The sequence below is a fragment of the Neobacillus sp. 204 genome, assembly GCF_046562815.1.
In the GTDB taxonomy this organism is placed as follows: Bacteria; Bacillota; Bacilli; order Bacillales; family Cytobacillaceae; genus Neobacillus.
In genome coordinates this window covers 807,401-865,071 of the sequence record NZ_JBJORY010000001.1, presented here as the reverse complement: position 1 = coordinate 865,071, position 57,671 = coordinate 807,401, and the positions used below count along the sequence as shown (strand labels likewise).

Sequence of the window (57,671 nt, the reverse complement as noted above, 5' to 3'; positions counted from 1 at the left end):
CAATCATAGGTTTTACACAAATTCGAAAATTTATCAAGAATATTCAACTACACTGTGGCTATCCCCCCCCCCTCAAAAAAACCACCCTCATATCAGGTGGTTCTCAGGAGCCTTTAATTAATCCTTATAAATTTCAAAATAACTAATTGCATCATCTGGTAAGACAAACATTTTGTATTTCATCCTATACCATTTTCGATATGAACAGGAATAATTTGGGTAATGCTCTTTGAGTTTACTAAAACAATCCTAAATAATAGGCTATAGCGAAAGGAGTTTGAATGATTTTTAATTTCCTCAGGTACATTAAATAAAAATTGAATGGTTTGTGTTTTATTAGGTAAACAATCATGGGAACACAATACGGTATAACTATTTAGAGTTTCCTCTTTATTAGAATTAATTTCTGTACTAATTAAATCAATATCATATCTTTTTATTTTATTTTTCAATAAGCTGCCCTTGACCTCTAATGTACCGTTAATATTGCTGCCAGCCTCATACACTTTTTTATCTAAATGTATACTTGTTTTGGGCATAACAATATTCATTTTCATCATATAATCATTCAACATCATTTTATTCCCCTATTTTAGTTATTTTTATGAGGTAACTCCATCTATTTTGAAATGAATGGACTGTAAAACTAAAAATAGACCAATGTTTACCTTTTCCAAGATTGAAAACAAAGTCCTATTAATGGCTATATCAAAATTAATAGACAGCCAAACAACCTTTGCTAATCAATGTAATTGGAGAAAAAGTAAACATGGTCTACCTAACACCCAGCAAGCATGATTGCCCTCTTTGTGTTCTGTCTTCCAAGCAGCTTCTTCAAAAAATAGGCACAAATAAAAGACCTACTTTATTATTCAGGCTGCTCTCTTGCTACATAAAGTGCTTATGGAACAAAAAAACCTCCTAAAACAGGTGGTCTTTAGACCTCCTTCGCTTTAGCCGACGAAGTTAGCTGACGGGTAGGATGGCGAAAGAGTTTCTCATCCCTTCTGTGTTTACAGAATTAACCCCACATAAAATGGTTCCTCCGTTCCTGAGCTGTCTCAGGATTAGGCCGATATATATTAAGTTATTATTTCATCATGAGACTATGTTATTCCTGAACATTTTATTTGTAAACAGTTAATTTTACTCAAAAACGGTTAAATTCTATTATAATTTAATAAAAATATCCTGTTTCCTCTTGTTTTCTTTTACTTTTACGTTTTTATATGTATTAAACCAAAATGAATATAAAAAAATCCCCTGTCATTGAGTAATGGTAAACTTGTAAGTTTCTATTGACATTTTAATAAATACAAAAGTAAGATAATGTCCATAAAGTTAAAAAGTTACAATTCATTTATACGGGGGTAAAGAATGCCTTGTTCTAAAAAGAAACTGGAAGCGGAGATCAGCTCAGCCTTTATAAAATTTCAAAGAGAATTACTTGGTCGTGGTCCTCAAGAGGCAAAGACATATATTGTTCAAGATATGGTAATAACTAGATTCAAAGGAGTATTAACTACAGAGGAAAAACATCTAGTTACCCATGACACAGGAAGAAGATTGGTTAAAAAAATGAGACAAGTGCTTCGTGAAATGTACAGCAATGAATTTGAAAAGATTGTGGAAAACCTGACTGAATGTAAAGTCCTCTCCAGTCATAGTGATATAAGCACAAAAATGGGAGAGAGAATTGAAGTATTCATTGTTGATAAAGATTTAGAAAAGATTTTAGTAGAGTAGTTCATTACTAATTTATTAATATATGTTAATTGAAAGAAGGCACCTTTTTTATGAATTTAGAGTGCCTTCTGTTTTGTTATGTTCATTCATCGCAGCTGCTGACTTTTGATATGGCTAATCCCTTAAAGGTGTACTTACCCTAACTGGCGTTTAAATTGTTTACTGGCGAAGAAGTAAGCGATGACCATGATGCCGACGCACCAGGCAAGCGCGATCCAGATATCGTTGCCAACAGACCCTTCATACAAGAGGGCACGAATCGCATTCACGATTGATGTCACGGGCTGGTTCTCAGCGAACGCACGGACAATTTTAGGCATGGTTTCGGTCGGAACAAAGGCCGAACTGATAAATGGCAGGAAAATCAGCGGGTACGAGAAGGCTGTCGCCCCTTCCATAGACTTCGCTGTCAAGCCGGGAATGACCGCCAGCCATGTCAGCGCCAGTGTAAACAGCCCGAGTATCCCAGCTACCGCGAGCCACTCCAGGATACCAGCGCTGGAACGGAAGCCCATCAAGAGCGCGACGAGGATCACCACCACGACAGTAAGCGCATTGGAAACAAGCGATGTCAATACATGAGCCCATAATATCGACGAGCGCTTGATCGGCATGGTAATGAAACGCGCCATCAGCCCGCTCTTTACATCCCCAAACAGCCGGAAGGCAGTGTAAGAGATGCCGGATGCGATAGCCATCAGTAAGATTCCCGGCAATAAATAATTGACGTAGTTTTCCGTTCCTGTCTTTATGGCGCCGCCAAATACGTAGACAAACAGCAGCATCATCGCAATCGGCGTAATCGCCACCGTGATAATCGTATCCGGGCTGCGCATGATGTTGCGCATTAACCGTCCTAGTAAAACCCCAGTTTTGCTTTTCATTTACATTTCCTCCTTTTTGCCAATGATCGCAAGGAAAATTTCCTCCAATGTCGGCTGCTTCTCAATATACTCCACTTTCGCTGGCGGGAACTTCTCTTTGAGTTCCGCAAGGGTACCTGTCGTGATGATTTTTCCGCCATGCAGGATGGCGATGCGGTCCGCTAGTTGTTCGGCTTCCTCCAGATACTGGGTCGTCAGCAAGATGGTCGTGCCACTGCCGGCAAGCTCCTTAACGGTATCCCAGACTTCAAGCCGCGCTTCAGGGTCAAGCCCTGTCGTCGGTTCGTCAAGAAAAATGACTGCTGGCGTACCGATCAGGCTCATGGCGATGTCAAGCCGGCGCTTCATCCCGCCGGAATACTGGTCCGCCCGACGGTTAGCCGCATCGGTCAGGCTGAATTTGGCCAGCTGATGGTCGGCGACTTGTGCGGGATTGGAAACTCCCCGCAACTTGGCAATCATCATCAGGTTTTCCCTTCCTGTTTGCATACCGTCTAAAGCTGCGAACTGCCCGGTCAGGCTGATGCTCTGGCGAACATGATCCGATTGCCGCTGGACGTCATAGCCGTAAATACTTGCTTCGCCGCCATCGGACTTCATCAGCGTCGAGAGGATGTTGACTATCGTCGTCTTGCCCGCTCCATTTGAGCCCAGCAGTGCGAAAATTTCGCCGCGCCGTACCTCAAAATCCACCCCCTTTAAGACTTCCTTGTCTTTAAAGGATTTTTTTAACCCTTTTACAGAAATCGCTGCATTGTTCATACTTTTTTCCTCCTTATAAAAAGCGCCTTGCGGTGCTAGATTGCCTAAACTCATCTATTTAGTCTCACTGATAATCTGTATAACTTATTACTGAGTTAAAAATATAACTGAATAGCGAAGGCGGCAATTCATATTTGTAACCTGCTAATCAGTCGGTATTATCTATTGAATTTATTTTTTTCCCAAACGCTCCATGATACTCTGATTCAAATCTTCACGATACTTGGCGAAATAGGTTTTAGCGTTTGCCACTAGTTCGTCGGCAAAGGACGCCACGTCGTCCCCAGTGATTTCCAGCACTTGTCTGCCTTCCGCCGCACCGGCTTCGAATAACTCGATTAATTCATACTGCATGTGCAACATATCCATCCCGTTGCCCGCTGCGAATTTCCACATGTAGTTTTGAATTTTCTTAAATACAAACTGGTAGTCCTCTGGCAGTGCTTCAACCCGTGCCATCATCATCTTGTATTCTTTTTTATCACCAATCAATTTTTTGAACATTTCCATCATGTTAATTTTCCTCCTTTTTTATAAAGCTGAACATGACACTCCAAAAATATCAGACGGAATATCTTATGAAGCTAGATTGACTTTAAGACGTTGATTTTTGATGATACAAAATCCCATTTTTTCCAAAACAATTCAAGTTCCTGGCGGCCAGCCTCATTAAGTGAGTAAAACTTGCGGGGCGGCCCCATATCTGAAGGTTTTTTTTCAATGGTCACCAGCTTTTTCTTTTCTAATCGCACGAGGATCGTGTAGACCGTTCCTTCCACGACTTCGGTAAACCCAAGCTCATTTAGACGTCGGGTAATCTCGTAGCCATAGGTTTCATGGCGGCTGATGATTTCCAGCACGCAGCCTTCCAGCGAACCCTTTAGCATTTCAGTTAAATTTTCCATGTTCAGAGCGTCCTTTCAGTTAAATTTTCCATGTTAGTAGCCTCCCCTATTTTGTCTGACTTATATTCAGTACAACTTAGTACTAAGGGAAATTTTTACTGAATATCTTTTGGGAAATCCCGCTATTCAGTATTACTTATTACATGTATATCGTAACACCGAGTAGCAGGGGTGTCAACAATTTTTCTTAAAAATATTTTTGCAACCTCACTATTAAGTGGTGTCAGTATCCAGTGTGACTTACTACAGGTATATCGTAACACGTAGTAGAAAGACTGTCAACTGGATTTTCTAAATATCAACAATGATTCTTTATGAAGATAAGTGTCTTCTTTCCATCTTCACTTCCTGCAAAATGTGCAGGCACAACTAAAAAAAGCTTTAGAGGAATAACCCTCTAAAGCTTTCTCCAGACTATTTTAAGTGCCTACACTATCTGGTACATTTATAGAAATCCAATCATTGTGTCATCTTACCGAAGCTACCTCAGCTCCCTGGTAAATCCGAAATGCTGGAACGATCGTATCCGAAACAATTTCTTTTCCTTTTTCACGAATGAAATCCAATTTATAATAGGCATCAAATCGTTGGCTTATTTCCGTTTTCACAAGTTCGGGCGGAGTGACGACGATGAATTGGAACTTCAGTTTTTCAGCAACTGAGAATATCGGATCTAGGACATGTGCTGACGCAGCTTGTCCGAACGGATTATCACAGACTAATGGAACCCAGCTTTGATCTGATTCGTTCTTAACTGATAATAGCATCATCATCATGACCATTCGAGCAGAAAGCTTTTGTCCTCCACTGCCATCGGATTTCGTCTTTGAACCTTGATTAATGGTCTGCCAGGTTGAATAATGCTCTCTTTGTGGTTTCCCATACATAAAGGCATTATCCGTTCTCATATTATAGACAAGCAGCTCAGGATATCGATTTCGTAGTGAGACAAACAAAATTTGTTCATCGCTAATGAGCTGTTTTATTTCTTGGTCTACGGCTTGATTATGATTATCAATCGTATCAAATTGTTTGGTAATTTTGTTAATGGCAGCTACAAAATGCTGCTTCAGCAGCGACTCGATATCTTCAGCCTTTTTAGGTAAGATGTCTTCTTTTAGCTGGACGAGCGGAAACGATCCTCGTTCATTTTTCAGCTTCATTTTTGCAATCATGGAACGAATGGCCTCTGAAATGCTCATGACCTTCATACTGGCACGGCTGGCCCAGAAGTTTTGAGCCTTTTCTGCCCTTTCTTTGTCGCGTTCTAATTGTTCCAATCCACTTTGCGAAAAACGCTTCATATTTTTAACGACGCTTTGTATATGTGAATAATGCCGTGTATCCATATGGTCTAATGTGGTTAATACTTCATTCTTAAAACGAATCTCCCAATCTTTGCCTTCAATCGTTAACTTTAAATTACGCAATGATTGTTCGATTTTCGCATGCTTCTCTTGGCCTTCTTCCTGAATCGCTTGATGTTTTTCACACCAAGTTAAGATACATGCTTTACCTTGACTCTTAATCTTTTCTAAATCTGCATCAGTAAATGCTGCCGCTTCCTCCTTTAGGATAACGGATAATGTTAGCATGTCCCCTTCATAACCAGCAATGTTGGTGTTTGTTTCTTTTAGGCGCTTTTCAGCCTGCTTTACTTCCTCGATCGTTTGTTTCGTTTGGTCTTTTATTGCTACTGCCTTTATTTCTAAGTCAAGGTCTTCCCAATCTTCAGGCTGTTTTTCATGCTTTGCCACTTTCTTTCCTGACTTGTCACGCTGAACAACGGCAAGCTTTAAGGAAGTTTCAGCGACTGTTACCGCCGTTCCTTGTTCCCGTTCTTCTTTATCCGCTGACTTTGCTTCCTTTTGTGCAGTTTGGAGCATATTTTCTAATATACTTATAGGTTCTTCTGGTTCTGGAGCGTCCTTCCACTCCTTGTTGTGAGTATCAAGTTTTTTCTCTAATTTCTTTTGTTGCTTTTGTTCTGTCTCTTTTTTTGCTTGAATAATTAGTAATTCTCTAGCTTGTTCTTCTTTTGATTTTTGAAGCTGTTTTAACTCTTGCGTGCTTCCATTAATCTCCTCTAATAAATGAGCCGATAAACGAGGAACATCTTCACATTGCTCCGCTTTTTCATCAGCAGGAAAAACCGCTGCTTCAATAAAGAAGGCTATCTCCTTGATATTTTGTTCGGTTGTAACTTTCCATTCTAAATAAGTTTGATTCCACTTGTTTTGTAGTTCTACTATATTTTGATGCTCTTTTCCTATTTCTTGCTGCGCTACATTTAAAGCTTCCTTTTGTTTCTCTTTTTCTAATTTCACACGTTTATTTTCTTGATAAAGAGCCTTTGCACGATCAAAATCCTCGATTGTTTCTACATTTCTTGTAAGCTTTTCTATCTTTCCCTTTGTAGTCTCCAACTGTTCTTTTAGCTGAAGCTGCAATTCTTTTTCTTTTTGCTCTTGTGTTGTGATTTCCTGTAATTTCGTCTTCTTAGAAAGAAGGGTGTTCTGTTCGAGATTTAAAGCTTTCTCAAGATCAACAGCCAGCTCACTTGATAAAAATCGATCGATTTCTTTTATAATACGACGTAATGATGTTTCTGTTTTATTAATTTCAATCAGTGTATCTTTCTTTTCTTCTATTTGTTTAGCAATCCTAATTTTCCAGTTGGTAAATTGATTTTTATCCGTTAATAGCTCTCTTTCAGTTCCGTTAATGACCACAAAGGATGGATGGTGATTTTCACTGTTCATTTCCTCACGTAAGAAAATCGGAACAGGACTTTTAAACATTCTTCCTGAAAGAACCTGCTGATTAATTTTTTGCCATTGCTGCCCGTTTACAACTAAACCATATGGAAGGAGTGGATACGTCATAAGATAGCTCGTGATATCTTCTCTGCTTAAAGATTGGAGAAATTGGCTTCCATAAAATACATCAATGCCAGTCTTTTCGTCGATCCATTCCTTTAATTCTTTTACATCTTTATTGGGAATCCAAAAGTGCTCATCATTTAAGGAATGGTCCAGTTGTATTTCCCAAAGGTCTTTTTTAATTTGTTCACCTTGTTCTCGATTATTGCTTAGAATATCTTCAATCTGTATGGCATATTTCGAAAGAAGCGCATGGGTTAACGGTACTGTGACATCATCTAATAACCCATGAAGCCGATCTATTAGTTTTGCTTCTTTATGCCTTTGCTCTTCATTTGCTGCCTTTAACTCATCACATTTTTCTTCTGAAAACTGAATTGATTGGACGAGCGTACCATGTGAAGTGGCAAGTTGATTTTGCCGTTCACTAGATTCTTTATCTTTTGCTTGCAGCTCTTCTAAATTAGCTTTTTTCTGCTCAATTTGATTAGAGAGACTCTCCAAAAAACCCTTTAAGTCATAGGTTAAGCGGTCGCCAAATTCTTTAATAAGCGCCTCTTCCTTTGACTCAAATGTATGAATTTGCGTATAAAGAAAATCAATTTCAGTACTAAGCTGAGCAATCTCTTTGTTTTTTTGTTTATCCTGATGCGACAAATCATTTCCTTTTTTCTTTAAGAACTTTTGATACCCCAAATACTGCTTAACAGCTTCTTGTAGTGATAGATAAGCATGCTCCCATTGCTTTAGAGCTTCTTTTTTGATTTCATCCATTCGTTGATTCACTTGCTCTAAGCCACTATTTTGTTCTAAAGTCGCTATCTGCTGAGAAAGAGAGCGAATCGTTTGTTCGTTTTCACTCCACTCTTTCAATAATAGTAAAAAGGCTAACTGTTCTTTTCGTTCCTGTTTATCCTTAACAATTGCTTGTAAGGAAATATGCTTATTTCTTTCTTCTACTAATTTCTTCTCCCAATCTAGTACCTCTCTGTGAGCTTTTGCATATTCTAAATTGTCTTTTTGATAGCGTAAATCAGCTTGCCTTATCGTTAATTTTTCAATGTCTTTTTCTAAAGTAAGCAGCATTTCCTCTTCCGTTTGCTTCAAATGCTCTAAAGCACCTAGCAATTGTCTTCCAACCTTTACACTTTCAAGAACAATTTCTTTATGCTCTACCCCTTTAGCTAGGTTCTCTTCAAAAGGTACAATGTCTTCTAAAAATTCCTTATGTGCCTGTTCTCTTTTTAAGAGCACAGGCAGGTCCTTTGCAATACTTGCCTGACTCTTGAAAATCTCGACAAGATCGTTCTTTTGATGCTCCGTCCGATGCAAGACTTGACTAACAGTAGGAATGATTCGTTTTTGGAACAGGGAATGATCATCCTCAGCTCCCTCAAAGTACTTCCCAACACCGCCTTCATCCTTGTTAATGTCCTTCATAATATCCCAGTCTTTACGGTTAATTCCATATGTATCAAGAATGCGATAGTGCTTCTTCGTATCTCGGTAAACGTCATATCCATTCCATTTTAAATAGTCCTTCAAACTTTCGGTCTCAGCGACCTCATCATTTTCAAAGAGTGGAATATGCTCAAGCGAAATCTCTTCTTTCCGTTCAAATTCTCTTGTATAAAAGGTGATATTAGGGAGGATCTTCGCTTCTTGTTCCAAAGTTTTGCTTTCATTCCCACTTTCTTCACTCATCGAAATTCGCTGTTCCGCTGAGAACATTCCCCCGGTTACCAGATGGCGGCGGTCAGAACCGTCTAATTCCCACTGAATGAGAACATGGAAGGTATAAGGAATAAATTGCTCCTTATTATTAAAAAAGAACTGCTGATAATATCGATTGTTTTGTTTTCCCCAAGAGGTTCCAGGTTTAAGGATTTGGAAGATGGTTTGCAGGAATACACCTTTTCCACCTCCATTCATCATCGCAATGAGACCATTTGTTGATGTCTCTTCATTATGGAAGTTAAAAGTGGTATCTTTATATTGCTTTTGCATGCCATCATACTTCAGGCCAACAATTCTAATTCGATTGATTTTCGGCATGCTCATCCTCCTCTGTAGTCAACAAGTTTTTAAATAATTCATAACGATCATAATCGTGATACAGGTATTCAATTCGTTCAAAAAGCTCCGTTTTTGGAATCGCCTTTGGAATATCCTCCCGATCAAGAATGACGATTAACCCCTCAGTCTCTAATAAGCGCATAGCACTGGCAATTAAACCGATTCTGGTACGTCTATTGGCTTTTTTAATTCCATAATCCTCCGTGTCGACCTCCATGTATTTCCATGTTGTGACAACTTCCTTCATATCGATTCGTTCTTCTTCTCCGAAGGCAGGATTAGCTTTAAGAATACTTTCCCAATTCATGATCAAATCATTGACTTGCCTTTCTAATGCGTAGTAGCTAATCCCTTCCCGCTTCGTTCGGATTTTTGCCGCCTGATTGCGGTCTATGGCTGCTAAAAAGGACATAATGACAATGCTAATAAGATGGAAGTGTTTTTTCGTTTCAACTTGCTTATGCTTCTCTTTCATATGTGTAAAATTAGTAGCAAAGACGGAACCGGTTGGCTGGACAACTAAGTGGATCCTTTTAGGCGATTCAATGATATATGTACCTGATTCGTCTGCTAATAAAAGAACTGTCTGTCGCACTTCCGGATCAAAATACGTCTGGAAATGTTCGCTATTTTCGTCGATTACTCTATCTTTTAGTAACGAGAAATAGACCGCTGATGCTTTTTTGATTGATTCTGCATTCATCATTTCTCCTCCTGTACACATATCTTAAACGGGGTAATTTTCATTTGATACCATAGGAAAGGCTCCGCTCGATGATCAAACATAGTAAAGAGTTTCAAGCCTTCAAACACTTGAAATTGCGGATATTCCTTCATTAGTTTATAAAGAAGAATCTCCCTCTCATCACTTAATGTTTCTTCCTTCCGATGCAGTACTTGAACCTTTAGCGGCTTTTTATCAAACATCATCCATAAATCAATCGTTTCTGATTCTTCAAACCATAAATCCTGCACCTCTAATGGACAGTCCTGCAAATCAGCTAATGAGAACTCTCCGTATGTTTGTAAATGTTGAAAAACATAACTCCATGCCTGAATGACAGAGTCCCAGTTCGTCACGCGCAGACGTGTAATGCTTTCTTCTGCCTCTTCTTCGATTACAACATCCGTTAATTGTTTTTCATCAAATTCTTGTTCGCCCCAAATCCAATCAAGCGGCAAAATAAATTCATTCTTCGGTGAAAATAATGGAGAAAGTACTTTTTCTATCGTCTCGAAACTTTGAACTCCTTCCTTCATGAACCAATTTTCATAAAGATGTTCTCGGAAGGAAACCAGGTTGGTTTCCCAAAACAATGAAGGGTTTTCCGCCTTTAATTTCATCTCATAGGAGATATTTTGAATGACGAGTTTGGCAAAACGATCATGCAATTGCCTTGTATGGCCAATTTTTTCTTGAAGTAGAATCAATTCTCTCTGAATGTAATCATCTTCTTCATTTCTTCGTTTCGTTTTATCGATCATGCTAGTAATGGTGCGGAAGTGATTCTTTTCTTCTTCAAATTGCTTCTCAATTTCAACACGATTGTCAGCCCTTTGCCATTCTTCTTCCATCAATAAGATTTTGGGATTGTTAATCATTTCTTTTTGAAAAGTGAATTCTTTTGCCATTAAGCGGTTTACTCGTGAAATGAGGTGATCGAGGTTTCGAGTAGCTTTTCGAAAATTACCATTTTTAATCAACTGCATACTGTAGAGTTGTTCAATCGTTATGGAGAATTCCTCAGCCATTTCTCTGCTCATAAATATCATTTCCTGAGCGACATCGGTGAGTTTATAAACAATCGATCCGCCAATCTCTAAATTCGTATATAATTCATCCATAGTGACATATCGGAATGTTTGCGTTTCCCATGATTGTCTTATTTCATCGTAATACAAGGTTTCAAACGGTTTACTATATTCTTCTTTTCCCTGATATAAAAGCCCACTTGTAATCCGTTCTATTTGCTTATCGTCTGCTAAAAGCTTCATTTGCTTAACCGAATCTTCTACCATATACCTAATATCTGATTTGCGTCGATGATCATCATCATTTAATTCTCGATAAAAGATGGTGAGGAGTACCTGCATAAGAATCGTTTGGATATGAGGCTTCAGCTCTCCTACTTCCATTCCCCTGCCAAGCTCAAACAGTGGATTTAATCGTTGTATTCGCTTGCCGAAACCTTCCCATGATTCGTTCACAGCCATCTCCTCCATGTTTCGATTGTTAAAACTTCTTGTGGGATTCGCTTATTTTCCTGCCATAATTGCAGTAATAAAGCTTGCTCATTTTCTGTAAACCATTGAAAAAATAAATCACGGTATTTGATATTTTGAGTTTGACCGATTTTCTGGTCATTCCTTTGTTCTAGACATTCGAGCATTTTCCGATAAATTTTTAAGGCCGGCTGAATACAGCAATCTGGATATTTTTCTATAAGCCGCATGAGGATCCCATATCCTGCGGCATCAAGATCACCTGCGTAGTAGAAAAGATAGGATTTTGGCGGAAACATTCGAAAGAAAAAGGAAAAGCTCCGTTCAATTTTAGTCCCTTCCCCATAAATAATCAGTTCGGGTTCATAATCGAGTTGGTTCGCTTCCAATAATTTAATGGCAGTATGAAAGAACGATAGATTTTCGACGATTAGAACTCTTTGAATATCTTTCATTTCTTTCCCTTGTTTGATCCAAAATACAAACGGCTCCCCATAGTTCACCATTTTAAGTTGGTCTTCTGCTATTCCAATTCTAGCTAAAAAGCCTTTTCCATCAGGGAAGCTATCACTATCAAATAAGAACTTTTCATGGCCAAAGAGCTCCAGACTTCTTTCTTCTAACGAAACGATTTCCCGTTCCTGACTGGACTTTAGAAAAGTATATAAATTCTGGATTCGATTCCATTCGTCTTCCGTTTGCCATTCGGGATGCCGTTCATAATAGGAAAAATCAAATTGATCACTTAATTTCATCATCTCGAGACGATCCCATTTGTCTGTCTGAACTTTTATATTTACCCAGTAATATAAGGCAAGCTCCGGTGTTCTACCATTGGATTGATTATTTTGAATAGGTATAAGTTGCCCTTCAGCTTGCATTATTTCTATTGCACGATAAAACAACGAATAACCGTCCATTTCAAAATAATCATCCAAAAGCTTGCGCAACTGAAATTCTAAATCATTAATATTTATTTTCTTTTTCTGTTTAGGGTGTTGAATATCTCCAATAAAACCTCTCACCCGTGTTTCAATGACATCGATTGTACTCACCTACTTACATTTTCATAGTGTCATAAAAATAGACTACTATACTCATTTTGGACATCCTTTAATTATAAACTAGTTGCGTTATTGTTGGTAAATGAAATTTTCTTAAAATAATTTGTTGAACAGCCACCCTATTAATGGGATAAGGACATAAATAATTCACTCCAAATAATAAAGCACCATTTAGGTGCTACAGGTTGTAGACAAAAGGCAGTCTAGCGAGCCTATTCGAAGTAAAATGTTAAAAGCACCCTCCTGTACGAAAGGTGCCACTTTTTTTCATAATTGAGGACGTAGGTTCGTGCTCTTGGTAACCATTTTAATCATTTCCTCAACCAGAGTCGGAACTTCTTCGAAGGCACTTTTAATGTGCAGTCGTTCTGTTCGTTTATGGGCATCCTTTCCAAACGGACCGACATTTAAGACAGGAGCATTAAGATGGGTCATTGCATCAAAAGGTATACTGTAACTGCTTCCCCATACCGGCGTGTTTGCTTTAAAGGCAGTCCACCCTTCCCCTTCATCCTGGTAGTTAACATAGCTTAAGTCACTGATTCCATTGAAATAATGAACCTGCTTTACAGGTAAATTAAATTTTTCTTGTCCTTTTTCCTTAACATATTGGACACATCTCTTAACGAGGTCATCATCAGAAGAATTAACCGCCGGGTAATAGGGAGGTGCATATATTAAGACAATCGCCGGTGCAAGCTCCTGACATTCTATCATCAGACTGTCTGCTATTCGCAATGATTTTTCACGATCATCCCAGTTAGGTTTTGCTTGGACTTCAGCCTTTATTTCCTCCACAAAAGGGACTCCGAATTTACGGATTGCATGAGTTTGTAAATCTTCATAACGCAAAACACGGACCTCGCCAACCGGCTCCACGGACTGGTTCAAACAAACCTCTTTATACGCTTTATTGCACGACCCTGCCGCATCAATCGCAACCTTTTCAAATATCTCCATGATTTCTTCTGCATTCCGTTTCATTAAAAACACATTATACAAGGCTGCAGAACGGTATGGCGTCTGAACAGAGTATTCCAATCGTAAATCTTTTTGTTGAAGGGTAACAGGGAGCGGTGTCGTTTCTCCGTTCACTTTTTCCTGGAGGCTCAAATTCCATTCCATCCGCTGTGTCAGAAATGAGGCAATATAAGGTGCAGTAATGCCACTGAGTGGTTCGCCTACATGTGTTTCTTTACCATAAAAGAGCGCTGATGGCATAATTTTACCAATTGACCCAGAATAAACATAAAAACTTCGATCACCCGGTTCCTGAGTAAATACCGGCTCTCCGTTTAGGAAAAGTTTATACGTAAGATTATGCTTGTCTTTTAATTCCAGCAATTTCGTAACGGCCGCACGCATACCAGATGAATTCACCTCTTCATCAGGGACTGTCAGCAGGAGGAGATTAATCGGCCATTTATCAACCGTGGCTTTTTCTAATAATCCCATATGCATCGCAAGTCCCATCTTCATGTCCATTGTGCCCCGTCCAAACAAATATTCACCAGATGCGAGATCCCTCTGTGCATCTCCATGCAACTCGTCAATTCTATTTAAAAGTAATTTCGTCAATTCTTCCGGCTGATAGGCATATTCCTCAAGGTCCCCATACTCTTCTGTATTTACCGTATCAAAATGACTCAGTAAAACAATCGTTTCCTCTGCATCACACTTATATAACCCTGTTAAGAACCGCCGCCCCAAATCAGCCTCATGAAGACCCAAATGGCCGGGATTCTCCTGAAAATACTGCAATTCCTGTAGTTTCGCTTGAACCTTGCCGGGAAACTCCCGCTCCCCCTCAGTTAATGTCATACTTCTCCAACTAACCAGTTCACACAATAATCTCCGCAACTTATCCGGTGTTCCCCACCTAAGTTTTTCCATTATCCAAAACCTCCTAACCATTCCAATTATTCTTTAACAGAGTGTCAGCCTGAGGTGGACACTGTCCACGCGCGGTGCCTGACACCCTTGTTGTTTTATCCTTTTATATCCGTTTCTGACTTTGCTTTGGTTTGTTTGTTTTTAATGTAGTAGAATAGGTAGCATGCTGCCAGGAATCCTAGTCCGACGAGGAGTCCTATCAATTGGGTTGAATCAAATGCCAGGAATATCAGGATCGATACGCAGAATACGATACATATGATCGGGATTAAGGGATAAAATGGTACTTTATATTGCAGATCCTCTAACTTTCCGCCGTCCTGAAGGTATTTACGTCGGAACATTAACTGGGAAAGGGCAATACCGATCCAGGAGATGGTCACGGATATTCCGGCAACAGACATCAAAAGAACGAATACTGTATCTGCTGCAATTACACTTGTCAGCAGTGATAATAGCGAGAATATCATTGTAATCACAAGGGCTGTAAATGGAACCTTCCGTTTTGAAAGTTTCCCAAAACTTTTTGGTGCCATCCCTTCATGAGACATGGCCCATAAAAGCCTTGTTGATGCATAAATGCAAGAGTTTCCTACCGATAAAACCGCTGTCAGGATAACAAAGTTCATTATATCCGGTGCGAATGGAATTCCAGCCAGATCCATCAAAGTCACGAATGGACTTTCCAATAATCCCAGTTCTTTGGTTGGAAAAATTGCTGATAAGATAATAATAGAGGCAAGATAAAAGACAATAATTCTAAACAGCACATTCCGAATCGCACGAGGAATGTTCTTCTGAGGCTCTTCGCTCTCACCAGCAGCAATCCCGATTAATTCAGATCCTTGATAGGAAAAAATAACATTCATCATCGTTACAAAGAGTATAGCAATTCCGGCCGGGAAAAGACCAGATGGAGCCAGGTTTTCTAATAATGGAGCTGGTCTGTCCTCGAGAGGAATAATTCCAAAAATAGCTCCGACACCTATAATGAGAAAGAAGATAACGGCTAGTACCTTTATACCGGCAAACCAATATTCTGCTTCTGCGAAACCTCTTGTCGTTAAGGCATTAAGTCCGAATAACAGCAGGATAAAGGCCGCACACCATACCCAGACAGAGATATCCGGGAACCACCTCTGCATCAGGATACCAGCGGCGGTAAACTCCACTCCCGCTGTAGTGGCCGACCCGATAAAATACATCCATCCTAAAGAAAATCCGGCAGAAGGACTAATGAATTTACTTGCATATGTCTGAAAGGAACCTGTTACAGGCATATAGACGGCAAGCTCCCCCAGACAGACCATGACAAGGTACAAAATGATCCCGCCAAATATATATCCAATTAATGCACCGCCTGCTCCCGACTGATTAATTGTATAACCTGCGTTTAAAAACAAGCCCGTACCAATGACTCCCCCTAATGAAAGCATAAATAAATGACGCCGTTTCATTGAACGATTTAGCTGGTTTTGCTGACCCTCTTGATTAACAGGTTCCATTACCTCTCCCACCCCTCTTAAATTAGCTTTACCACTTTTATCAAGGCTATTTTCGCATAGATTGTTGTTCTTCGTATAAGTTCATCAACCCGTATAACTATATGCTCTCTGCATCTTTTCGTAAGAACATTTGCGAAAATTGCCTAGAAACTTAGTAAATCGACCCTTATAAAGCTCCAAAAGGAACAAAGTTTACGAAAAGAGCCTTTATCAATTAAAAGCGCAATGACAAGCAGCTTAATCCGCCGTCTTGCTTACGGAATTCTGACATCTCCAATTCAATTGTCTGATAGCCTGCACCGTTCAATTTTTGTCTTGTTACTGGATAACCAGCCGGGATGATGACATAGTCATTCACACGAATACAATTTGCTGCGTACTCCTCCTCCGGTGGAACAACGATTTTTTGATAGCTGTTAAACTCCGGATGATCAATGAATTCTCCTGCGACCACAATCGTTTGGTTTCCTAAATAAGTAATGCCTGTTTTTAAATGAAAGAATTTTTCGAGAGGTATGATTGTCCCTTTATAACCTTCCGATTCTAAAATTTGCTTTAACTGCTCTGCACCGTCATGGTTGGTTCTCGCAGAAATACCGATATAAAAATGATCCTCAATCTGCAGGATATCTCCCCCGTCAAGTGTCCCTGGAGATTTAATATAATAAATAGTTTCATAGAAAGACTTAATGACAGGTTCCATCTCATGGATTTCCCCATTTCGCGAAAGTGCTCCTGGATTAGAGATGACGGCAAACTTCGGAGTCAGTACCGCTGTATCCTCAACGAAAGTTGAATCAGGAAATTCTATTTTACTAGGAAGAATTGTTACGTCAGTTCCACATTTTTTCAGTGCCTCGATATACGCCTGATGCTGCTCCAATGCTTTTTCTAGAATAGGTCTTCCTAGATCCGAAGTGGTTAAGCCACAGATATAGCTTTCACTAGGTATTTTAACAATCGTATTTTTGTACATAATCGTATCCTCCTTTTTTATCCTCTCACTACTGGACATGTAAGACATGTCGGTCCCCCCGTTCCTAAATAAGAGATTTCATTTCCTTCATACTCATAGACGGTTGCGCCTGATTTAATTAATTGCTCCTTTGTTGACGGATTCCCCGAAACCATTACGCAGACTCTAGGTGCTAAGGCAAGTACATTGCAGCCAAGTCGGTGGTACTCTTCATCCGGTACCTCTATTAAATGAAAACCGCGTTTGATTAATAACTGCCGAAGGAATACCGGCATAAGTCTCGAATAAACCACTGCCAGATTCTCATCTACTATGCTAATGAATGACATAAGATGAAGACATTCCTCTTCCCCCTGGTCATGCGGTAATTGAACAACAAAACACTCATCTACCATATCTTTTGTCATTTCCTCGATTTGCCGGATGGCCTCATCATTCGTACGATAACCTCTTCCAATCAATAACGTTCGATCATCGAGCCAGACGAGGTCTCCTCCATCAGCCACCGCATCCCCTGTTAGTTGGCCTACTATAGGAATGTTCTTTTCTAGTAAAAATTGTTTATAAGCCTCAGCCTCCAACTGACGTAGTTTTTTCCCCGATTTTAAAATAATCGCCCCATTTTTCGTAAATTTAATAGGGTCATGGGCATAAAGAGAGTCTAATCCAACTGTCTCTGAAGCTGGTAAAAATTCAATTTCAGCGACATGTTCTTTAATAATCGCATAAAACTGTTCAAATTCATTTTGTGCTTTTATGTAGTTCGGTTCATTGATGTAGTTGAATTTTTTCCATTCATTCCTTAGATGCTCCTGACTGATAAAGGCATCCTTTGGGTGTTTTAAAATAACCCTTTTAAGATTGTTATACATAGACGATAACAAGTTTTTCAACCTCCTTTTTTCCGCATAGTGGAAATCTTTTTCTTTTAATGGAAACTTATAATATGATAATATAAAAAGAGAAAATACATGTCAATATATTTTGAATTAACAGAATATTTAATTGTTCCTTTTTTAGAGATAGTTGATAATATAAATGATAGGGGTTGAATAAAATGCAAACAATTGACCGGGCAATGCAAGTAATTAAAGTTTTAGCTGAAAGCGATACTAAAAAATGGTTCTCGATTACGGATTTATCAAAGGAATGTAACCTACCTGTCAGTACCATGCATCGTCTTTTACAATCCATGATCAAGCACGGATTAATTCAGCAGGATTCGAATCTGAAACTCTATTCAATGGGGTATACCTGGCTGGAATATGGCTTACAGATGTATGATACCTTTGATTTTGTCGGGCTAATCCGCCCCGAAATGGAGAAATTAATGCATGAGGTGGAAGAGAGTGTTTATTTCAGTAAACCTATAGGCGAAGAAGCTATAATAGTTGAAAGAATCGATTGCCCTCATAACCCAATCCGAATTTATGATCAGTTGGGTATCAGAATCCCAATGAATATCGGGGCTGCAAATAAAGTCATGCTGGCACATATGAATAAGGAAGAAGCATTAAAAATCATTAATGAACTAGTTCCAAAAGAGGAAAGAGAGTCCTTCCTACAACTGCTAAATACTATTCGTCATAAAGGCTATGGGGAAAGTCACGGAGAAAAAACCGAAGGCACTGCCTCCGTCGCAGCTCCTATATTCAATCACACGAACGAATTAATAGGAGCATTAAGCATCGGATACGTAATCTTCAACAATACAGATGAAAAACAGCATTTATTAATCGAAAAAGTAATCCAATCTAGCTTGCGCATATCCGCAAAACTAGGAAGTAAACTTAAAGTTTGAATAGGTTGATTTAAAGCTGCTGAATTCTTCTTGGAGAATAGCAGCTTTGGCACCTTTGTTATTTCCTGATCCAAGCAGTGCATAGGCCTTCCCATTTTGGGCGACCATTCTTCACTCGTATTTTCTAAATTTATAGCAATATTGATTTTTTAGTGAATTGCATAAATAAAACGAACAGTACCTGTCACTGTTCGCTCAATCAGCCTATCAAACTTCGACAATATCCGAGAGTGATAACTAGTTAATTTGCTTTATCGAACCAGGAGCTGGCGGTCTCATTCAACACAACATTCAGTTCTTCAATATTCCTTATACCGGTATCTTTTAACCAGTCTCGGCCTGCCTGTTCACCATTCTCAGCAAAAGGTGCGACGCCGTCTTTCCAGGTTGCCCTGCCACATAACACGCCATTAAAGGTAGAGCCAGATTCTTTGGCAAATTTCAAAGTTTCTTGGAATAGTTTCGCGCTTACTCCTGCACTCAAGAAGATAAAAGGCAGATCAGTGGCTTCACTTTGCTCTTTGAAAAAAGAGGCTGCTTCTTCTTTACTGTAAACGGTTTCGCCTTCTGTATAACCTTCCACAAAGTTCATATCTACCGGAACTTCTACTTTCAACACATCGACATGGTATTGAGACTTGGAGAACTCCTTCATCGCCCCAATTACTTTATGAGGTTTTACTTTAGCAAACTCTTTACTTTTCACATCATCATTTTCAGCATCATACGAGACAATTTCTAAGAAAAAAGGAAGGTCTTCCGCCGTACACTCAGATCCTACCCGTTCCATATAGACGTGTTTATAGTTATTAATTATTTCATCCTCATCTACATCGTAATAGAGTAGGAATTTGATAGCATCAGCACCTGCTTTCTTTAATCGTTTCACGGACCATTCCGGTAATAAGTCAGGCAGCCGTCCCACTTCTGACGCATCGTAGCCTGTTTTTTCATATGCCACTAATAAGCCGGAATCTTTGTCGCGGACCTTTGCCGCCGGCAAACCATATTCCGGGTCCAAAAGGATCGCTGTTGCAAAAGGAGTCAATTCTTCGGAAACCAATTCTTTGAAACGGATAATGCCTTCATCTCCAACATGACTTGCACAGCCAGACGCAATCATTTTTTTCAATGAACCACGTTGATCAATGGCTAATGCTCCAAACACGCCCTTTTCATCCGATAAACGTTTTAGAGCTTCCAATTTATTTTTGGTTAGTTCTAACATCGTTATTCTCCTCTCTCAATCTAATTTTTCAACTTTAACCGAATCAAAGTATTGTTTAAACTTGTTCATATTAATATAACCGGTTCTAGCTTCCATGGTATTTAACATTCCTGTAGTCATCGCCATTTTCAGCACAGTCTGGGTTGTTTGATTACGATAAAGAGCCACAGCTAGTCCAGCAACTGTCGCATCACCGGACCCAACAGGATTAACCACATCAATTTTTGGAATCGTAACCCTATAAAAATCCACTGCATGCCTGACAAAGGCTCCTTCACCGCCCATGGACACGATAATCCACTCAATCCCAGTAAATAGTTTATTGTTTAATGCGTGTTTCAAATCCATGATTCCTACTTCCACTTCAGTTCCTAACAGCTGAGACAATTCTGCTATATTCGGTTTGATGGCAAATGGTTTTTCCGCGTTCAGCAAGACTTGTTTTAACGATTCTCCTGATGAATCCACTACCACGGGAACTCCCTTTTTGTGACTGATTTCTAGGATTTGATGGTAATAGTTAGCGGCTAACCCTTGCGGCAAACTGCCAGAAATCGTTACTAGTGAGGTGTTTGCAAGCATTCCTTTATATTTTTCTAAAAAGGCTGTTCCTTCCTCCTTAGATAACATGGGTCCTGATTCTAAAATCTCTGTTTGCATTCCTTCATGAAGAATGGCAATACAATTCCTTGATTCTTTTTCAATTTTTAAAAAGTCATTGGGAATATGGCTTTTATTTAATTCCTGAACGATGTAATCGCCAATCGTTCCGCCCAGCACACCTGTTGCCAGGACTTCCTCTTCCATTTGTGCGATTACACGGGCAACATTCAATCCTTTGCCGCCAGCCGTTTTCCGGACCGTTCCTACTCTGTTGACATCATCTACCTTGAAGCGATCAATCGGATAAGAAATATCAACAGATGGATTCATCGTCACAGCTAAAATCATTGAACTCACTCTTTCTGGTAGTTGTTTAGGCTTGATAACGACAGGCACCATCCACATAAGTAGCAATTAAATCCAGGGCAGGATTTAACACGATAAAGTCAGCTGCGTACCCCGGAGCAATTTTCCCGCATTCGTGATTGATTTGAACACTTTTAGCAGGTGCCGAACTGGCCATGTAAATCGCCTCTTCCGGTGTGGCAATCCCCCACTCGACGGCATTTTTGACCGCATCTTTTAATTGCAAAATACTGCCTGCTAGGCTTCCATTTTCCAAGCGGGCCATCCCATCTTTCACTCTCACAGGGAATTCTCCCAACTGATAGTGTCCGTTCGGCATGCCACCGGCCATCATACAATCGGTCACCATAACGGTTGTATCTCTGCCGCGGACGTTCATTAAAATGTTGGCGGCAACAGGATGGACATGGTGTCCGTCACAAATGATTTCCGCAAACACATCTTTTAAATTCATGGCCGCACCAACCATCCCCGGCTCACGATGGTGCAGCGGGCTCATTCCATTAAAAGTATGTATAAAAATGGAGGCCCCTTTTTCAACCGCTTGTTTTGCTTCTTCATACGTTGCGTCACTATGAGCTAACGCGACCGAAATCCCTTCTTTGACAGCATACTCAATAAATTCCACTGCACCTTTTCGTTCAGGAGCAATCGCAATTTTTTTAATCGTATCATTGGAAAGCTTTTGCCAAACCTTTAACATCTCAACGGATGGGTCACGAAAGTATTTCGTGTTTTGTGCCCCTTTATGTTTCTCTGTAAAAAATGGCCCTTCTAAAAATATGCCTCTTATTTTCGCCCCTTGCACCTTTGTATAATTTGCACCAATCATTTCAACCAAGTAATTTAATGATTCGGTGGAGGAAGTTAAAGTTGTGGGGAGAAAGGAAGTGACTCCGCAAGAAAGCAGCTCTACAGATATCATATTCAAGCCCTCAAAGTCATTTTCCATCACATCGTGGTTTTGAAATCCGTGAATATGTGTGTCCACTAAACCAGGAGCAATCCATTGCCCGCCATAATCCATGACTTTGGTTGATTCATGGGGCAATTCTTCAATAAAAGCACCGAATTTCCCTTCTTTGATTTCCAAAAAACCGGGACCTGCAACCTTTTCCTCAAGAAAAAATTTTTCTGCAAAAACAAACGTTTCCATTTTGCTACACCTCTAAACGTATAGGAAGGGCAAGAATCCCTTTTCATTTTTTAAAACTACTAAACCATTTATTTGTATTCGTAAATGGATACTCCTTTTACGACACGGTTAACCGTTCCTGTCGGTGAAGGAGTATCCGGTGTATTGCCGACTTTAATAGAAGCTAGCAGGGAGACCGTCTGCGCAATCATGACAAACGGCAGCGCCAGGTAAGCGTCCGGAACGGTTCGTGCTTCGATTCCAAATGCGAAGGTTTCACCATCATAATTAGTTTCTCCGTCCACTTCGATCGCGCAAATGTAGTTGGCAATGTTATCATGATTCAATTCATGTAACATATCCAAATCGTATCGACGTGTATAAGGATGGTTTGAAACAAAAACAAAAATCAGTGCTTTTTCATTCACAAAGGATTTAGGACCGTGTCTAAATCCTAACGATGAATCATAGGCGGTGACAATTTTACCAGCCGTTAGCTCTAATACTTTTAAATGAGCTTCTCTCGTTACACCTTCTAAACTTCCAGATCCGAGGTAAATGATGCGGTCAAAATCACGATCGATCATTTTTTGGATTTTGTCTTCCCTTTGAATGACACTTTCACCCATGTGACGGATCGTTTTGACAATTGCCCCTTTTTCTTCCGCACGCACCGTATCAAAAATAAGCAATGCTGTAAGCGTCATGCACGAGTAGCTTCCGGTCATAGCAAATCCTTGGTCATTGGCTCTTTCGGGCATCAACAACAAGAGATGATTTTCATCCCCGCTTGCCCTTTTCGCTAACTCCCCATCTTTGGCACACGTAATGGTTAACTGGTAGAGGTTCGTTACCATTTGTTCAGCTAATTGTACGGCAGCAATACTTTCCGGGCTGTTGCCGCTTCGAGCAAACGAAACCAGTACGGTGGGAAAATCCGCTTTTAAAAATTGATAAGGATTTGACACCAAAGTGGTTGTCGGAATACTTATCAATTCCCACTGTTTTTCATCCATTTTTTCTTTCAGATAAGGTATAACTGTATCACCGACATAGGCAGACGTTCCGGCGCCTGTAAAAATAACTCGGATCCGCCCGTGTTTTTCCGATAATTTTTGCAAAAACTCTTTAATCTCCCGGCTTTTCTTTATAAACAATGTATATGTTTCATCCCATAAATCAGGCTGCTGTTTTATTTCTGCTGTTGTATTGGATGCACCTAATGGCACTAATGCTTCTTCACTTAACGTAAACATAATCGGTCACTCCTCTAAGTCTATTTATATCCTTTCGAACACCCGTAACCCTGCACCGATGACACCATTAGCCTGCTTCATGGTGCTGATACTCATTTGGCCTAATAAATGTTGTTGTTCTGGCAGTTGATAAATTTTTAGCTTTTCTTTTATTAATTCAAGCAAAAAAGGATTGTTTCCAATCACACTTCCGCCAAAAACTATTTTGTGCGGATCCAATAAACAGGAAATCGTATAAATGCCTTGAGCTAAATAACCAGTCACCTCTTCGATGATGGGCTGATATTCCTGAGAACCGTTTAAATATTCCGCAAAGACATCCTTGGTTGAAATGGTCTCTGCCTGCAATTCCTTTTCCGCCATTTTCTGGATCCCTGGGCCGGCAGCAATTATTTCCAATCGTTCATTGGCTCCCTTCGAGAGGACCGGGATGAGACCAAGCTCTCCAGCGAATCCTGCTCCCCTGAAAAAGGAACCTTTATGAATGATAGAACAAGAGATTCCTGTACTAATCGTCACGTAAACAAAAGTTCCATTCCTGTTTACCTGTGCCGCTATCCATTCGGCAAAAGCCGCCATATAGACATCATTGTCAATCGTTATCCTCTGAGGGCAAAATTGCTCTTGTAAACGGGCGGTGATCGGAAAATGCTGCCAAGGTAAATTATTTTGAAATACAGCGATGCCATTTTCTCGGTCTACTTTGCCTGGTACCCCCACACCGATCCCTTCTATCTTTGACCATGAAAATGATGACCCTTCAAGAACTTGTTCAACCGCTTTTACTACTTGATTAAACATGCTATCGCGGTCAGAGGGGTCACTTTTTACTACCGTACAGTTAAGCAATTCTCCTGATTCCGCAATGATTCCCGCTGCAATCTTTGTCCCTCCAATATCAATGCCGATTGCCTTTTTCATATTTGTACACCTCTAAATATCTATAGATGGGTTGTTGGTACAAGTCTTGTTTTTTAAAAACCCATAAGCAAAATCATATGAGTTTTTAAAAATGTCGTTAATTCAGGATAGAAACGGCAGTAATCATCCTGCCTACCAAAATTAAACTACCTATATTATTTAATATCACCACTACTTATTGGGTCAACCCAACATGAAAAGATGTTCTTAATTTCTTGATTTTTTATCTTTATTTTCCTCCAGTTACGGCAATTCCCTCAATAAATTGCTTTTGCAGGATGATAAATAAAATCAACATTGGCAGTATGGCTAAAAACGAGCCTGCCATAAGAATCGGATAGTTGGTTAAATATTGACCCTGTAACGATGACAATCCGACAGAAAGTGTCATCGATTCAGTTGAACTATTCACAATCATCGGCCACATTAATTCATTCCAGCTCCATAGGGTAGTGAATATACCCAATGCAACCAAACCAGGTTTGGCTAGAGGAAGCATAATCTTCCAATAAATTTGGAAATGGTTGCATCCATCAAGCCTTGCTGCCTCTTCCAGTTCTTTTGGAAGCCCCATAAAGAATTGACGCAGCAGAAATGTACCAAAAGCGCTAAACAAACCAGGGACAATTACTGCTTGCAATGTATTCAACCAGCCTAATTTCACTATAATCATGTATTGCGGTAGCAAAAACACTTGCCCAGGAACCATGAGAACCGATAATGCTAATATAAATAGAAAATTCCTGCCTGGAAATTCAATACGGGCAAAGGCATAGGCGGCCAACGAACACAAAAACAACTGCCCCGCTGTTCGGACGACCGTAACAATAAAGGTGTTAAACATAAATTTGAAAAAAGGCAGCAGTCCAAACACCTCTTTGTAGTTTTCCCATTTGAAATCCTCAGGAATAATAACAGGAGGTACATGAATCGACTCAGCATAGGTTTTTAATGAGGTTAGGATCATCCACAAAAAGGGCACGACCATGGCCACCGAGCCCACAATAAGGATAAAATGGATGAGGAATGTCTTACTTGTTATAAGCTGTCTCGTTCTTTCCAATTGTTCTCCCTCCTTTAGTCATAGTGAACCCATTTTTTCTGTAACACCATTTGAATAGCTGTAATAATTAGAATAACGATTAATAAGAGAACAGCGATGGCTGCTGCATATCCTTTATCGTTTAAGACGAATGCATGCTGATAAAATAAATATACAATCGACTGCGTATTTTCCAAGGCTGTACTGCTTTTTCCAATCATCATGAAGATTAAATCAAACACTTGAAAAGCCCCAATTAAAGACATGATGCTCACAAAGAAAATAACCGGGGAGAGCAGCGGCAGCGTAATTTTAAAGAACACCCTTAATGGACCTGCCCCATCCATTTCCGCTGCTTCATAATAGGTCTTCGGAATTCCTTGCAGGCCGGAGAGGAAAATGACCATGTTGTAACCAATTCCACTCCAGATGGCTACCACAATAATCGAATATAAGGCAATTTTCGGATCACTTACCCACTGCGGCCCCTTGATTCCGATTAAAGAAAAAAGATAGTTTAGTAGACCGTAATCGGAGTTATAAAGCCATTTCCAAACCATTGCGATGGCTGCCGGCATTGTGATGACGGGTAAAAAATATAATGTCCGATAAACGGATTTCCCCTTAATTTTCTGGTTCAAGAGAACCGCTACTAGAATCGATAAGAAGATCCCAATTGGGACCGTAAAAATAATATAAATACCAGTATTCTTAAACGATTTTAATAGGTTTGTATCCTCAAGCATCCTCTTATAATTATCTAACCCAGTCCACTCATAGTGTCCAAATGCTCCCCATTCAGTGAAACTAAAGTAAAAGGTCTGAATGATTGGCCACAGGTAAAAAATAAACAATCCCAACATAGTAGGAGCAATCATAAGATAGGCCCAAAAGTAATCTGATCGTTTCCTTGTCTTCGCTAAATTAGAAACCTTAAATTTTTTTTTCGCTTTCACTTCAACCTGTAGAGGAAGTTCCTTCACTGTATTCCCTCCTTATTAGAAAAAAGAAGAGAAGAAACCATTTCTTCTCTTCAATTTTTCTATTTCTTTGATAAAGCCTCATTTGCCTTTTTCGTTAGCTCTTTTACGGCATCGTCTACACTTTCTTCCTCACTCCATGCCTTTTTAAGGACATCTATTTCATACTGCCAAATTTCCCCTGTACTTTTCACACTCGGCAGTGGAACAGAATATTCAACACCATCAATAAAAGCTTTAAGGTTCAAATTTGGAACAGACTGTAACCAAGCATCTTGGGTCCCATTATAAGCAGGAATCACTGTTCCTGTTTGCGCATATACTTCCGCAGCTTCTTTAGAGCCTAGGAACTGAACAAACTTCCATGCCGCATCCTTATGCTTTGTATTCGCCGCAATGACATTAGATAACCCATGAATCGCAACCGCGCGCTGTTTCCCTTTTGGCACAACGGCAACGTTTAAATCAGGATTATTCTTATATTCCGTAACCATCCAAGGTCCATCAAACATCATCGCTACTTTTCCTGAAGAGAATAATTCAGAAGCAGCTGTTTCCGTCATTTGCGCTTGCGTTGGAGATAGCCCTTCTTTAATAAAACTAATATTGTATTTAAGTGCCTCTATCGCCTCAGGTTGATCAAAACCAACAGACTTACCATCGTCGGAAATAATATAACCGCCATTTTGCCATATGAAATCATAATAGCCGCCTTGGTTGCCCATTAACGCAGCATAGCCCCAAATACCTTTATCTTTGTTGGTCAGTTTGGTCGCCACTTCCTTTAACTTGTTCCAGTCCCAAGTGTCATCTGGATACGGCATTCCTGCTGCATCGAAGATTTTTTTGTTATACCATAATCCTGTTGTATCAAAGTCTTTCGGAATTCCATAAACTTTTCCATCAACAGTATAAAGATCAATTAAAGATTTCGGATAATTATCTAAACTAAAGTTATCTTTCTTTGCAAGGTCACTAAGCGGGAGTATAACCTTCCCTTCCGCATATTGTTCAACATGAGCACCATTCATCCACATAACATCCGGCAAGGCCCCCCCAGTGGCAGCCGTTTCGAGTTTCTGGAAATACTGACCATATGGAGTTAGCTCTGTTTTCACTTTAATGTTCGGATATTTTTCGTTAAATAACTTAACAATTTCTTCTACAGCAGGCACTTGTTTCTTATCCCAAAATCCATAAGTTATTTCCACTTTCCCATCTTTGGCATTACCTGATGTGCTACTGCTGCCACTACATCCGGCTAACCCCAGTAATCCTAAAATTACAGTTAAAAGCATGATAAGCCACTTTTTCATCTTGTTTCCCTTCCCTCTCTTAAATGTTTAGTAGATTTCTAATAAAAACGCTTAGAACATGAATGGTAGAATGACATGCTCCCCTTTGATAGCCCTTACAAATTTTTTAACTTAATTACTTTGCTAATCCAAAATTGAGAAAAACGTGCGAATACTAATTTGTATACAGATTACCACCTCCCTTAAATACTTTAACTTTTAACATTTTCTACTAAGCTATTATAATAATCGTCAATATGAATCGATTGGCCCTGATTTAGCCTAGATTCTTCTGCTGCCAATGCCATTAGGTGACTTCTTACGGATGCAGATGCGGAAGAGACACTATCTTGTTTATTTCCATATTGAATTTCTCTCAGGAAGGTTCTCATGATGCCATGATCTCCTCCACCATGCCCGCCAATGGGATTGTCAAACTTAATGACCGTTTCCTGTTTTGTAAGAAAATCAAAGATGGATAGACGGTTTTCCTCCATATTTCCACGTATTTCTCCTTTTGTTCCCATGATTTGAACAATTCGTGTTTGTTCCCTTGTAAAGCCGCACATGCTGAACGTTGCTGTTGCTCCACCCTCGAATTCCATATTGACCACTTGATGATCGACCACATCATTATCTGAGCGATAAACACATTTCCCATAAGGTGTTTCATTTAATGCCTTTATAATGCCTTCATTTGTGTAGTCTTCGGTAAATTTCTTTGCCCATCCTTTGCCTTCTCCAAGATAATACCTGCCAGCGTGATAGGGACATTCAAGTTCGGCAGGACAGCCTTCTAAGCATCTTTTCGGCGCTCCAATTGGTGCATTTTCTTCCTTAAAATGCATGAGCGACCCATATGAACTAACACGCTTACAATCCTTGCCGATTACAAAAGAAATAATATCCATATCATGACAAGATTTTTGAAGAATCATCGGACTTGTTCTCCCTTTATTATTCCAATTGCCGCGAACAAAGCTGTGGGACATATGCATGACTTCTACATTTTCATTTAATTGCAGTGATACGACCTCGCCAATTTCCCCTTTGGAGATAATCTTTTTAATCGTTGCCCAAAATTCCGTGTACCTAAGCACATGGCATATGGTAAGCTGCCGATTATACTTTCGGGCGGCTTGTTCCATCGCAATGCATTCCATTGGATCTGGAGACATTGGTTTTTCCAACATCACATGATAACCCAGTTCCAATGCTTTCATGGTCGGTTTAAAGTGATTAGCATCAAGTGTACATATAATGGCAATATCCGCAATTTTCGTTTCTAAATTAAGTACCTCTTCCCAAGACTCATAACAATTTTCATTGGAAATATGATGTGCTTGTTGAAATTTAGTTCTTCTTTCTATGTTTGGCTCTGCCACACCTATGATCCTTAACTCATTAGGATAATCTAAGGCATAAGGCGCATATGCTCTTGCCCCTCTGTCACCAGCTCCGATCATAATGGCTGTCATTGGTTTCATGTTAACTCTCCTATCATCATCATATTTCGTTTTCCTAATTTTTCCCGAATCAATCCAAACGTTTTCCGACTGTTGTTTAAAAAAGAACCACTTAGGTTCGTTTTATGTTAGAGGACTCACGAATGACTAATTCAAACGGTAGGATCATCTTTATCGGAAGTTTTACTTCCTCTTCTACCATTTCCATAATTGTTTTAGCCGCCATACTTCCCATTTCATACTTTGGGATGTCTACCGTTGAAAGCTGGGGTGATGAATATTTCCCCATTTCCAGATTATCCACGCCAAAGAAAGCGATGTCCTCAGGGATTCTAAGATGATTTTCTATAACAGCCCGCATGGCTGCGATGGCCATTAAATCACTTGCGCAAACCATTGCGGTCGGCAAATGCAGGGGCGCTCTTTCTATCAAACTTCTCATTTGTTCATAGCTAGTTTGCATTTTCCACTTTGTATTGATGACCCATTCTGGTTGAATCGGGAGTCCAGCTTCTTCCATGGCATGTTGAAAACCTTTAAAGCGATGTTCCGCAGACAACTCTTCAATGGTTGCATCAACACCTCCACCAATAAATCCTATGTCTAGATGTCCTTGATTCACTAAGCACTGTACCACCGTTTTGATAGCGGCTATGCGATCATAGTCTACGATTGCTATATTTTTATCTGAATAATAAAAGTCCAGCCCTACAACAGGTATAGTTTGCTGGATATACTCGATAAGACTGTCCTCAATCTTATCGATCAGAAGCAGTCCTTCAATCCCTAAGTCATGAATCGTCTTAAGAAGCAGTGCCTCGTTTTCGATTTCATCCTTGGTAATACTAATAAGTGTGTAATCATTATTAGCTAATGTATCACGAATACCTGTATAAATAGTTGCAAAATAGGGGTTTGTTTCTGCTGATTTTGGATTGGCTACCCATCCAATTTTCATTGTTCTTGTCTTACTCTTTTCTTGCTTGTTGGTCACTAAATTTCGGGCATTCTGATTAGGTATATACCCTAACTCCTTCACTGCCTTCCAAATTTTCGTTTTCGTTTCCGGATGAACATTTCTGGTCTGATCATTTTGAATGACCCTTGAAACAGTCGAAATGGAAACACCAACATATTCTGCAATATCCTTTAATCTTGCCACAACTAAAACACCTCTTAGGTTTGAACTTAAGCGCTTTTTTTAATAGAATAACAAATTTTTTCCCTTTTCGGAAATTTCTTTTTTTTGTAAAAGAGGTTGTACTCCCGTTCGGATCAATGATGGATTGTTGGTACAAGAATATTCTAAAAAATAGACTTCAGAGTACTAACTGAAAATTTTAACTAATTTGAATATACCCTCCTCGGCGTTAACCTGTCAACCCATCAACTTAAAAAAGTTAAAATTTATTGGGTTGTTGGTACAAGTTAGATTTTAAAAAACTCATAGACAAAATGCTATGAGTAATAAACGATTAGCTTAGTTCGGTGTAGAAGCGGCAGCGGTCCCCTCGTACAATGGATATACAAAATTCAACAGGCACACTATTTACATCATAGGCAGTTCGTTCGAGCAGAAGTGCCGGACGACCTTCCTCTGTCTGCAAATATTCACTTTCATCAGCACGAATGAGAACAGGTTCAAATGCCTCTTTTGCTCTGGTTACCACAATATTAAACTGTTGTGAAAATAAATCATATAATGAAATTTCGCCCACCCTTTTTAACTGCTCCATATCTGAAACTACGTGTTTCGGAATGAAAGATGATTCCAAAATATATGGCTCATTATTAGCACAACGAAGGCGTTTCATTTCAATGACATTCTCATCTCCGCTCAACTTCAGAGCTTCCTGAATTTTGGCAGTTGGTGTGACTTCTTCTATTTTCAGAATGATATCCTTAGGATTCAATCCTTTTTCTTTTAATACTTTGCTAAAGCTATAGAATCCCATTAGTGACTGCTGCAATTTTGGTTTTGCGACAAAGGTCCCTTTTCCTTGGATTCTGTAAAGAATTCCTTCTTGTACAAGCTCCTCAATCGCTTTTTTAGCCGTGTTACGGCTTACTCCAAATTGGTTCATTAATTGATTTTCCGAAGGGATTTTATCTCCTGGGGTCCAATGTCCCTTTTCAATTGAATCCTTTAATCTTTCCATTAATTGGTGATAAAGCGGAATTAAACTATCATGCTGCAATGGTTCCATTTTACTTAACTGCCTCCAAACCATACTCACATTCTTTTAATACTAAATTATATCACCAACACTTGTAGAGTCAACCCAACAACCAGGTTAAATGAATGAATAGTTTCTATCGAACAATAATAATCTATCAAGATTGCTACTTAGGTGCATTATTCACTCCTGTTTTAGGTTTTAATATCTAATTTATAAATTATACATTTTTAATTTTTTGTTTTTGAAAAAAATAAAAAACACAACATTTGTCGTGTTTTTAGCTATCTATCTAATTAGGTCCAATAAGAAACCGCCTTTAAACCTTCTTGGTTCATAAGAAAAAATGAATGCTTTGGGGTCAAACTCCAATCTAAGAAAAAAACCGCACGAATGGAGGAACCACAGTGCGGTTGTGGGGGTCAGGGACCACCCATTTCTCATCTGGGTTTTATCATTCATTTGCCTTTAATTGTACGTTTTGGATCTCTATTTCTTTATATCTAAATGAATGAATCATCATTGAATAATAACAATCCAATTTATTTCATTTCACTAATATTCACATCAAAGATGCTTAATAGAGATACAATAATTATTATGGATAACAGCCAAGCTAAAAGAGGTTTTTTGTGATGAATAGGCAATATTAAAAAAATAATACCAGTAAATAAAACAGACCACCACAAATTCCACCCATTATGATATGTAATAAACCCAAACTTATTGTTAACATACTCTACGCATAAATATATTCCTACCCATATCAAAAACCATAATGAACGTTTTTTCCCCCCTTCAGGAAATCTCCCTAAGTAAATTAATACAGTTGCAGTATAAGATACGACCATTGCTAAAATTGTAATCATTGTATGGTTGGGTAAGATTAAATCATGAAATAACCACATCGATTGTTTATAAAGTAGAAAGTTGTATAAAAAATCTCCAATGATGAAGAAGAGAATTGTTGGATAATACTGTTTCCAATTCCTCCAATCCCCCCATTTATACCCTGCTAAAATATAGAAAATATTAATTAAAATATACATAATACCATTCCTTTAAAATGAGTAATACTATACTATCCCAACTGAATTACTTCCTTGCTTTTTGAATTTTGTGGTAGTAGATAATTTGAATAGTTTGGATTAGCATGTAGATCGGGAAGGACCAGTACATTTTATATCCTTTGTTGTAGTGAAACAGTCCAATTTTGACTCCAATCCATTCTGCTAGCAAGCCGAAGCTTGACCAAATAAGGATGTAGAGAATCATTTGATATCCCTTTATTCTTAGTTTCGAATATAAGTACATGAAAAAAAAACTAAAAGGACCGTTCATTACATAATAGATAAAGTCCATCAGTTGGTATTTTGAACTGTCATTTACATCGTATAAATCCCATGGTCTAACACTTGTGGTATGATCAAAGAAAGTCACCACCGTAATCCCAAATAAGTAATGGGCAGTACCCTCAATCATGGAGAAAATTTTAGGTGTAATTAAAATAAGTAAATTTAACAATAACAGGGTTATAATAACAACCCATTCATTCCAATCAAATGATTTTTCATAAATGACTGTCATGCTTAATACTCCTTTTGGAGACATATAAAACAATTTTTGCAATCCCTAATCCAATAAAAAGGTAGGCACAATTAACAGTCGCTGCATTGAAAAAATTCCATTTTGTAAATTCTATTACATCAAAATAAATTAACAACGCTTCCATTCCATTCAAACCAGCAAAAATGAAAATGAAATAAAAAACCTTTAATTTTAACGTGAAACTTTTATAAAATACATTAACGAAAATCAGAACAAGCAGTGGAATGATTCCATCTCGATAAAGTAGCACAGTGGGAAATAAAAAAGGATTTTCAGTTGTTTTAATCCACTTTAAATTTAAAGACAATATGGTGATCACATTGGTTGTTAAAATGGTGAGAGTCATATAAATGATAGAGTTCTGGATAAAGGAGAATGGTTTCCTTTGAAAAAAGAAACAAAGGGAAATAGATAAAGTTAATAAGATAGTTAATGGCAGTCCAATCATCATATAGATCTCCTTCAATTATACATCCCAGCATATCTTTCATTATTGGTTGTTTTCCGCCTATTATTCACTATCCAATAACAAACGCCATCTCTTCCCAAAAAGAAAAACCCATTGTCAGTTTTTTTATAGTATTAAAAAATAAAACAAGACACGATTTCTCGTGTCTTTTCAAATTAGCTTTAAATGGACGACAATATTTATATTTTATTTTGATTGGTAATTTTCCCAGCTTATTTTATATTTTTTTAAATAAAACTCGTTCATACGCGTCAAGAGTCGCACTAATCTCTTTTTCTCCGTGTGCAGTAGACATACTATATCTGTTCAACGGCTTTGTATATATGCCTTCTGTAAGGAGATGGAAATCAATTTCTTTGCGTAAAGAAAAATTAGATTCTTGAAGATCACGGTAATTACGTACATGCTCTTTTTCTGTAATTACTACGTTAAAGATTGTACCTAAACCTATTGTTTGCATCCCAATGCCCTTAGAAGCAAATAACTCTCTGATTCCATCCTTTAACTGCTCTGTCACAGCCATTACTCGATCCATTTCTTGTTCTAATACGTTAATTACTGCTAAGCCTGCAGACAAAATGGTTGGATGGCCATTATAAGTACCACTATGGAATAGTACATCTTTCGAACTTGATTTCTTACTAATACTACTATCAAAAACATCAGACGCTGCTGTTGGAGCCGTGACCATCATTATTTCTTTCTTCCCTCCGATGAGGCCGACAGGGAAACCTCCACCAATGACTTTACCTAATGTGGTAATATCCGGTTTTACAGCGTACACAGATTGAGCTCCACCAATGCCCATACGGAATCCTGTCTTCACTTCATCAAATATTAATAGGATTCCTAACTCATCTGTAACCTTGCGCAATCCTTCTATAAAAGTCTGATCAGCTGGGATAAAGCCAGACTGTACCGGTTCTAGCATGACTGCAGCGATTTCATCCTTTCGCTTCTTCAATATTTCTGCGCATGCATCGAGATCATTGAAAGGTAAAATAACCGTATTTTCCACTTGATGAGGTTCTATTCCTTTAGATTCAATGATTGCCCTCGGCTCATGTGCCGGGCCCGCCTCTGCAACTGGTGGGTTCACACTAAGAAGGACTTGATTGTATCCGCCGTGATAGTGTCCTTCTAATTTCGCAAGCTTGTACTTTCCTGTATAGGCAAAAGCCATCCGAATCGCCAAAAGTGTGGCTTCTGTTCCTGAATTGGTAAAACGAATCATCTCCATGCTTGGATAATACTGTTGAATTTTTTGGGCCATATCTAGTTCGAGTCGATGAGGAGTACCAAAAAGCGAAGTTCCATCTTCCGCTAATTGATTATGTACCGCTTGAACTATCGCTGTATGACCATGTCCAAGCATTAACGCTCCGTAAGATAGGAGATAATCAATGTATTGATTCCCATCTAGATCTGTCAAATAAGCCCCATTTCCACTTTGCATAACGATCGGATACGGTTCGAAAAATTTGATATTTGCTGTTACCCCTCCAGGCATAATCGTATTTGCTTCCTGGATAAAAGCTTGTGACTTAGGTGTTCTTTTCTCAAATTCGATTAATGCATTTCTTAAGTTTAGGGTTTCCATTGATTACACCTCATTAAAAATAGGGATAAGGAATTTTAAAAAATATTTTTCATTTAATTGTATTATATGAAATTTTCATTTCACACATTGATGAATTTACCATCCGACATGATACCCCAAATCAAATAATAGTGTCTACTAGTAACGAGTTCCTTTTTTGTGATATCTTTTAATTAGGAACAAAATACTAAATTCCCTAATGAAATAAATTTTTCATTATTAATTCTTTCCTACATTCTTGGAGGTTCTTTATTATGAATAATGTTTACCAGCATATATCCGCTCAGATGCCTCATATGAGTAAATCTCAAAAAAGGATTGCCAAATATATCATAGACAATCCTAATACAGTTCCCTTCTTAAACGTTGCAAAATTAGCAAAGTTGTCTGGTGTCAGTGAAGCAACAACTGTAAGGTTCGCCAATTTTCTTGGTTTTACAGGTTATCCTGAACTTCAGCAACGATTACAGGAGTCCATACAGCAGCAATTAACTACCTATGAAAGATTAGAAATGTCTTTGGAAGTCTACGATAACAAAGAAAAGGGTATCTATGAAATATTCCAAGATGATATGGCTAATATTAAAACTACCATGGAAAAGTTGGACATAAATTCCTTTCTTCAGATTGTAGATATCCTACTAAATGCTGAGAGATTATTTATTGTAGCTAATAGAAGTGCTTTGTCACTGGCTGTATTCCTTCAATATTATTTAAATATGATTTTGGGAAATACCGAATTAATTCAAACGATTGAAACAAAAACAGAAAGTTTAAATTCACTGAATAAAAATGATGTCGTGATTGGGATGAGTTTTGCAAGATACACTAAAAGTACGATTGATGTCATAAAATATGCACGTGAAAAAGGGGCTGCGACTATTGCTATTACAGATCTTTTATCATCTCCGCTTATTCCTTATGTAGATTATTCACTTGTCGCTACCACTAAAATGCCAACGTTCATCGACTCTTTTGTAGCTCCACTTAGCTTAATTAATGCTTTGGTTACATATATCAGCAAGCACAAGTCGAAGGAATTCCAAAGTCGTCTAAAACAATTAGAAGAAACTTGGAATCATTTTGACATATTCATAAAATAAACGATTAGGAATTAAAAAATTTCCCTTTTTTGCCGTTCCTTGTACATGTTTTTATACATTGCCAGCCCTTTGTTTTATTAATGCTTCCAACTGTATTATTCGCTCATTGGATTTGAAAAAGGTTCTTAAAAAATTTTTTCCCGACCGCAAAAAGTCTGACAGAAGAAACTCCTGTCAGACTTTTTATTTCATCATTTTAATTTAAATAAAAGGAAAAAATATTCGATTAAAATGCTTCTATTTTTACTTGCAGGGGTTTGATGCTTTTTGGTAAGGATATTGTCTATCGGTAAATCGAATCTTTAAACCAACTTATTCCCCATTATTCTTCCATTCTCGATTATACTGCTTCAATGATGATTGAAACGCCTTGTCCCCCGCCTACACATAAGGATGCTAATCCAATTTGTTTCTTTTGACGTCTTAATTCATGAACTAAGGTAACCACAATCCGTGCACCTGAACATCCGATTGGGTGACCTAATGCTATCGCTCCTCCATTAACATTAATAATCTCCTCTGGCAAACCTAATTCCTTATTTACTGCCAGCACTTGTGCTGCAAATGCTTCATTTAGCTCTGCCAATTCAATATCCTGTATGGTAAGATTTGCTCTCGTTAAGGCTTTTTGTGTCGCCGGGACTGGTCCAATGCCCATGATAGAAGGAGAAACAGCAGCACTAGCAACCGAACGAATTTTGGCAAGTGGTTTTAAGTCGTATTCCCTTACAGCTTGTTCAGAAGCAACAATGACTGCAGCTGCCCCATCATTTAATGACGAAGCATTTCCAGCTGTTACCGTCCCATTCTCTTTAAAAGCTGGTTTCAGAGATAATAATTTCTCTAGATTAGTATTTTTTATATTCTCATCTTCTGTAAATAAAGTAGAACCATGCTTGCTTTTAATAGCAACTGGAATAATTTCTTTTTCGAATTTACCTTGTTCTTTAGCTTTAATAGCTTTTTGCTGGCTTTCTAAGGCAAAAACATCTTGTTCCTCTCTGGAAATATGATAGCGCTCTACTAAATTTTCAGCTGTAATCCCCATATGGTACCCCTCTATTGCACAGTGAAGTCCATCATGAAAGAGTGCATCCACTGTCCGTAAATCTCCCAATTTCTGTCCCCACCTTGCATTCATCACCAAATGCGGGACATTACTCATACTCTCTGTACCACCTGCAATCACAACATTTGAATCTCCTGCAAGAATTTGGTGATAGGCTAATGTAATAGCGCGCAATCCGGATGCACATTGTTTATCAATTGTAATGGCTGGTACAGACACAGGGATCCCAGAATGGATAGCTGCTTGTCTTGCTGGGTTTCCTTTGAGCCCTGATTTTAGTACATTACCTAGTACTACCTCATCAATGCATTCAGCCGAAAGACCAGATCGTTGCCACACCTCCTTAACAACAGCCGTTGCAAGTGGTACTGCACCAACATCTTTCAATGAACCACCGAAACACCCTATCGGAGTTCTAATTGCCTCAACTAAGTATACATTTTGCATACACTATTCCCCATTTCCCATAAAAATAGCGGTTTTGTCCGCGGTTTTACTATGTACTTCACTTTAATCGTTCCGATCTAAACGTCGATTGATTTCTTCTAATACTTTTTGAGCAGCAACGGGTATGACTGTTCCTGGACCAAAAATAGCGGCTACCCCATTTTCTTTTAAAAATTCATAATCCTTGACCGGGATCACACCTCCGGCAACAACAACGATGTCTTCTCGATCGAGCTTCTTCATTTCAGTCATTAGTTTTGGCAATAGCGTCTTATGACCACCAGCCTGAGAACTTATCCCAATAACATGAACATCATTTTCAACTGCCTGAAGTGCAGCTTCTTCTGGTGTTTGAAAAAGAGGACCAATATCCACATCAAATCCTAAATCTGCAAATGCAGTTGCTATTACCCTGGCCCCGCGATCATGACCATCCTGTCCCAGCTTGGCAACCATGATTCTTGGTCGGCGTCCTTCCCTCACTTCAAATTCCTGGGTTTGTTGTCGTACGTCATCGATTTCTTGCTCAATAGCATATTCGGCGCTATATACTCCAATGACCGAGCGAGAATTTGCTTTGTGACGCCCAACAACTTTTTCATATGCATCGGAAATCTCACCAAGACTTGCTCTGGCCCTTGCTGCTTCAATTGCAAGGCCTAATAAATTTCCCTCTCCCGTTTTAGCAGCTTGGGTAATTGCCTTAAGCGTGGCTTGAACCTTTATTTCATCACGACTTGAACGCAGTTCATGTAAGCGCTTAATTTGAGCTTCTCGTACAGCTGCATTATCAACTTCAAGGATGTCTAGTTTATCTTCATTTTCTAATCGATATTTATTGACGCCGATAATGGTTTCTGTTTTAGAGTCAATATGACTTTGCCGACGAGCTGCAGCCTCTTCAATTCTCATCTTCGGCAGGCCAGTTTCAATTGCTTTAACCATTCCACCTAGTGACTCTACTTCTTGAATATGCTTCCATGCTTTATGTGTTAATTCATTTGTTAAAAATTCCATGTAATAAGAGCCGCCCCAAGGGTCAACCACATTGCAAATACCAGTTTCATCTTTTAAATATAGCTGTGTATTCCTGGCAATCCGCGCAGAAAAATCTGTCGGTAATGCAATGGCTTCATCCAGAGCATTTGTATGCAATGACTGTGTATGTCCCAATGTTGCTGCCATTGCTTCGATACAGGTTCGAGTTACGTTATTAAAAGGATCCTGCTCGGTTAAGCTCCAGCCTGATGTTTGGGAGTGAGCACGCAGGGCCATTGATTTTTCATTTTTAGGTTGAAACTGTTTCATCAGTTTCGCCCACAAAAGGCGTGCTGCCCGCATCTTCGCTACTTCCATAAAATAATTCATTCCAATTCCCCAAAAGAACGATAATCTTGGTGCAAATGAATCAATATCCAATCCAGCTTTCAGTCCGGTTCGAACATATTCTAATCCATTGGCTAAAGTGTACCCTAGCTCAATATCCGCAGTCGCTCCAGCTTCTTGCATATGATACCCAGATATACTAATGCTGTTAAATTTCGGCATATGGTGAGAGGTGTAGGAAAAGATGTCTGCTATTATTCTCATTGAAGCTTCAGGTGGGTAAATAAAGGTATTCCGTACCATATATTCTTTTAAAATATCATTTTGGATGGTACCAGATAATTGTGATGGATGAACGCCTTGTTCTTCAGCTGCCACGATATAAAAAGCTAATATCGGAAGTACAGCACCATTCATTGTCATGGATACCGACATTTTATCCAATGGGATCCCATCGAATAAAATTTTCATATCCAATATCGAATCCACAGCCACACCTGCTTTTCCTACATCGCCCTCGACACGGGGATGATCAGAATCATAGCCACGGTGTGTTGCCAAATCAAATGCAATCGATAGGCCTTTTTGTCCTGCAGCTAAATTCCTAAGGTAAAAAGCATTGCTTTCCTCTGCAGTTGAAAAACCAGCATATTGTCTTATTGTCCATGGTTGATTAATATACATTGTTGGATATGGTCCTCTTAAAAACGGTGCAATTCCAGATACATATTCCAAATGTTCCATATCAGTAAGGTCAGAAGATGTATATAACGGTTTCACGTCAATGTTCTCTAATGTATTCCATCTTGCAGCCGTTTCTTCTATAATTTGAGGAACGGGGGAAGCAAAAGTGTCGCGAAATGACATTTTAGTAAAATCAACTAATTTGTACATTCTCTAATTCCTCCCTTTATTTGAAGAGTGACCAATTTTTCATAGTAGTTAATTTTAGTATGGATAAAGTCATCTACTCCTTCTTTCATATAAAGTTCTCTATCATCTGTAGGTGGATAACCAGCCAATAGAATGGTAACGTCGCTATTACATTGTTTCATACTTTTTGCTAGAGAAGGAACCACCTCAGGGAACTTCTCATCCTTACACAAAATGACTACAATTTTGGATTTGGAAGATTGGAAGGCATGTAATGCCTCGGGAATCGATTGATACTCTGCATGTTGGCTAACATGAAATCCCCCTACTTTTAAAAATTCTGTTACGAAATCTGCCTGATGTTTATAGTTAGAAACAGGTCCAAAATTTGCTACAAATACCTCAGGGAGATGACCAAACTTAAGTTTGTATTTTTCTGCATGCTCTCGAAGTGACTCAAAAGGTTCTGCTGCTCTGTGAAAACTAAAAGGACGAATAGATGGGTTCATCCTTGTTGTTACACACATTGCTTGTAAGAGTTCATCAATTGTCACACCGGATTTGGCTGCTTTAATAGCATTTTCCATAGAATTATCTTCTGTAAATGTTTTTAATGAATCTTGTAATAGAACGAATTCCACATTAGAATTCAAATGGGTAACAGGATTTGGTGCCTTATTTTTGACTGAAGTCTCGACCTGTTCAATGTTTTCGTGAGAACCCAATGGATTTTCATCCAAATTCGGATAGATGTTTGTACCCACTATCTTTTCTTTCCTTCTTTTGATGTGATTCATTCTTTCTTCAGCTGTTCCAGAAACTTGCTCTTGTGGAAGACCCTCAATGAGCGAATGATACATTCCACCGATTTTCTCTATTTGTTGAAACAGCTCCCATGCCTTTTCAGCTAGTGTATAGGTGAGTGTTTCGATGTACCATGATCCTCCAGCTGGGTCGGTAACCTTTGACAAATTTGCTTCATTTTCCAGAATCAGTTGAGTATTTCTTGCAATTCGACGTGAAAATTCATTAGGCGGCCCAAATGCCTCATCAAATGGTGACACATGCAGGCTATTAACACCACCCATAATCCCGCCAAAAGCTTCTATTGTTCCACGAAGAATATTTACATAAGGATCGTGAATCGTTTTTGTCCAAGCCGAAGTCCTTGCGTGTATGAACATCTTTTGAGAAGTATCATTTCCACCTAATTCCTTCACAATTCTAGCCCACAACATTCGAGCTGCTCTAAATTTTGCAATTTCCATGAAAAAATTTGAACCAATCGAAAAAGAAAAAGCTATCCGTTGTGCTGCATCATCAATAGAAATGTGGTGCTTTTCCATAGTGCGAAGATATTCCAAACCCGTGGCAATTGCAAAAGCCAATTCCTGTACAGCATTTCCCCCTGCATTATGGTATCCATGGGTTTGGACAACAATTGTTTTCAATTCAGGAGTGTGTTTCATCGACCACCTAGTTATCTCTGCCATCTTTTTGTATGCTTGATTAATAGAATATGGTAGATCTCCCTTTTGTACGAGTTGTCCAATTGGATCCATACCAATACAGCCTCTAACTCTATTAGGACGTTGATTTTGTTGAATTATATAAGCCATAAATGTAGCGAAAAAAGGATATCCGCTTATACCAGGTTCGATATAGATCGGGACTTCTTCCAAATTTATGTTCTGGAATGCTTTGTGAAAATCCTGGAGAGAGGCTATTGAACCCCCCCTGCTATTTACCTTTTCCTGGTCCAAGGGGTCATTCCATCTCTTTTCATCTACTACCAAATGGAGCATCGTTTGCCCTTTTTCTAAATCATTTCGTGCAGCTTGATTAAACTCTTCTGGATCCGAACAGGCTAATTCCTGACACACTTTCCAAGGTTCATGCTGATTGCCTATTTCATCTGTTCCACGTAAATAGGGGAAATCACCTGGCAATGTATATAAATATGGATATTTTTCAATGTCCTCATGACGATACAAAGGTTGAATACGAATTCCTTCATAAGTATTGGTAACTAGATTTTCTTCAAAATTAGCTCCTTTTAAGGTTTTCTCAGCTACTTCTCTCCACTGTTGAAAAGTTGGTGTAGAAAAATCCTCAAACATTTTAGATTCTGTAATTTTACTATCAATGGTCACAGTTTCAAGTCACTCCCTTCTAATCTATAATTCAGTAATCATTTATTTTTGTATTTTTAACCTGATTTTTGAGAGGAAGTTTTTGACAAGGAATACATGGATTGTTTTGAAAAATGGTAAGTTTGGTAATTATAGTAAATTTTTGCAATCGCAAAATTTTCACAAAGGGAACACCTAATTTGATACGATGCTTTGCTAGCATGGGGAGCATCTAATAATGCCAGTGCTTGTTTCATATGTGTGTTACATACCCACATAATTTCACCTCTCTCACAAATTTTTTATTCATTTATTCATTTGAAGGCACCATATATTTATTAAAGGGAAAGAATACATTCTCAATTGGATTTGTTAAGAAATTAAGGAATGTTATCTGATTTTTTTTGATAATAGAAAATGTTTCTTTTATATTTTTTACATAAAAATTTCGATAATTTCGTCTTTTTTCAATATAATTATCTAGTGTGTTTATAATTGAATCTGAATAATTACCTTTTAATAAATTATTTAAAGGACTTATAAGGAGCTCTGATGATAGATTTTTAATTTGATCCACTTGATTATTAATTTCCTCAAATGAATTTATTAGGATTAAATTGTGCAAGACTGTATTTGATGTCAATAATTGTTCTCGAGACATTTCTTCCCATTTAAAGAGTTCTTTTTTAAATTGGTTTATGAGTTCTTTTGCATTTGTTTGATTTTGTTTCACATTTTCAGCCAATTGTTTTGAAGATTGTAAAAGAACTTCCTCTCGAAAATACTCTCCTTCGTCCCAGTCATCAATCATTTGAATCGATTGATTCCATAATTGGTCTATAAATGAACCATTTTTTTCGATTTTATTAACTACAGTCATTTTAATTCCTCCTATTAGGACACATTTAACTAGCCGCAGCTCGCTAACATTAATGCCAGGGTCTATAAGTGGTTTCAATATTATACTTTTTAACTAATAGATTTTAGCTTTCAAAAACTACTTCAATTTGTAAATACAGATCTTCTCATTTGACAGTATTTACGCTTAGTTTGATCTCTCTTCTAACCAATCACCAATCGTTGGATAAGTGATTTTTGAAGCTTTACTTCCAAAAGCAATAGACGTATGCCCAACTGGTAAGTTTATATATTGTTTGTCTTTACTGGATATGCGATTCATCAATGCTTCTACTTGATGCGGAGGAGCAATGTTGTCAATTTCACCTGATAAGTTGAGGACATTAGCAGTGATTTTCTCAAGTTTAACCTGACGGCCACGAATGATGAGTTCCCCTTTAATCAGCTTGTTTTTTTGATAAAATTCACGAATCCACTGACGATAAGATTCACCCGGAAATGGAACGCCGTCGTTTAACCATTTTTGCAGAAGTTTAAAGCTCGTTACAAAACTTTCATTCTCAGCACGATCATAAAGACTAACATAAGGGCCATAAATGTTTGCCATCGGTTTTAGTAATTTGTTACCAAAGTCAATCATTTCAGGTGGAATATTACCGTATGTTTGCACCAATTTATCAATATCAAAATGTTGCTCATCCAGCATAGCACCATAAAGGCCTGTATCTTCAAAATCAAACGGAGTTGTCATAAAGACAAGGTTACGAATGGGCAATTCAGGGTGCAGAGCAGCAAATATTGAAGTAATTGTACCGCCCATGCAATATCCAAGAATGGACACTGCATCCGCATTCGATTTTCGCAAAACTTTACGAACCGCTCGTGGGATGAAGTCCATAATATAATCGTCTAATTTCATATTTTTATCTTCAATGCCTGGTGTACCCCATTCAAGGAGATAGACGTCAAAACCTCGATTTACCAGATATTCAACTAAACTGCCACCCTTTGTTAAATCCATGATATAGGGCTTATTAATCAGTGCATAAATCAAGAGTAGCGGAGTTTTATGTTTTTTCGGTTGTTCTGAAATGTAGCGATAGAGCTTGGTTTTATTCCTAGTCCAAATGACTTCTTTCGGAGTTGGGCCGACCTCTGGTTCGGCATCCTTCAATAACACTTGTGTTACGCTTTTTAAACGTCTAAACATCTGTTGATACTCCTCAGGTACCATTTCGATAAAATTTTCGTATTCTTTTGTCATAAGATTTTTCATATCTCTCCACCCCTTACCATATTTTAATTGATAAAATAAAGACTTTTTCAATTCGCATTTTTTACTGCACTGTTAGACAGATCCTTTTGTGTTCGTAACTTTCTGCGAATTTAATAATGTTAAGATTTGATTCAGTTTTGTATCAAAACTCTTCATATCCTTTTTCAAATTTGTTATTTCACGTTGCAGTTCCACTGGATCTCTTTGATTATCCTTGGATTCTTGTATAAATTCTTCTAAATCATCCACTTTCGCATCTATATTGACAATCTGAGAGGAAATATGCGCAAGGTCATTTCTGGATGGCAGATTAACAAATTCATAATAACGTTCTGTGGTTTCATTCAACATTTTTTTGATTTGAACATTCATCTCTAACATCTGTCCGACCGCTTGTGCAGGAAATTGCTTCGTAATTTGATCATCAAAAAGGTTACTGTACTGGGAATAGTGTTCTTTCCACATTTCATAAAAATTAAAGTTTGGTGCCATCTTTTTTCCTCCTATTATCTGAATAATTAATTTATTAGTTGTTTTATATTTTGCAGACATCCCCTTTTTTGATTGATTGGGGTGACTGATAAATATCTCTGTTAGAGACAGTTTAGAGTACTATTTTTAATTGATCTCACAAAGGAATATTTCCATGCTTTTTTTTCGGTCTAAATTCTTTTTTTGTTCTAAGCATCTCTAAAGACTGTTTCAGAACTTTTCTTGTATCTCTTGGGTCGATCACGTCATCCACCATTCCATGAGAAGCCGCAACATAAGGATTCGCAAACATATTTCGATATTCTTCAATTTTTTCCGAACGTGTTACTGCCGGATCACAGCTTTGGTTAATTTCTTTTGCAAAGATAATATTTGCTGCTCCTTCTGGTCCCATTACAGCAATTTCCGCATTAGGCCAAGCAAAAACAATGTCCGCACCAATTGCTTTTGAATTCATAGCGACATAGGCCCCGCCAAATGCTTTTCTTAATATGACGGTTATTTTAGGAACTGTTGCTTCTGAATAGGCGTAGAGAATTTTTGCACCATGACGAATGATACCTCCGTGCTCTTGATTGACTCCAGGGAAAAAACCTGTAACGTCTTCAAAAGTTATGATTGGGATGTTAAAAGAGTCACAGAAACGAATGAACCTGGAAGTCTTGTCCGAAGAATTAATATCTAGACCGCCAGCCATTACTTTAGGCTGATTTGCAACAACTCCTACACTATTCCCATCAATTCTTCCAAAACCAACCACGATATTTTTCGCATAGTCCTTTTGAACTTCCATAAAATCCCCTTGATCTAATACTTGTTCTAATACCTTACGAATATCATATACCTTCGTTGCATTGAGAGGCACTAGGTCCAGCAAATCTTCCCGCCAATCATCCTCTTTCATGCATTCCAAGGACTGAGGATTTTCCATATTGTTTTGGGGCAGAAATGTAATTAATTTTCTTACTTCTTCTAAGACTTCTTGTTCGGAAACTCCAATAAAATGTGCACAGCCACTAATGGAGGAATGAACCTTTGCACCGCCAAGATTCTCCGCAGAAATTTTCTCGCCGGTAACCGTTTCAATGACCTTTGGACCTGTAATAAACATTTGACTGGTATTTTCCACCATAAACACAAAATCAGTTATGGCTGGAGAATATACTGCCCCACCCGCACAAGGGCCCATGATCACCGATATTTGCGGGATTACACCAGAGTAGATGGCATTTCGATAAAAAATTTGACCGTATCCGTCTAAAGAAACGACGCCTTCTTGTATCCTGGCACCGCCTGAATCATTTAATCCAATAATGGGTGCCCCATTTTTTGCAGCTAAATCCATAATTTTGCAAATTTTAGTCGCATGCATCTCTCCTAGTGCTCCGCCAAAAACAGTAAAATCCTGGGCAAATACGTAGACTAGACGGCCATTAATTTTACCGTAACCCGTCACAACACCTTCCCCTGGGCTTTCCATTTTATCCATGCCGAAGTTGGTTGCTCGGTGCTTGATGAATGAATTTAATTCCACAAAGGAGTCAGTGTCCAGCAATAGATCAATTCGTTCTCTTGCAGTAAGCTTCCCACGATTATGCTGTGTATCAATTCGCTCGTCACCGCCGCCAAGCACGATCTTACTCTTCCGATCCCATAGATCATAAATCTTCTCATAAACTGTGCTCATTGGAAAACTCCACTTCCTCTCTGCTCGAAATATGTTATGATGTCCGCTTCACCAAGAAAAGAGGTTGGCCGTATTCTACGAGCTGACCATTTTCAACTAGTACTTCAACGATTTCTCCATCCATTTCTGCTTCAATTTCATTAAACAATTTCATAGCTTCTAAAATGCAGACAATTGTTGATTTCTCAACTTTTTCACCATTTTTAACAAATGGTGCGGCATCCTCTCCTGGTGCTCTGTAAAATATGCCTACCATTGGAGATACAATTTTTGAAAGGTTATTAATTTCCTCATTTTTTTGTGCAATATGTACCTCCTCTAGATTATCTCTCGTTACAGCTACTTGAACATGTGCTGCTGATATCTCCTTAATCGTGGTAGTTGGTAATACGGCTGTATTCTCAATAGCAACCTCATTTGCATGACTCTTAGCAGTGTTAATCTCCTGGGGAACGACTGCTGCTGCCCCCAACTTTCTACTAATCAAAATTTTAGAATTACCTTCTCCTATTTCCAAAACCTCTATAGAAGAAGCATCAACTAGTTTAATCATTTCTCTGATTTCTTGGATTTTAAACATTTTCTCTCTCCTTCATAATCGTTAATAATGAATCATACCTCTAACTTCAATGGATTCGTTTCAAGGAACTTTGTATTAAACTGTCCCTTAACAAAGGATTCATGTTCTAGTAATTTCTGATGGAATGGGATCGTCGTTTTAATTCCACTTATGACAAATTCATCGAGCGCCCTTTTCATTCGCTCAATCGCTTCATCACGATCTTTTCCCCAAACGATCACTTTTGCTACCATCGAATCATAAAAAGGTGAAATTTCATAACCAGGATAGACAGCACTATCCACTCGGACACCATACCCCCCTGGAGGAAGATACATTTCGACTTTTCCTGGTGAAGGCATAAAATTCTTTGCCGGATTTTCTGCATTTATACGGCATTCAATCGCCCACCCATTTATTTTTATATCACTTTGGTTGAAGGAAAGCGGATATCCTGCCGCTACTGAAATTTGTTCCTTTATTAAGTCAATACCTGTAATCATTTCTGTAACAGGGTGTTCTACCTGAATACGGGTATTCATTTCCATGAAATAGAAATGGCCGTTTTTATCTAAGAGGAACTCAACAGTACCCGCACCATGATAATGGACAGCCTTTGCAGCCGCGATTGCTGCAAAACCCATCTGTTCACGAATCTCTTGCTCAAGGGCTGGTGACGGAGCTTCTTCAACCAGTTTTTGATGTCGTCTTTGGATGGAACAGTCTCGTTCACCTAAATAAACGATATTTCCAAGCATATCTCCAATGATTTGAATTTCCACATGACGGGGTTCCTCAATGTATTTCTCGAGATACACACCGGCGTTTCCAAATGCCGTTTCAGCTTCTTTCTGTGCTTGACGGATGGCTTTGCGTAATTCCTCCTCATCCTCTGCAACTCTCATTCCCTTTCCGCCACCGCCAGCTGTTGCTTTTACAATGACTGGGAATCCAATTTCCTTCGCTATCATAATAGCTTCTTCAAGATCTTCAATTAGACCATCTGTTCCAGGAACGGTAGGCACGCCTACACTTTTCATGGTTTCTCTCGCGACCGCTTTATCCCCCATTTTATTAATGGCGTCTGCATCTGGCCCAATAAATGAAATGTTGTAATCCCAGCAAATTTCAGCAAAAGTACCGTTTTCTGCCAGAAATCCATAACCAGGGTGGATCGCATCCGCATTCGTAGATTGAGCAACGCAAATTATATTTGCAATATTCAAGTAGCTTTGCGCAGATGCAGTGGGTCCAATACAATATGCTTCGTCCGCCATTTGCACATGCAGGGCTTCACGGTCTGCTTCAGAATAAACTGCAACCGTGGATATCCCCATTTCCTTACACGCCCTAATTACACGAACAGCAATTTCTCCTCGATTAGCGATAAGAACCTTTTTAAACATGTACATGTTCCTTTCTAATAGTAATTTTATAGAAGGGTTGCCCATCAATGGATCCATTCATGCAGATTGTTTTTGAGAAGAAATTTCCTTTACAAGAGTAATGCCCTGTTAACTAAACCCATTGATTTTAAGAGTTTACTAGTACTTTTTTGAATTCTTCAGCTAGTAGAGGAACCACTTCAAACAAATCACCCACAATACCGTAGTCCGCTATTTTAAAAATTGGGGCTTCCGGATCTTTGTTAATCGCCACGATCAGTTTTGAGTTAGACATCCCGGCTAAATGCTGAATGGCACCAGAAATTCCACAGGCAATATACAAATCAGGGGTTACGACCTTTCCCGTCTGTCCAATTTGCAGGGAATAGTCACAGTAATTAGCATCACATGCACCACGGGATGCGCCGACTGCTCCCCCCAAGACATCCGCCAATTCCTGAAGTTGCTTGAAACCTTCAGAGGATTTAACCCCCCGTCCGCCAGAGATAACAACTTTAGCTTCTGATAAATCTACACCGCCAGTTGTTTTACGTATTACTTCCTTAACAATCGTCCGTAAGTCTTTGATCTCAGCATAAAAATGCACAATCTCAATCGTTCCGCTGATTTCTGCGACCGGTATATTATTTGGACGCACAGTTGCGAATGGGATGCCAGATACTACTTTCTTTTTCTCAAACGCTTTTCCGGAAAAAACAGGACGTGTAAAAATAACGTCACCATCCTCTACCTGAACATCTATGACGTCAGATACAAGTCCCAGCCCCAAACGCGCTGCAATGCGCGGTGCAAGATCTTTCCCAATTGCCGTATGCGGCATTAAAATAGCATCTGGTTCCACTTCATCAATTACTTGTCTCAAGCTTTGAGAATATGCATCCGTTGTATACACATCGAGTTCTTCATTGCCCACAATATATACTTTATTTGCTCCATGTTTCCCTAAAACATCTGCATAAAGAGCTGCACTACTGCCGAAAGCTACAGCTATAATTTCCCCGTCTTCCGCAATGCGCTGCGCAGCGGTCAGGGACTCCAGCGAAACACCTCTTAGGTTCCCAGCTTTAGCTTCCGTTACCACCAGTACTTTTCTCATGTTAGTTCGCCCTCCTGTGTGTGTTAGATTACCTTCGCTATACTGTGAAGCAGTACAGCCAGTTCAGAAACTTGAGCTTCGATGTCCCCCTCCAGGATACGTCCTGCTCCTTTTTTCGGCGGAAAAAATGTCTTGGTAGTTATTGTCTTTACTTCAAGGATGTCATGGATATTTAAATCATCAATCTCTATTCGCTCGATTGGCTTTTTCTTCGCTTTCATGATACCGGACAAGGAAGGATATCGCGGCTCATTTAGTCCCTGTTGGGCTGTAACCAATACTGGAAGAGATACCAAGACAACCTCTTTATCTCCTTCAACGTCACGCTCGATCAACGCTTCATTTCCGACAATTTCCAGCTTTGTGATCGTCGTCACTTGTGGGATATTGAGTTCCTCTGCAAGGCGCGGACCAATTTGTCCACCGCCATAATCCACACCCACATTACCAGCTAATATGATGTCAAATTCACGATTTTTAATAACGGCCTCAAGAATTTTGACTGTACTGTATTCATCAAGATTTAAATTTTCACTATTAACCATAATCGCTTTATCCGCACCCACCGCAAGCGCGGTTCGCAGCCCATTCTCTGCACGTTCCGGTCCTACCGTGATAACTGTTACCTCCCCACCGTGAATAGCTCGCAATTGAAGCGCTTCTTCAATCGCATATTCATCGTAAGGATTGATGATGAAGTTTACCCCTTCTTCACTAACGGTGCCGAATTGGAACGCGATTTTTTCCTCCGGATCAAACGTTTGTTTCATCAATACTAAAATGTTCATTTTTTCGTAGCCCCTTCTGATGTAATATTATTAAGGCACTCTGGGTTAAACGATTTGTGGGTTCCATACGCAATTTCGGTTTGAACCCCAATCTATTTGAATTTTCTGTATCTTCCTCAAGTAAAGACCACAAAAAGGATTCTCGTTCTTAAATAAAACACATTGTAAGTTTGGAGAATACGATTGCTCTACTAATTCCTTGATGGCAAATTCGCTTCGAAAATCCCTGAAACTTTTACATCGCCTTCACCATTTTTCGCCAGTACTTCAGCCACCACGAGGTTGTCAGCCTTTTTCTCTATCACTCTGCCAAAAATTTCGATAGATTCTCCGGGATACGTCAATTTACTAAAACGTACTTGTATTCTCCTAATGTTTTTTCGTGGTATCCATGATGTAACTCCGTGGGATACCATCCCCATGATTAACATTCCGTGAGCGATAATACCTGTGCCAGCTTGCTCCCCAACCTCTTCAACGGTATGCAGTGGATTAAAATCTCCAGATGCTCCGGCAAATCTTACCAGCTGAACTCGTGTAATCGGATCTTTTTTCATAACCGGGAATATAGCTCCCACTTGTAAATCTTCATAATACATGATTCATTGCGCCCCTCTCATCAACTACAATTTAATGGCGGTGAATTAATGTAATTCTAGCAATAGCCACTAATTCGCCTTTTTGATTGGTATATCGGGATTCTTCTGTAACGAAATCCAAGCCGCCAGAAGAACCGATTTTTGTATCTGCGCGTATAATCTTACTCGTAACATGAAGCTCATCACCGGCATAAATATCGCCAAGATATTCATACTCTTGGTCACCATGTAATATTTTTACTGGGTTTAATTTCAATACTTCCATTTTTTCCTGAAAGCCATATCCGCCATGGTACTCAATGACTTGCAAAAAGGTGAGCGGGACGGGAATACCATCATAACCTGCTTCCTTAGCTGCCTCCAAGCTGTAATAAATCGGGTTATCATCACCAATAGCGATGGCTAATTCTTTTATTTTCCCTTTTTCTACTGCCATGCTGTAAGGTTCTAACTCAAGTCCAAGTAAATCTTTCACATCTGACAAGTTTTTCCACCTCTTTAAAATAGTAGCTTATTACTTACATTGATTAAATTTTGAATTTTCTCTATTGCTTCAACAGATTTCCAGCTATAACAAGTCGCTGAATCTCTTGCGTTCCTTCATAGATTTGAGTGATTTTGGCATCTCTCATATACCGTTCAACCGGGTATTCCCTTGTGTAGCCATATCCGCCAAATACTTGAACGGCCTCAACCGATACTTCCATTGCGGTGTCTCCGGCAAACAGTTTGGACATCGCCGATTGGTGTCCATAAGGAATTCCTTGATCTTCACGCCAGGCAGCCTGGTATGTTAATAAACGGGAAGCTTCGATTTTTGTTGCCATATCTGCTAGTTTGAATTGTATAGCTTGAAGCGAGCTAATCGGTTTGCCAAATTGGACGCGATCCTTCGCATATTCGACAGCTTTATCAAACGATCCCTGAGCAATTCCCAAGGCTTGGGCAGCGATTCCATTCCGACCGCCATCGAGGGTCATCATGGCAATCTTGAACCCTTCACCCACTTGTCCCAAGAGATTGTCCTTTGGCACGCGGCAGTCCTCTAAAATTACTTCCGTCGTTGCGGAGGAACGAATGCCCATCTTTTTCTCCTTCTTTCCTACAGAGAAACCTGGGAAGTCCTTTTCCACAATAAATGCGGAAATCCCCTTATGCTTCAGTTCCGAATTGGTCTGTGCGAAGACAATATATATATCCGCATAGCCACCGTTGGTAATAAAAATCTTCGAACCGTTCAAAATCCACTCATCGCCATTTAGTACCGCCGTTGTTTTCATTCCACTTGAATCAGATCCCGATCCAGGTTCTGTCAAGCAATACGCACCCATGCTTTTTCCTTCTGCCATGGCCCGTAAATATTTTTGTTTTTGTTCTTCCGTTCCGAACTTGAAAACCGGCCAACCGGCTAACGATGTATGGGCGGAAAGTGTGGTCCCTATGGAAGCATCCACCCGTGAAAGTTCTTCGACCGCAATCACATAACTTAAATAATCGGCACCTGCACCACCGTATTCCTCCGGCCAAGGGATTCCGCATAAGCCAAGTTCTGCCATCTTTCGCCAAATCTTGATGTCAAAGTATTCTTCTTCATCGCGCTGTGCTGCAGTAGGCTCACATTCGTTCAGTGCAAATTCGCGCACCATTTTTTGCATCATCTTTTGTTCTTCTGATAATAAAAAGTTCATTGTTAGACCCCTCTTTAATATATTTTGTGCATCCTATTTCGTCATGAGTAAGTTGAGCGAGCGATTGCTCAGTCAATGTTTTATGTAGTCCATATGAAACTATCGATATTTATAATTGCTAGGAAGCTATTTATAAGCCTCCTAATGATGGGAATACTATGTCAAGTTACACTTTTTGCTCAATCATCTTTCGGGTATAGATGGTTACCCACTTCCTTGGCAGCAGTCCTACTGATTTAGCCATAATTTTATTTTTAAAGCCTGGAATGATCACTGTTTTATTCTTCATTAACCCTTCAAAGCCGCACTTGGCAACTGCTTCTGGTTCCATCAAGTTCTTAATAAAAATTTTTGTTCCTGTTGCGGCCAAGCCTTCCGTGAGCGGCGTTTTGGTTGAAGGGGGACATAATACACTAACTTGAACTCCGGTTCCTTTTAGTTCTTCCGCAATCGCTTCTGAAAAGGTTAAGACGTACGATTTGCTCGCCCCATACATCGACATCCCTGGAGTTGGCTGAAAGGCCGCTGTTGAAGCCACGTTTAAAATTTTACCTTGCTTTCGTTTTACCATTTCATCCGCTATAAGTTTGGTTAAATACGTGAGCGAAATCATGTTGAGCTGCAGACATTCCAATTCTTTCTTAATATCCAAGTCCGTCATTGACCCTAATCCGCCAGCCCCGGCATTATTAATCAAAATATCGATGTTTATTTCTTCGCTTTTCAAGTGCTGATGCAAGCTCTCTACTGTTGTATGGCTGCTTAAGTCACCGGCAAAAGTATTTACTTGCACTCCATAATCTTTTTTTAAATTCTCGGCTTGTTGTTCCAACAACGTTACATCTCTGGCAACTAATACCAAGTTATAGCGATGGCCTGCGAAAACTTTTGCGAATTCCAAACCGATCCCTTTAGTAGCGCCTGTAATCAAAACTGTTTCTGTTGGCATTTGTTTTGTAGCCCCTTTGCGTTTGGAATATTCTAAAATTTATAAATATTATTATGTTATTAATTATACTCATTAGTAATAATTAAATAAAATTAACATTTTTAATGTATAAGTAAGTATTACTAATATTCAGATAGTGGAAAATATCAATTTTTCTAATTTCCTGGAGTTAATAGAAGTTACGCATAATAAAAGAGAAGCCTACTCGTCACAGGACGCGGGCTTCTCATTTTATTACAGATTTATTTATTAAAATGCAGTCACATCAACAGGTTCAATTCCTTCAGCCTCGCAATAGTCAAGGTATCTTTTCAGGAATGATTCCCAATTATCTCGTGCAATAATTTCTCCATTCTCACCCAAATAGTCTAATGTTCCTTCCACAATATTGAAGGTAATAACGTCTTCATCCCCAACAGCTGTAGGTGTATGTGTGGAGCCGGCAGGTTCAAAAACCATGTCGCCAGGTTTGGAGATCCAAGGCTCCTCGAGATATCTCCAAGACCCTTGTACAGTATAAACAATGACTTGTCCAGGATGAAAATGGGCCGGAAGCTGCATTTTCGCAGGTACATATAATAAGGTAATATTCTGTCCTGTCACAGGATTGACTTTAAGCAATTTAAATTTCGCATCTCCGAAATAAGGAACCCAAGGCAATTCATCTACATTAACATTTCCTGCATGATATGCTACTGCTGCTTGTACATTTTTTGTATTACTCACTAAAATCCCCTCTTCCAATGTATGTTTATAAATTCGCATGCTGTTAACGCTTACATAATTCGGCTAATTAACTTTTTCGAATTTATTTAATCTCAGTATATTTTTAATTTTCAGCTAAGTAAAATTATTATTTTTAACTTGCTGTTAAGTTTGATTAATTTATGCTGTCAAGATATTTGGATGAAATTTACTTAGCCCCAAGTCCCCCATCAAGGACCAATATTTGTCCCGTACAATAATCAGAAGCTGCTGAAGCAAAGTAAAGGAGAGCACCTACTAAATCATTGTCACTGCCTAACCTTCTAACTGGAACTTGGGAAGCAATGAAAGGTCCTGCTTTGTGTACAAGTGTTCCCGGTATGTCTGGGTTATTCATTCCAGTAGTGAAAACTCCAGGAGCAATTGAATTTACATACACTCCATGGCGGCCCCACTTAACTGCTAGATCCTTCGTTAAAGTCATAACTGCACCCTTACTTGTTGTATATCCCACAGAATCTACTGCTTCTGGGTCAACACCTTTAAAACCTATACTTGAAGAAATGTTAATGATTTTCCCGTATTCGTTATTGATCATATGTTTTCCAACTGCCTGACACATTAAGAATGTTCCTGTTACATTTGTATCAAGCATAGCTTGCCATTGTTCTAAAGGCATTTCCGCTGCAGGCGTTTCAAAAACCGTTCCGCTGCTGTTGACTAAAATATCAATTTTCCCAAAACGAGAAACCGCTTTCTCCACACCTTGAACGACAGATTCAGGATTTGTTACATCCAAAGCTAGGGCAAGTGCTTGTCCTTTTAACGCCTCGATTTCTTTCACTACTTCTTCACAAACCTCTAAACGGCGCGAACATACTACAACGTTTGCTCCGGCTTCTGCCAACGCCAGTGCCATTACACGCCCTAACCCGCTGCCGCCTCCTGTAACGATGGCTGTCTGTCCTGTTAAATCAAACAATTGATTTACTGTCATTCTAATTTTCCTCCTAAATTAAGAATATTCAAAGATTTTTAAATCTTATTGATATTAAGTATACTTATAAATTATAATTAAATAAAATTAAAGATTTTAATGTGTAAGTAAGTATTACTAATATTCAAAAAAGGGGTACAGCCATGAACATTGAACAATTACTATATATTGTTGAAGTTGCAAAATATAGTTCTCTATCTATTGCAGCACAGAATCTTCATGTGACTCAATCAACCATAAGCCAGTCCATTACTAACTTTGAAAAGGAGCTAGGGATTAAAGTTCTTAAACGATCACGTGGACACGGAGCTGTACCAACTGATGAAGGCAGAATCATATTAAAGCTTGCCTACGAAGTACAGAAAAAACTGGAGGAAATAAAAGAAGCAGCCAACCTATTGAATTCCACTGAAGTAGGAGAACTAAAAATATCTTCTTTACCCGGCTTGATGACATTTCTGGTAAAAGCTATAGCCGGATTTAGACAGGATCATCCTCACGTAAATTTAGAGATTGCCGATAAAAGTGGATCTGCTGTTATTGAAGATGTTCGGCAGCATAACACTGATTTCGGACTGATTACTTATTCAAGTGACTTGAATATAAACATGGAAGGAATTGCTTATGAAGCTCTTATTGAAGGGAAGCAGAAAGTATATGTTTCTAAGCATTCTCCATTAGCGTTTCTAGGTACCGTATCACCGAATGATATTCTTGATCAAACTCTCGTTACATATAAAGGTGAATTAATGCAGTATTTTGTTCAAGATTTCTTTAACAAATATAAGCCTATGAAAATCCTATTTACTTCAAATAATATGGATGGAGTTCTTCAAGCCATAAGTGAAAATTTGGCGATTACATTTGCTCCTGATTTCGTAATGAAAAACTATCCCCCTGTCATCAATGGTGATATCATCCCAATTGATTTGGTGAATCATCCGACGGTTAATATTTCTTTAGGGTTAGTTCGATCAGTGAATAAACATTTATCTACTTTTTCCCACAAATACATACATTATCTAAAATCAGAAATACTTAATAGTTAAGACAGAAAAAAGAGAAGCAACTTCGTCGTAAGTGAACGAAAAGCTTCTCTTTTTTACGAATCTATTTATCCCCCCAACAGGGAATAGCAGTTTATTCCTTTTACGTGGTGATAGGAGCTTTTTGAACATACCCATTATCGGAAGTCAGATTTGCGCTGATCGTAAACGAAGCCTCCGTCTTCTCTATTACTTCATCAATTGTAACACCTTCTTGAGTTTCTAGAAGAATCATTCCTTCGGGTGTAAAATCAAACACAGCCAAATCGGTAATCAGGCGATGTACAACCTTTTGACCTGTCAATGGAAGGGTACAGCTTTTTTTGATCTTGGATTCATTGTACTTATTTGTGTGCTCCATAATGACCACAATTCTTTTGGCTCCATGGACAAGATCCATTGCTCCTCCCATACCTTTGATCATTTTTCCAGGGATCATCCAGTTTGCCAAGTCACCTTGTTCGGAAACCTCCATGCCGCCCAGGATGGCTAGGTCGATGTGTCCTCCTCGAATCATGGCAAAGGACTCCGCACTATCAAAGAAAGATCCACCGATCACCGCTGTAACCGTTTCTTTCCCAGCGTTTATAAGATCAGGATCCTCCATCCCTTCAACAGGATATGGCCCGATGCCAAGCAACCCATTTTCTGATTGCAATAATACATGAAATTCCCTCGGAATTTCGTTAGCGATCAGGGTTGGCATTCCAATTCCGAGATTTACGTTCATTCCATTTTGAATCTCTTGAACCGCACGATTAATGATTTTTGTCCTGGTATCCATCCTTTTATCCTCCTGAAAAATTGCCTAGTAATTTTTTGATATGTTACTATTCAAAGGTATATTAAGTCCGCATGACGGTACGGCGTTCAATTCTTTTCACATAATTCTTTCCTTCCAATATCCTTTGGACATAGATCCCAGGTGTATGGATCTCATCCGGATCAAGAGACCCCACCCCAACCATGTGCTCCACCTCGGCAATCGTTATCCTGCCGGCAGTTGCCGCGAGTGGATTAAAATTTCGCGCAGTCTTCCGGAAAACAAGATTTCCTAAAGGGTCACCTTTCCATGCCTTTACGAAGGCAAAATCCCCAACAATCCCTTCTTCAAGAATATGCGTTCTACCATTAAATACTCGATGTTCTTTGCCCTCTGCAATCGGGGTACCAACGCCAGTCGGCGTATAGAATCCAGGGATACCGGCACCGCCCGCCCTAATTCTTTCCGCCAGTGTCCCCTGGGGAACAAGTTCTACTTCCAATTCTCCACTTAAAAATTGCTTTTCAAAGATCTTGTTCTCACCGACATAACTTGCCACCATTTTTTTGATCTGCTTATTGGCAAGTAGAAGTCCTAGTCCCCAATCATCCACCCCACAATTGTTACTGACAATCGTTAAGTCTTTTGTTCCCTTTTCCCGCAACGCTAGAATCAGCTTCTCGGGAATTCCCGATATACCAAAGCCGCCAACAATGATGGTTGCACCATCTTGAATATCCTGAATCGCTTCATTAAAATATGTGATCATCTTTCCGTTCACAGCCAATATATTCACTCCCTGCATTATTAACATAATTATTTGAATTTTTATATTATGAAATTGATTATACTCATAAGTAATAATTAAATAAAATTAAAGTTTTTAATTTGTAAGTAAGTGTTACTTATTTTAAAAAGCTTTGGATCTAAAAAAACAAGGACCCCCATA

At 38.9% G+C, this 57,671-nt stretch carries 52 protein-coding genes and 1 riboswitch; of the genes, 4 read left to right on the top strand and 48 right to left on the bottom strand.

Features of this window, described 5'->3' with window-relative positions; all coding sequences use genetic code 11:
- Positions 1-179: 179 nt before the first annotated feature.
- Positions 180-575, bottom strand: a complete 396-nt coding sequence (locus ACJ004_RS03935; protein ID WP_410891204.1) for a hypothetical protein — start codon at positions 573-575, stop codon at positions 180-182.
- Positions 576-940: 365 nt separating this feature from the next.
- A riboswitch (cyclic di-AMP (ydaO/yuaA leader) is annotated at positions 941-1,084 on the bottom strand.
- Between the two features lie 293 nt (positions 1,085-1,377).
- On the opposite strand from ACJ004_RS03935, the gene ACJ004_RS03930 reads away from it, so the two are divergent.
- The gene (locus tag ACJ004_RS03930) at positions 1,378-1,746 is read left to right on the top strand and encodes a Na-translocating system protein MpsC family protein (RefSeq protein WP_410891203.1); all 369 of its coding nucleotides are present in this window, start codon (positions 1,378-1,380) and stop codon (positions 1,744-1,746) included.
- 134 nt (positions 1,747-1,880) lie between these two features.
- Here the strand turns inward: ACJ004_RS03930 and ACJ004_RS03925 are convergent, their stop codons facing one another.
- From ACJ004_RS03925 to ACJ004_RS03870, 12 genes are all read right to left on the bottom strand, one after another.
- Entirely contained in the window at positions 1,881-2,630 is a 750-nt protein-coding gene (locus tag ACJ004_RS03925; RefSeq protein ID WP_410891202.1) for an ABC transporter permease, read from the bottom strand.
- Entirely contained in the window at positions 2,631-3,392 is a 762-nt protein-coding gene (locus ACJ004_RS03920) for an ABC transporter ATP-binding protein (protein ID WP_410891201.1), read from the bottom strand.
- Between the two features lie 171 nt (positions 3,393-3,563).
- A complete protein-coding gene (locus ACJ004_RS03915; protein WP_410891200.1) occupies positions 3,564-3,905 on the bottom strand; it encodes a DUF1048 domain-containing protein in 342 nt (113 codons plus the stop codon).
- Between the two features lie 71 nt (positions 3,906-3,976).
- Positions 3,977-4,297, bottom strand: coding sequence for a PadR family transcriptional regulator (locus tag ACJ004_RS03910; protein WP_057776084.1), 321 nt, complete (start codon positions 4,295-4,297; stop codon positions 3,977-3,979).
- A gap of 467 nt (positions 4,298-4,764) precedes the next feature.
- Positions 4,765-9,234: a coiled-coil domain-containing protein gene (locus ACJ004_RS03905; RefSeq protein ID WP_410891199.1), complete on the bottom strand. Its 4,470-nt coding sequence runs from the start codon at positions 9,232-9,234 to the stop codon at positions 4,765-4,767.
- Positions 9,212-9,958 (bottom strand): DUF6063 family protein, encoded by a 747-nt coding sequence (locus tag ACJ004_RS03900; RefSeq protein WP_410891198.1) that lies wholly within the window; start codon positions 9,956-9,958, stop codon positions 9,212-9,214. The genes ACJ004_RS03905 and ACJ004_RS03900 overlap by 23 nt, the downstream gene beginning before the upstream one ends.
- The gene (locus ACJ004_RS03895; RefSeq protein WP_410891197.1) at positions 9,958-11,469 is read right to left on the bottom strand and encodes a hypothetical protein; all 1,512 of its coding nucleotides are present in this window, start codon (positions 11,467-11,469) and stop codon (positions 9,958-9,960) included. Before ACJ004_RS03895 ends, ACJ004_RS03900 begins: the two co-directional genes overlap by 1 nt.
- Complete coding sequence (locus tag ACJ004_RS03890; RefSeq protein WP_410891196.1) at positions 11,460-12,533, bottom strand: Wadjet anti-phage system protein JetD domain-containing protein; 1,074 nt, start codon at positions 12,531-12,533, stop codon at positions 11,460-11,462. Before ACJ004_RS03890 ends, ACJ004_RS03895 begins: the two co-directional genes overlap by 10 nt.
- A 276-nt stretch (positions 12,534-12,809) precedes the next feature.
- A complete protein-coding gene (locus ACJ004_RS03885; RefSeq protein ID WP_410891195.1) occupies positions 12,810-14,435 on the bottom strand; it encodes a M20/M25/M40 family metallo-hydrolase in 1,626 nt (541 codons plus the stop codon).
- Between the two features lie 95 nt (positions 14,436-14,530).
- Positions 14,531-15,940, bottom strand: a complete 1,410-nt coding sequence (locus ACJ004_RS03880; protein ID WP_410891194.1) for an amino acid permease — start codon at positions 15,938-15,940, stop codon at positions 14,531-14,533.
- A gap of 214 nt (positions 15,941-16,154) precedes the next feature.
- Complete coding sequence (locus tag ACJ004_RS03875) at positions 16,155-16,916, bottom strand: dimethylarginine dimethylaminohydrolase family protein (RefSeq protein WP_410891193.1); 762 nt, start codon at positions 16,914-16,916, stop codon at positions 16,155-16,157.
- Between the two features lie 17 nt (positions 16,917-16,933).
- On the bottom strand, positions 16,934-17,788 hold the full coding sequence (locus tag ACJ004_RS03870) for a dimethylarginine dimethylaminohydrolase family protein (protein ID WP_410891280.1): 855 nt from the start codon (positions 17,786-17,788) through the stop codon (positions 16,934-16,936).
- A 185-nt stretch (positions 17,789-17,973) separates the two neighbouring features.
- Between ACJ004_RS03870 and ACJ004_RS03865 the strand changes: the two genes are divergently transcribed.
- A complete protein-coding gene (locus ACJ004_RS03865) occupies positions 17,974-18,717 on the top strand; it encodes an IclR family transcriptional regulator (protein ID WP_410891192.1) in 744 nt (247 codons plus the stop codon).
- A 241-nt stretch (positions 18,718-18,958) separates the two neighbouring features.
- Here the strand turns inward: ACJ004_RS03865 and lacD are convergent, their stop codons facing one another.
- The 16 genes from lacD to ACJ004_RS03785 all read right to left on the bottom strand — a co-directional run bounded on the left by lacD (position 18,959) and on the right by ACJ004_RS03785 (position 34,863).
- Entirely contained in the window at positions 18,959-19,945 is a 987-nt protein-coding gene (gene lacD, locus ACJ004_RS03860; RefSeq protein ID WP_410891191.1) for a tagatose-bisphosphate aldolase, read from the bottom strand.
- A 15-nt stretch (positions 19,946-19,960) separates the two neighbouring features.
- On the bottom strand, positions 19,961-20,896 hold the full coding sequence (lacC, locus tag ACJ004_RS03855; protein ID WP_410891190.1) for a tagatose-6-phosphate kinase: 936 nt from the start codon (positions 20,894-20,896) through the stop codon (positions 19,961-19,963).
- Positions 20,897-20,921: 25 nt separating this feature from the next.
- Entirely contained in the window at positions 20,922-22,070 is a 1,149-nt protein-coding gene (gene nagA, locus ACJ004_RS03850) for an N-acetylglucosamine-6-phosphate deacetylase (protein WP_410891189.1), read from the bottom strand.
- 68 nt (positions 22,071-22,138) lie between these two features.
- Positions 22,139-23,305, bottom strand: a complete 1,167-nt coding sequence (locus tag ACJ004_RS03845) for an SIS domain-containing protein (RefSeq protein ID WP_410891188.1) — start codon at positions 23,303-23,305, stop codon at positions 22,139-22,141.
- Positions 23,306-23,329: 24 nt separating this feature from the next.
- Positions 23,330-24,226 carry an ROK family protein gene (locus ACJ004_RS03840; protein WP_410891187.1) on the bottom strand — a complete coding sequence of 299 codons (897 nt, stop codon included), beginning with the start codon at positions 24,224-24,226 and terminating at the stop codon, positions 23,330-23,332.
- A gap of 229 nt (positions 24,227-24,455) precedes the next feature.
- The gene (locus ACJ004_RS03835; protein WP_410891279.1) at positions 24,456-25,214 is read right to left on the bottom strand and encodes a carbohydrate ABC transporter permease; all 759 of its coding nucleotides are present in this window, start codon (positions 25,212-25,214) and stop codon (positions 24,456-24,458) included.
- Positions 25,215-25,303: 89 nt separating this feature from the next.
- The gene (locus ACJ004_RS03830) at positions 25,304-26,224 is read right to left on the bottom strand and encodes a carbohydrate ABC transporter permease (RefSeq protein ID WP_410891278.1); all 921 of its coding nucleotides are present in this window, start codon (positions 26,222-26,224) and stop codon (positions 25,304-25,306) included.
- 86 nt (positions 26,225-26,310) lie between these two features.
- Entirely contained in the window at positions 26,311-27,564 is a 1,254-nt protein-coding gene (locus ACJ004_RS03825) for an ABC transporter substrate-binding protein (RefSeq protein ID WP_410891186.1), read from the bottom strand.
- Positions 27,565-27,755: 191 nt separating this feature from the next.
- Complete coding sequence (locus tag ACJ004_RS03820) at positions 27,756-29,030, bottom strand: Gfo/Idh/MocA family protein (protein ID WP_410891185.1); 1,275 nt, start codon at positions 29,028-29,030, stop codon at positions 27,756-27,758.
- Positions 29,031-29,121: 91 nt separating this feature from the next.
- Positions 29,122-30,171 (bottom strand): LacI family DNA-binding transcriptional regulator, encoded by a 1,050-nt coding sequence (locus ACJ004_RS03815; protein WP_410891184.1) that lies wholly within the window; start codon positions 30,169-30,171, stop codon positions 29,122-29,124.
- Between the two features lie 313 nt (positions 30,172-30,484).
- Positions 30,485-31,216 carry a GntR family transcriptional regulator gene (locus ACJ004_RS03810; RefSeq protein WP_410891183.1) on the bottom strand — a complete coding sequence of 244 codons (732 nt, stop codon included), beginning with the start codon at positions 31,214-31,216 and terminating at the stop codon, positions 30,485-30,487.
- 512 nt (positions 31,217-31,728) lie between these two features.
- Positions 31,729-32,235, bottom strand: a complete 507-nt coding sequence (locus tag ACJ004_RS03805) for a CBO0543 family protein (protein ID WP_410891182.1) — start codon at positions 32,233-32,235, stop codon at positions 31,729-31,731.
- Between the two features lie 46 nt (positions 32,236-32,281).
- Positions 32,282-32,773 (bottom strand): CBO0543 family protein, encoded by a 492-nt coding sequence (locus ACJ004_RS03800; RefSeq protein WP_410891181.1) that lies wholly within the window; start codon positions 32,771-32,773, stop codon positions 32,282-32,284.
- Positions 32,757-33,044: a hypothetical protein gene (locus ACJ004_RS03795; RefSeq protein ID WP_410891180.1), complete on the bottom strand. Its 288-nt coding sequence runs from the start codon at positions 33,042-33,044 to the stop codon at positions 32,757-32,759. The genes ACJ004_RS03800 and ACJ004_RS03795 overlap by 17 nt, the downstream gene beginning before the upstream one ends.
- A 31-nt stretch (positions 33,045-33,075) precedes the next feature.
- Entirely contained in the window at positions 33,076-33,285 is a 210-nt protein-coding gene (locus ACJ004_RS03790; protein ID WP_410891179.1) for a hypothetical protein, read from the bottom strand.
- Positions 33,286-33,480: 195 nt separating this feature from the next.
- Positions 33,481-34,863 (bottom strand): aspartate aminotransferase family protein, encoded by a 1,383-nt coding sequence (locus tag ACJ004_RS03785; RefSeq protein WP_410891178.1) that lies wholly within the window; start codon positions 34,861-34,863, stop codon positions 33,481-33,483.
- A gap of 254 nt (positions 34,864-35,117) precedes the next feature.
- Between ACJ004_RS03785 and ACJ004_RS03780 the strand changes: the two genes are divergently transcribed.
- Positions 35,118-35,966 carry a MurR/RpiR family transcriptional regulator gene (locus tag ACJ004_RS03780; RefSeq protein WP_410891177.1) on the top strand — a complete coding sequence of 283 codons (849 nt, stop codon included), beginning with the start codon at positions 35,118-35,120 and terminating at the stop codon, positions 35,964-35,966.
- Between the two features lie 340 nt (positions 35,967-36,306).
- Here ACJ004_RS03780 and ACJ004_RS03775 read toward each other — a convergent pair whose 3' ends face one another.
- From ACJ004_RS03775 to ACJ004_RS03695, 17 genes are all read right to left on the bottom strand, one after another.
- Positions 36,307-37,482 carry a thiolase family protein gene (locus ACJ004_RS03775; protein WP_410891176.1) on the bottom strand — a complete coding sequence of 392 codons (1,176 nt, stop codon included), beginning with the start codon at positions 37,480-37,482 and terminating at the stop codon, positions 36,307-36,309.
- A 63-nt stretch (positions 37,483-37,545) separates the two neighbouring features.
- Positions 37,546-39,702, bottom strand: coding sequence for a methylmalonyl-CoA mutase (scpA, locus tag ACJ004_RS03770; protein ID WP_410891175.1), 2,157 nt, complete (start codon positions 39,700-39,702; stop codon positions 37,546-37,548).
- Complete coding sequence (locus ACJ004_RS03765) at positions 39,690-41,834, bottom strand: methylmalonyl-CoA mutase family protein (RefSeq protein ID WP_410891174.1); 2,145 nt, start codon at positions 41,832-41,834, stop codon at positions 39,690-39,692. The genes scpA and ACJ004_RS03765 overlap by 13 nt, the downstream gene beginning before the upstream one ends.
- A gap of 289 nt (positions 41,835-42,123) precedes the next feature.
- A complete protein-coding gene (locus tag ACJ004_RS03760; RefSeq protein WP_410891173.1) occupies positions 42,124-42,693 on the bottom strand; it encodes a hypothetical protein in 570 nt (189 codons plus the stop codon).
- Between the two features lie 165 nt (positions 42,694-42,858).
- Complete coding sequence (gene phaC / locus ACJ004_RS03755; RefSeq protein WP_410891172.1) at positions 42,859-43,947, bottom strand: class III poly(R)-hydroxyalkanoic acid synthase subunit PhaC; 1,089 nt, start codon at positions 43,945-43,947, stop codon at positions 42,859-42,861.
- A 72-nt stretch (positions 43,948-44,019) separates the two neighbouring features.
- Positions 44,020-44,439 carry a hypothetical protein gene (locus tag ACJ004_RS03750; RefSeq protein ID WP_410891171.1) on the bottom strand — a complete coding sequence of 140 codons (420 nt, stop codon included), beginning with the start codon at positions 44,437-44,439 and terminating at the stop codon, positions 44,020-44,022.
- 136 nt (positions 44,440-44,575) lie between these two features.
- Complete coding sequence (locus tag ACJ004_RS03745; protein ID WP_410891170.1) at positions 44,576-46,126, bottom strand: acyl-CoA carboxylase subunit beta; 1,551 nt, start codon at positions 46,124-46,126, stop codon at positions 44,576-44,578.
- 34 nt (positions 46,127-46,160) lie between these two features.
- Complete coding sequence (accB, locus tag ACJ004_RS03740; RefSeq protein ID WP_410891169.1) at positions 46,161-46,706, bottom strand: acetyl-CoA carboxylase biotin carboxyl carrier protein; 546 nt, start codon at positions 46,704-46,706, stop codon at positions 46,161-46,163.
- Positions 46,707-46,738: 32 nt separating this feature from the next.
- Entirely contained in the window at positions 46,739-48,091 is a 1,353-nt protein-coding gene (accC, locus tag ACJ004_RS03735; RefSeq protein ID WP_410891168.1) for an acetyl-CoA carboxylase biotin carboxylase subunit, read from the bottom strand.
- 127 nt (positions 48,092-48,218) lie between these two features.
- Positions 48,219-49,187 (bottom strand): electron transfer flavoprotein subunit alpha/FixB family protein, encoded by a 969-nt coding sequence (locus ACJ004_RS03730; RefSeq protein WP_410891167.1) that lies wholly within the window; start codon positions 49,185-49,187, stop codon positions 48,219-48,221.
- A gap of 23 nt (positions 49,188-49,210) precedes the next feature.
- Positions 49,211-49,975, bottom strand: coding sequence for an electron transfer flavoprotein subunit beta/FixA family protein (locus ACJ004_RS03725; RefSeq protein WP_410891166.1), 765 nt, complete (start codon positions 49,973-49,975; stop codon positions 49,211-49,213).
- 191 nt (positions 49,976-50,166) lie between these two features.
- Entirely contained in the window at positions 50,167-50,532 is a 366-nt protein-coding gene (locus ACJ004_RS03720; protein WP_410891165.1) for a MaoC/PaaZ C-terminal domain-containing protein, read from the bottom strand.
- 73 nt (positions 50,533-50,605) lie between these two features.
- The gene (locus tag ACJ004_RS03715; protein ID WP_410891277.1) at positions 50,606-51,049 is read right to left on the bottom strand and encodes a MaoC family dehydratase N-terminal domain-containing protein; all 444 of its coding nucleotides are present in this window, start codon (positions 51,047-51,049) and stop codon (positions 50,606-50,608) included.
- Between the two features lie 70 nt (positions 51,050-51,119).
- Positions 51,120-52,262 (bottom strand): acyl-CoA dehydrogenase, encoded by a 1,143-nt coding sequence (locus ACJ004_RS03710; RefSeq protein WP_410891164.1) that lies wholly within the window; start codon positions 52,260-52,262, stop codon positions 51,120-51,122.
- Positions 52,263-52,428: 166 nt separating this feature from the next.
- Positions 52,429-53,211, bottom strand: a complete 783-nt coding sequence (locus ACJ004_RS03705; RefSeq protein ID WP_410891163.1) for an SDR family NAD(P)-dependent oxidoreductase — start codon at positions 53,209-53,211, stop codon at positions 52,429-52,431.
- Positions 53,212-53,460: 249 nt separating this feature from the next.
- Positions 53,461-53,937, bottom strand: coding sequence for a 2,4'-dihydroxyacetophenone dioxygenase family protein (locus ACJ004_RS03700; protein WP_410891162.1), 477 nt, complete (start codon positions 53,935-53,937; stop codon positions 53,461-53,463).
- Between the two features lie 187 nt (positions 53,938-54,124).
- On the bottom strand, positions 54,125-54,913 hold the full coding sequence (locus ACJ004_RS03695; RefSeq protein ID WP_410891161.1) for an SDR family NAD(P)-dependent oxidoreductase: 789 nt from the start codon (positions 54,911-54,913) through the stop codon (positions 54,125-54,127).
- 143 nt (positions 54,914-55,056) lie between these two features.
- Here ACJ004_RS03695 and ACJ004_RS03690 point away from each other — a divergent pair, with 143 nt between their 5' ends.
- Positions 55,057-55,962: a LysR family transcriptional regulator gene (locus ACJ004_RS03690; RefSeq protein ID WP_410891160.1), complete on the top strand. Its 906-nt coding sequence runs from the start codon at positions 55,057-55,059 to the stop codon at positions 55,960-55,962.
- Between the two features lie 100 nt (positions 55,963-56,062).
- Here ACJ004_RS03690 and ACJ004_RS03685 read toward each other — a convergent pair whose 3' ends face one another.
- Both ACJ004_RS03685 and ACJ004_RS03680 read right to left on the bottom strand, forming a co-directional pair.
- Positions 56,063-56,743 (bottom strand): 3-oxoacid CoA-transferase subunit B, encoded by a 681-nt coding sequence (locus tag ACJ004_RS03685; protein ID WP_410891159.1) that lies wholly within the window; start codon positions 56,741-56,743, stop codon positions 56,063-56,065.
- A 61-nt stretch (positions 56,744-56,804) separates the two neighbouring features.
- Positions 56,805-57,491, bottom strand: coding sequence for a CoA transferase subunit A (locus tag ACJ004_RS03680; RefSeq protein ID WP_410891276.1), 687 nt, complete (start codon positions 57,489-57,491; stop codon positions 56,805-56,807).
- Positions 57,492-57,671: the final 180 nt, after the last annotated feature.

Excerpts from the sequence above, each read along its gene's own strand:
- ACJ004_RS03935 (WP_410891204.1), bottom strand. The coding sequence starts at position 575 with ATGTTGAATGATTATATGATGAAAATGAATATTGTTATGCCCAAAACA.
- ACJ004_RS03930 (WP_410891203.1), top strand. The coding sequence starts at position 1,378 with ATGCCTTGTTCTAAAAAGAAACTGGAAGCGGAGATCAGCTCAGCCTTT.
- ACJ004_RS03925 (WP_410891202.1), bottom strand. The coding sequence starts at position 2,630 with ATGAAAAGCAAAACTGGGGTTTTACTAGGACGGTTAATGCGCAACATC.
- ACJ004_RS03920 (WP_410891201.1), bottom strand. The coding sequence starts at position 3,392 with ATGAACAATGCAGCGATTTCTGTAAAAGGGTTAAAAAAATCCTTTAAA.
- ACJ004_RS03915 (WP_410891200.1), bottom strand. The coding sequence starts at position 3,905 with ATGATGGAAATGTTCAAAAAATTGATTGGTGATAAAAAAGAATACAAG.
- ACJ004_RS03910 (WP_057776084.1), bottom strand. The coding sequence starts at position 4,297 with ATGGAAAATTTAACTGAAATGCTAAAGGGTTCGCTGGAAGGCTGCGTG.
- ACJ004_RS03905 (WP_410891199.1), bottom strand. The coding sequence starts at position 9,234 with ATGCCGAAAATCAATCGAATTAGAATTGTTGGCCTGAAGTATGATGGC.
- ACJ004_RS03900 (WP_410891198.1), bottom strand. The coding sequence starts at position 9,958 with ATGAATGCAGAATCAATCAAAAAAGCATCAGCGGTCTATTTCTCGTTA.
- ACJ004_RS03895 (WP_410891197.1), bottom strand. The coding sequence starts at position 11,469 with ATGGCTGTGAACGAATCATGGGAAGGTTTCGGCAAGCGAATACAACGA.
- ACJ004_RS03885 (WP_410891195.1), bottom strand. The coding sequence starts at position 14,435 with ATGGAAAAACTTAGGTGGGGAACACCGGATAAGTTGCGGAGATTATTG.
- ACJ004_RS03880 (WP_410891194.1), bottom strand. The coding sequence starts at position 15,940 with ATGGAACCTGTTAATCAAGAGGGTCAGCAAAACCAGCTAAATCGTTCA.
- ACJ004_RS03875 (WP_410891193.1), bottom strand. The coding sequence starts at position 16,916 with ATGTACAAAAATACGATTGTTAAAATACCTAGTGAAAGCTATATCTGT.
- ACJ004_RS03870 (WP_410891280.1), bottom strand. The coding sequence starts at position 17,788 with ATGTATAACAATCTTAAAAGGGTTATTTTAAAACACCCAAAGGATGCC.
- ACJ004_RS03865 (WP_410891192.1), top strand. The coding sequence starts at position 17,974 with ATGCAAACAATTGACCGGGCAATGCAAGTAATTAAAGTTTTAGCTGAA.
- lacD (WP_410891191.1), bottom strand. The coding sequence starts at position 19,945 with ATGTTAGAACTAACCAAAAATAAATTGGAAGCTCTAAAACGTTTATCG.
- lacC (WP_410891190.1), bottom strand. The coding sequence starts at position 20,896 with ATGATTTTAGCTGTGACGATGAATCCATCTGTTGATATTTCTTATCCG.
- nagA (WP_410891189.1), bottom strand. The coding sequence starts at position 22,070 with ATGGAAACGTTTGTTTTTGCAGAAAAATTTTTTCTTGAGGAAAAGGTT.
- ACJ004_RS03845 (WP_410891188.1), bottom strand. The coding sequence starts at position 23,305 with ATGTTTACGTTAAGTGAAGAAGCATTAGTGCCATTAGGTGCATCCAAT.
- ACJ004_RS03840 (WP_410891187.1), bottom strand. The coding sequence starts at position 24,226 with ATGAAAAAGGCAATCGGCATTGATATTGGAGGGACAAAGATTGCAGCG.
- ACJ004_RS03835 (WP_410891279.1), bottom strand. The coding sequence starts at position 25,214 with ATGGTCGTGCCCTTTTTGTGGATGATCCTAACCTCATTAAAAACCTAT.
- ACJ004_RS03825 (WP_410891186.1), bottom strand. The coding sequence starts at position 27,564 with ATGAAAAAGTGGCTTATCATGCTTTTAACTGTAATTTTAGGATTACTG.
- ACJ004_RS03820 (WP_410891185.1), bottom strand. The coding sequence starts at position 29,030 with ATGAAACCAATGACAGCCATTATGATCGGAGCTGGTGACAGAGGGGCA.
- ACJ004_RS03810 (WP_410891183.1), bottom strand. The coding sequence starts at position 31,216 with ATGGAACCATTGCAGCATGATAGTTTAATTCCGCTTTATCACCAATTA.
- ACJ004_RS03805 (WP_410891182.1), bottom strand. The coding sequence starts at position 32,235 with ATGTATATTTTAATTAATATTTTCTATATTTTAGCAGGGTATAAATGG.
- ACJ004_RS03800 (WP_410891181.1), bottom strand. The coding sequence starts at position 32,773 with ATGACAGTCATTTATGAAAAATCATTTGATTGGAATGAATGGGTTGTT.
- ACJ004_RS03790 (WP_410891179.1), bottom strand. The coding sequence starts at position 33,285 with ATGAAAGATATGCTGGGATGTATAATTGAAGGAGATCTATATGATGAT.
- ACJ004_RS03785 (WP_410891178.1), bottom strand. The coding sequence starts at position 34,863 with ATGGAAACCCTAAACTTAAGAAATGCATTAATCGAATTTGAGAAAAGA.
- ACJ004_RS03780 (WP_410891177.1), top strand. The coding sequence starts at position 35,118 with ATGAATAATGTTTACCAGCATATATCCGCTCAGATGCCTCATATGAGT.
- ACJ004_RS03775 (WP_410891176.1), bottom strand. The coding sequence starts at position 37,482 with ATGCAAAATGTATACTTAGTTGAGGCAATTAGAACTCCGATAGGGTGT.
- scpA (WP_410891175.1), bottom strand. The coding sequence starts at position 39,702 with ATGTACAAATTAGTTGATTTTACTAAAATGTCATTTCGCGACACTTTT.
- ACJ004_RS03760 (WP_410891173.1), bottom strand. The coding sequence starts at position 42,693 with ATGACTGTAGTTAATAAAATCGAAAAAAATGGTTCATTTATAGACCAA.
- phaC (WP_410891172.1), bottom strand. The coding sequence starts at position 43,947 with ATGAAAAATCTTATGACAAAAGAATACGAAAATTTTATCGAAATGGTA.
- ACJ004_RS03750 (WP_410891171.1), bottom strand. The coding sequence starts at position 44,439 with ATGGCACCAAACTTTAATTTTTATGAAATGTGGAAAGAACACTATTCC.
- ACJ004_RS03745 (WP_410891170.1), bottom strand. The coding sequence starts at position 46,126 with ATGAGCACAGTTTATGAGAAGATTTATGATCTATGGGATCGGAAGAGT.
- accB (WP_410891169.1), bottom strand. The coding sequence starts at position 46,706 with ATGTTTAAAATCCAAGAAATCAGAGAAATGATTAAACTAGTTGATGCT.
- accC (WP_410891168.1), bottom strand. The coding sequence starts at position 48,091 with ATGTTTAAAAAGGTTCTTATCGCTAATCGAGGAGAAATTGCTGTTCGT.
- ACJ004_RS03730 (WP_410891167.1), bottom strand. The coding sequence starts at position 49,187 with ATGAGAAAAGTACTGGTGGTAACGGAAGCTAAAGCTGGGAACCTAAGA.
- ACJ004_RS03725 (WP_410891166.1), bottom strand. The coding sequence starts at position 49,975 with ATGAACATTTTAGTATTGATGAAACAAACGTTTGATCCGGAGGAAAAA.
- ACJ004_RS03720 (WP_410891165.1), bottom strand. The coding sequence starts at position 50,532 with ATGAAAAAAGATCCGATTACACGAGTTCAGCTGGTAAGATTTGCCGGA.
- ACJ004_RS03710 (WP_410891164.1), bottom strand. The coding sequence starts at position 52,262 with ATGAACTTTTTATTATCAGAAGAACAAAAGATGATGCAAAAAATGGTG.
- ACJ004_RS03705 (WP_410891163.1), bottom strand. The coding sequence starts at position 53,211 with ATGCCAACAGAAACAGTTTTGATTACAGGCGCTACTAAAGGGATCGGT.
- ACJ004_RS03695 (WP_410891161.1), bottom strand. The coding sequence starts at position 54,913 with ATGACAGTAAATCAATTGTTTGATTTAACAGGACAGACAGCCATCGTT.
- ACJ004_RS03690 (WP_410891160.1), top strand. The coding sequence starts at position 55,057 with ATGAACATTGAACAATTACTATATATTGTTGAAGTTGCAAAATATAGT.
- ACJ004_RS03685 (WP_410891159.1), bottom strand. The coding sequence starts at position 56,743 with ATGGATACCAGGACAAAAATCATTAATCGTGCGGTTCAAGAGATTCAA.
- ACJ004_RS03680 (WP_410891276.1), bottom strand. The coding sequence starts at position 57,491 with ATGATCACATATTTTAATGAAGCGATTCAGGATATTCAAGATGGTGCA.